Here is a 56,824-nt window from a genome sequence, read left to right as displayed (position 1 = left end):
GGTTGACCTGTCGTGTGGGTCCCGGGGCTCTTGATCGCTGGGCGGGGGCGTACTCGTGGGCGGGAGCGTCGGCGCGGTCGTCGCGGCCGGCGCGGCGGCACTTGGCGGTGGCGAGGGTACGGGTCGGCGCTTGACGGGGGCGGTGGCGGTAAGGGGGCCTGGTTTTGTGGAGGGCGTCGAAAGTTTCATTTTTGGGTGGGGTGGGGGTGTGGTGCTGGGGGGCCGTGCTTTGGGTGGGTGGGGTGGCGGTGGGCTGGTCTGTCGGGCGGGTCGTCCGAGGCGGGGGCGTGCTTGACAGAGCGTCGTCATGGGTGGTGCGGGCCGGCGGTTATCAAGTTCATTGACACGACACCTGACATTCACTTATCGTCTCAGTCGTGTCCCCGAAAGTTTTTTTGAAGGTTTGAAAGTTTCGGCGGCCGTCCTGCGGGATCCCTGCCAGGAAGAGGGCGGCGCGCGCCTAATCCCGGCAGCGGTTCAGGAGGAACGAACGTGGCGTCACAGCTCGTCCTGTTCGCGATTGACATTTGCGCGGTGGCCTTGCTCGTCTTCGGGCTCTATTTCCCGCGACACCGCCGCCGCGACCTGGTCGTCGCCTACCTGGGGGTCAACGTCGGCGTCCTCGCGGTCGCGAGCGCGCTGAGTGCCAGCAACGTCGGCGCCGGGCTCGGGCTGGGGCTGGCGTTGTTCGGCGTGCTGTCGATCATTCGCCTGCGCTCGACCGAGCTCGACCAGCACGAGGTCGCGTATTACTTCTCCGCCCTCGCCCTGGGCATCCTCGGCGCGCTGAGCACCACCTCGGCGTGGCTCAGCGGCGGCCTGATGGCGCTGATCCTCGCGGTGATGTACTTCGGCGACCATCGGCGGCTGTTCCGCAACTACCGGCACCAGATCCTGGTGCTCGACTCCGCCATCACCGACGATGTCGCGCTCGTCGCGCACCTGGAACAGCTGCTCGACGCCCGCGTGCACGCGGTCACCGTCCAGCGGCTGGACATGGTGAACGAGACCACCGTGGTCGACGTCCGGTACGCGCGGACCGAACGCGGCCTGACGGCCGAATCGAGCGCGCCCGCACATTCCGGGGCGCGCCGATGACCACGACGCCCCTCGGGCCGGCGCTGGCGCGGCTGGCCCCCGTCGGGCTCGCCGAGCTGATCGACCGCGCCGCGTTGCAGACCAGGGTGGACCGCAAGTACCTCGTCCCGATGGAGGTGCTGCCGCCTCTGCTGGAACAGCTCACGCCGTACGCCCAGGCGCTGGACATCGACGGCGAACGCACTTTCCGCTACAAGTCCGTGTACTTCGACACGCCGCTGCTGGCCAGCTTCCACTGCGCCGCCTATCGCAGACGCCGGCGATTCAAGGTGCGCACCCGCACCTATCTCGACTCCGCCGAATGCTGGCTCGAAGTCAAGATCAGCGGCGCGCGGGGGAACATCACCAAACACCGGCTGCCCTACCACCCGCAGGACTCCGGCACCGTGCACCCGGGGCGCGACTTCGTCGACGAAGCGCTCGCCCGCGAGTCGATCGGCCCCGTCGCCGGCAGTTCCCTCGACCCGATCCTGGTCACCGAGTACCACCGCGCCACCCTGCTGCTGCCGGACACCGCGAGCCGGGTCACCATCGACACCGGCCTCGTCTGGGAGCACGCCGGCGCCACGCTGCTACTGCCCGGGTTCGCCGTGGTGGAGACCAAGACCACCTCGGCCGCCACGCCGGTCGACCGCATGTTGTGGCAGAGAAGGATGAGGCCCGTCCGCATCTCCAAGTACGCCACCGGTCTGGCCGCTCTCCGTGTGGACCTGCCCGACGTGCCGTGGCGGCGGACGCTGCGCCGCCACTTCCAGGGCACCGCGTCGCCGGCGGACCCGGCGCCCGCCATCTTCGATCGACCCGAGCAGGAGGCATCGTGCGTCTGACCACCAGCAGCATCGGCGGCGCGGCGACCCGCCGCACCAAGGGAATCGCGATCGCCGCCGTGCTTCTCGCCGGGCTCCTCACCCCGTTCACGTCACCGGCCGGCGCCGAAGCGGGTCCCGGCGCCCGGTCGGACGGCCGCGCCGCGAGCGCCGCGGCCACCGGCGCCGGCTCCGCGACCGCCGCTTCCGCCGCGGCGGAAGCGGCGGACGACCTGGTCGGCGACATCACCTTCTCGACGCCGAGCGGCACCTTCCAGGGGCAGGTGGCGGTGTCGCTGAGCACCGCGATCAGCGGAGCCCAGATCCGCTACACCACCAACGGACAGCTGCCCACCGCGCAGTCGACGCTCTATCAGGGCTCACCGCTGCAGTTCACCCGCACCACGCAGTTGCGGGCGCAGGCCTTCGTCGGCCAGACGGCGTCCGGGGCGCCCGGAACGGCCATGTACGTCGCCCGGGACGCCACCACGACGGCCCATGACCTGCCGCTGGTCGTGCTCGACTCCTACGGCGCGGGCAAGCCGGGCCGGACGTACATCGACGCCGCCGCCATGATCTTCGAGCCGAGCACCGGCGGGACGACGTCGCTGGCGGCGGCTCCCGCGGTCGCCACCCGCGCCGGATTCCATCTGCGGGGGCAGTCGTCGGCCATGTTCGACAAGGCGCCGTACCGCATCGAGTTCTGGGACAACGACAACGACGACGCGGACTACCCGGTGCTGGGCATGCCCGCCGACTCCGACTGGGTGCTGCGCGGGCCGTTCCCGGACAAGTCGCTGATCAGGGAGGCCCTGACCTACGACCTCGGCAAGGAGATGGGGCTGAAGGTCCCGCGGTACAGGTTCGTGGAGTTCTACCTCAACACCGACGCCACCAGCGTGGGCACCGGCGACTACATGGGCGTCTACATGCTGGTCGAGACGATCAAGAACTCCAAGAACCGCCTCGACCTCAAGAAGCTGGACGAGGATGACACGACCCTGCCGAAGATCACGGGCGGGTACATCTTCAAGTTCGAGTGGCTGGCCGCGGAGGAGCCGACGTTGCCGTGCAGCGGGACGACGGCGACCTGCTGGAACTACCTCGAAGTGGTCGACCCGTCGCCGCTGCAGTCCGCACAGCGGGACTGGCTGCGCAACCACATCCAGGAGTTCCACAACGTGCTCCACGCGTCCAACTCCGCCGACCCGACGACCGGTTACCGCAAGTACATCGACGTCGGCTCGTTCGTGGACGATCTGATCATCAACGAGCTCAGCCGGAACATGGACGCGTACATCCGCAGTACCCACTTCTACAAGGACCGGGACACCAAGATCTTCGCCGGTCCGCTGTGGGACTTCGACCTCACCTACGGTGTGGGCGGATTCTTCCAGAACGACCAGGCCGCGGGCTGGCAGTACCAGCAGACCCGGCAGCCTGTGGCGAACGACTGGTTCCCCCAGCTTCTGCGGGACCCGGCCTTCGTCAACGACGTCAGGTTGCGCTGGCAGACGTTGCGCCGTGGCCTGCTCTCCGACGCCGCCCTGCAGAGCAGGATCGACGCTCTCGCCAGGCCGCTGACCAACGCCGCGCAGCGCAACTTCCAGCGCTGGCCGAACCTCACGACGCGGATGGTCGGCCCCTTCATCACCCCGACCGCCTCCACGTGGCAGGCCCAGGTGCAGTACATGCGCGACTGGACGCTGAGCCGCGCCGCCTGGCTGGACTCGACCTCAGGGTGGGGTGGCCCGGTCACCACGCCGACCCCGACCCCGACTCCCACTCCGACGCCGACTCCCACTCCGACGCCGACCCCCACCCCCACTCCGACCCCCACCCCCACTCCGACCCCCACCCCCACGCCCACGCCGACCCCGACTCCGACCCCCACGCCGACTCCGTCGCCCACGCCGTCACCCGGCACGGCTCGATGCACCGCGACGTACACGCTGGTCAACCAGTGGCCCGGCGGCTTCCAGGGCGAGGTCAAGGTCACGGCGGGCACCTCGGCGATCAGCAACTGGACCGTGTCCTGGACGTTCGCGGCCGGTGAGACGATCTCTCAGGTGTGGAACGCCACCCTCACGAGCCAGGGAGCGGCGATCACCGCCCGCAACGTCTCCCACAACGGCTCTGTCGCGGCCGGAGCCGGCACCACCTTCGGGTTCCTCGGCTCCGCCTCCACCGGCACTCCAGGCAGGCCGACGCTCACCTGCACGGGAAGCTGACAGCCAACGGCCGGTGAAGGCGCGTACCTGGCACCCATCTGGTGCCAGGTACGCGTCTCGCGTGCGTAAGACGGGGTGGCCAATTCGGGTATTCGGCATAATCGCCGTACCCGCCCGGGTGTATTTAGGTGAAAATTTCACGACATGTTTCGTCGCGTATAACGCGACCGCCGCGACGTTCCGGCAGGCGGAGACGGGCGCCGAAGGGCTTATGAGAACGCGGCGCGACCCGAGGGTTTCGAAAGTTTCATGCTGGCCTTGACACATTTCGGGGCGGTTTCCAAACTGAGTCCCCGAGGCGGCCTCTCGGTGCCAGCCGGTGGTGTGGTGGCAGGAGATCTCCTTCCGCGACGTCTTCGTGGTGGGCGTTCCCGTGATGGGAGGGGCGTCGGCCCCGCAGGGCGTCGCCACGTCTTTTCGCTGTTCCGTGACTCAGTTGTGGAGGCTCAGACATGAGCGCAAACGCCACTCGCCCGGATCGATTCCGGCGACCACGCAGCGGCCCTGGCCGGCTGCTGCTCGCCGGTGCCCTCGGACTTCTCGGCACGATCACGGCGCTGTCGGTGTCGGCGCCGGCCGGCGCGGCCGAGAGCACGCTTGGTGCGGCGGCGGCGCAGAGCGGCCGGTACTTCGGCACCGCGATCAGCACGAGCAGGCTCGGCGACTCGGCGTACACCACCATCGCGAACCGTGAGTTCAACATGGTGACGGCCGAGAACGAGATGAAGATCGACGCCACCGAGCCGAACCAGAACCAGTTCAACTTCAGCGCCGGTGACCGGGTCTACAACTGGGCGGTGCAGAACGGCAAGCGGGTGCGCGGGCACACCCTCGCCTGGCACGGCCAGCAGCCGGGCTGGATGCAGTCGATGTCGGGCAGCGCGCTGCGCCAGGCGATGATCAACCACATCAACGGCGTCATGGGCCACTACAAGGGCAAGATCTACGCCTGGGACGTGGTGAACGAGGCCTTCGACGACGGCAGCGGCGGCCGCCGCGACTCGAACCTGCAGCGCACCGGCAACGACTGGATCGAGGTCGCGTTCCGCACCGCCCGGGCGGCCGACCCCGACGCCAAGCTCTGCTACAACGACTACAACATCGACAACTGGTCCTGGGCCAAGACGCAGGGCGTCTACAACATGGTCCGCGACTTCAAGCAGCGCGGCGTCCCGATCGACTGCGTCGGCCTGCAGTCGCACTTCAACAGCGGCAGCGCCTACAACAGCAACTACCGCACCACGATCTCCAGCTTCGCCGCCCTCGGCGTGGACGTGCAGATCACCGAGCTGGACGTCCAGGGCGCCTCGGCCACCACCTACCGCAACATCGTCAACGACTGCCTGGCCGTCCCGCGCTGCGCCGGCATCACCGTGTGGGGCGTCCGCGACCAGGACTCCTGGCGCTCGGGCGACACCCCGCTGCTGTTCAGCGGCAACAACAAGAAGCCGGCCTACGACGCCGTCCTCGACGCCCTGAACAACGCCACCCCCAACCCCACGCCGACCCCGACGCCGACGCCCACCCCGACGCCCACCCCCACGCCCACCCCCACTCCGACTCCGACGCCCACGCCGACGCCGACGCCGGGTACAGGGGCGTGTTCGGCGACGATCAGCACGGTCAGCAGCTGGCCGGGCGGGTTCCAGTCGGCGGTGACGGTCAACGCGGGCAGTTCCCCGGTCAACGGGTGGACCGTGCGCTGGACCTGGCCCGGCGGGCAGAGCTTCAGCAGCGTGTGGAGCGGCCAGCCGAGCGTGTCCGGCTCCAGCGTCACCGTGCGCAACGCCGACTACAACGGCACCATCTCGGCGAACGGGTCCACGTCCTTCGGCTTCACCGCCAACGGCACCGCGGCCACCCCGAGCGTCACCTGCAGCAGCCCCTGACCTCTCAGGCGGAGGCGCTCACGGTGAACGAGCGCCCGTGACAGCGCACCACGCGTGCACCGCCGCCACGGACGCACCGTGACCGATCGTCGAAGAGGCCGGCCGAAACATCGGCCGGCCTCCTTGGCGTCGGACCCACGACGCCATGCCCGGCGACGGCCGGGCGGGCGTACTCGTCAGCGCCTGCGACGGCCGGTGAGCCTCGGCGGGCGCCGCTGGAGTTCAGCCGCGCTGCCAGGTGACGGCGGCGAACGCGATGGAGCAGACCAGGAAGCCGGCGGAGACCGCGGCCAGCCCGCCCCAGAACGAGCCGACCGACGGGCCGAGGTCGATGCCGAGGCCGGCGGCCGTGAGCGCGCCCGCCACCGCGCCGAGGACCAGGCCGGGCACCCAGTGCCGGGGCCGGTGCGCAAGGGCCCCCACCAGCGGCATGATCAGGGGGAGCAGGGCGATGCCCCAGCCGGCGCGCGGTTCGCCGAACAGCGCGATGCGCAGCGCGGAAACGGCGGCAGCCACGCCGATCGCGATCACGGTCCAGATCACCAGCTTGACGGGACCGTAACCGCGGTCGGACTCTCCGGCCGTGTAGGCGCCCAGGCCGAACGTCCAATAGGACAACAGGTCGGCGACCAGGTCGCCGACGCCGGATTTCCAGTCGTCCGGTTCCGCCTGACCGTCGTCTTGCACTGCATCCCGCTCCCTTGGTGACGCCTGCCGGCCGTGAGGTCCACGGAGCGGTCAGGGGACGGTGGCGCCGTCGAGGAAGGCGCGGGCCCGCTCCGGCCGCAGTGTACGGCCGCGGGCGAACAGCTCCGCGAAGACCTCGTCGCCGAGCGCGGTGCGGGCCGTCGCGGTGGTGCGGCGCACGTCGTCCTGCTCCGCCGCCATGACGGCCAGGCTCGCCGACTCCCGGACGGCCGCCGCCGCGCCGAGCAGTTGAGCGGCCTGGCCATGGTGGCCGGCGAGCGCGCGGGCGCCGGCCAGGCCGGACAGCGCCATCGCGATGTCCGGGGGGCCGCCGAGGTCCAGGGCGATCGTGAGCGCCTCCGAGTGCCTGGCCAGGGCGGCCGCCGCGTCGCCGCGCAGCTCGGCGACGTAACCGAGCTCCGCAAGGACGCTCGGCGCGTACAGCGGATGGCCCGGCCCGGTGTCCTGCTGCCGGACGGCCGCGTCGGCGAGGTTGCGCAGGTGCGTCTCGGCGACGTCGAGATCGCCCTGCCGGCGGGCGGCGAAGGCGAGTCCCATCTCCGCGAACACCGTGCCGAGGGGCGAAGCCTGTTCCGTGGCGAGCTCCAGCCCTTCCTCGCAGTAGGCGCGCGCCGCCGGATGGTCGCCGCACTGCATGGCGATCCAGCCCAGCCAGGACAGGCGTCCGGAGACGTCGGTCCAGAGCCCGAGGTCGGAGGCGATGCGCAGCCCTTCGAGGTGCAGGCGGTTGGCCGTCTCATGGTCGCCGGTCATTCCCGCGTGCGCCCCCAGCCACTCTGTGGCCTGCAGCAGCCCCCACCGGTCCCCGAGCTCGCGGAAGAGGCCGGCACTGCGGGCGCTGTCCTGTTCGAGCGCGTTCGCGTCGCCGCGCACGTGCGCGTGCTTGGCCCGCAGGCTCAGCGCCGCCGCCACCCCCCACTCGTCGCCGGCCGCCTCGAAGGCGGCCAGAGACCGCGCTATCGACTCGCCCGCGGCGGCCACGTCACCGAGGTCGATCTCGGCGAACGCGAGGAACCACTCGGCCCTGGCCCGCCCCGCGGGGTCGTCCAGGCCGTCGTAGGCGCGGAGCACCGCCTCGTGGCGGGCCGGCCAGTCGGTGATGTCGCCGAGCAGGAACGAGATGCCGGTGTGCCAGGCCGTCGCCCGCGCCCGCGCGGCGGACGAGACCTCGCCGGCCGCGCCCAGCGCCGCCTGGAGCGAGCGCCGGGCCTCCTCCAGCCGGCCGCGCAGGAACCAGTACCAGGTCAGCGCGTTGACCAGGCGCAACGCGAGGCCGGTCTCGCCGTCGCGCAGCGCGCTGTCGAGCGCGGCCCGCAGGTTTCCCGCCTCCGCGTCCAACAGCCGCAGCCGGCGTCCCTGCTCAGGGCCGTACAGGTGCGGTTCCGCGCTCTCGGCCAGCGCGGTGTAGTACAGGCGGTGACGCTTCGACACCTGCCGTAGCTCTCCCGTCTCGTCCATGCGGTCCGCGCAGTAGGCCGCCACCGATTCCAGCAGCCGGTAGCGAGGGGCGTCGTCGACGCGATCGGACATCACGACGAGAGAGCGGTCCACCAGCCGCGCCAGCAGGTCCGGCACGTCCTCGGGCGGCACGCCGCCCACCGCGCTGACCGCCCGGGCCGCCTCCAGGGTGCAGCCGTCCGTGTGCACGGCCAGGCGGCGCAGGACGACGCGCTCAGCCGGGGTCAGCAGCTGCCAGCTCCAGTCGATCATCGCCATGAGCGTCTGCTGGCGGGGCGGCGCGCCCCGGTACCCGGTGGCCAGCAGCCGGAACCGGTCGTCCAGCCCCGCGACCAGGCCGCGCATCCCGAGCGCCCGCACCCGGGTGGCCGCCAGCTCCAGGGCCAGCGGGATGCCGTCCAGCCGCCGGCACAGCAGCGCGACGGCGTCGGCGTTCTCGGCGGTGAGGGCGAACCCGCGCGCGGCGGCGCCGGCCCGGTCCACGAACAGGCGCACCGCGCTGAAGTGCTCCAGCGCCGCCGGATCGGCCCGCCCGGAGGAGGGGGCGGGCGCCTCCAGCGGCGGCACCGGCCACACCACCTCACCGGCCAGCCCGAGCGGCTCGCGGCTGGTGGCGAGCACGCGCAGCCCGGGTGAGGCGCGGAGCAGCGCGGCCGCCAGATCGGCGACCTCGTCGATCACGTGCTCGCAGTTGTCGAGCACCAGCAGCATGCGGCGGGCGCGCAGTGCCCGGGCGAGCCGCTCGACCGGCGCCGACGGCTCCTGCGCACCCGCGACGTCCCGGATGTCGAGCACCGCCATCACCATGTCGGTGAGGGATTCCAGCACGTCGGAGGCGCCTGGACGGTCGAACGTCCCGAGCTCCGCCAGCCATGCCCCGTCAGGGTAGGTGTCGGCCAGCGGGGCGGCGACCTCCATGGCCAGCCGGGTCTTGCCCACTCCGCCGGAGCCGGTGAGCGTGACGAGCCTGTCTCGCTCCAGCGAGGCGCGCACCTCGGCGATCGCGTCCTCGCGGCCGATGATCCCGGCGATCGCCGTGGGCAGGTTCGTCCGCGGACGCGCCGCCGCCGCACCGGTGAAGGCGGCACCCGGATGCCCGGTGCCGGAGTGCCCGACGCCCGTGGGACCGGCAGCGGCAGGATTGGTGGCGGTGGCACCGGTGGCGGCCGAGCCGGTGGCGCCGGGGCCGGTGGCGCCGGGAAGGGCGGTGGCCGGGCCGCCGGGAGAGACGGTGCCAGGACCGGTGGCTCCGGCAAGGACGGTGGCCGGACCGGTGAGGCCGGCGGAGACCGCGGGGCCGCTCAGCGCGGGATCCTGGGTCAGGATCGACCGGCGCAGGGCGACGACCTCCGGGCCCGGATCGAGGCCGAGTTCCTCGGCGAGGTGTACGCGCAGTTCCTCATAACTGTCCAGCGCCTCGGCCTGCCGCCCGTCCCGGTAAAGGGCGAGCATGTGCAGGGCGCGCGGCCTCTCGCGCAGCGGGTGCCTCGCCACATGGTCACCGAGGTCGCCGGCGACCATGGCGTGCATGCCCAGCATGAGCCGTGTCTCGGCGAGGTCCTCCAGCGCGGTGAGCCGCTGCTCCTCCAGTCGGGCGACGGTGGGGCGGGCGAACGGCTCGTCGGCGAAGTCGGCGAACGCCGGTCCGCGCCACAGCGCGAGGGCGCCGGACAGCAGCGTCGCCCTGGCCCGCGGGTCATCCGCCTCGCGCGCCTCGGCCGTCAGCGACGCGAACCGGCGCGCGTCCAGCTCGCCGGCGTCGGTGCGCAGCAGGTATCCGGGCGGCGGCGACACCACGAGATCGCGGCCGCCGGGCTCGGCGTCCTCCAACGCGCGGCGCAGCTGGGAGACCTTGGCCGACAGGGTTCCGGACGGGTTGCCGGGGGGCTGGTCACCCCAGAGATGCTCGATCAGCCGGTCGGCGGAGACCGGCCGTCCTTCGTACACCAGCAGCGCCGCCAGCAGGGCGCGCACCTTGAGGCCCGGCACCGTGACGGGGGCGCCGTCGCCGGTCCATGCCCCCACCGGTCCGAGAACCCCGAATCGCATGCCCGCAACGATAACGCTCCCTGAGCCCGGGACACCGCCCCCCCGAGGGGGACGGCACCGGGTAAGGGGTCGGCGGCCCGCACAGGTGTTGACAACGGGCGCAGGCGGCCGTCCGTGTCACGGACGACCGCCTGCGTGATCCGTTGCCTGGGGAGGCGGGGGAAGGGAGCGGCCTCCCGCCGGGTGTGCGGTGGAGGGGGACGGGAGGCCGCTGGTCGGAAGGGTCATAGTGCTCGTAGTGGCCAGAGTGGTCTCGGTGGCCGATGTGGGTGGTCGAGTGTGCGAGGGGGTGCCGCTTCTGCGGGAAGCGGGCAGGAGGGGTCAGGAGGTCAAGGCTTTGGTGACCAGGGCACTGATGTGGTGATACGTGGTGTAGTCGCCGTGCGAGACGGTGGTCTTGGCGAGGGCGACCGCGATGCCGCTCGCGGTGTCGGCGTAGGCCGCGGTGCCCCCGCTGCCGGCCATGCCGAACAGGGTGGGGCCGTCGAGCGGCCCGGGGAAGCCGAGGTCGTAGCCGAGGCCGCGGGTGGCCGGGAAGCCGATGATCTCGTCCACGCCGGAGACCGCCGTGGTGGTGATCTCCCGCAGCCGGTCGGGGGAGACCAGGCGCACGCCGTCCACCTCGTCCATCAGCGCGGCGTACATGCGCGCCACGGCGCGGGCGGTCATCACCCCGCCGGCCGGGATGTCGGCGGCGAGCACGTCGGGACGGTTGCAGTAGTCGGCCGTCGGCATCGCCGCCGGAGGGGCCGCGGTCCAGCCGTCCACCACCTTGAAGAACGGCACCTGCTCCGCCATCGCGGCCATCATCTCCGGCGTCATCTCCATGGCGCCCTCCACCTCCGCCAGGCGGGCGACCCGGGCGAGTTCCGGCGCGGGGACGCCGAAGTACAGCTCGTCGGAGACGCCTAGCGGCCTCGCCACCTCGTCCAGGAGCGCCTGCGAGATCGGCCGGCCCGTGGCGCGGCGGACGATCTCCCCGACGATGTAGCCGAACGACTGGGGGTGGTAGCCGGTCGCGGTGCCCGGCTCCCACCACGGCACGGCGCCGGCGATCGTGGCGCACATCTTGTCCCAGTCGGTCAGGTCCTCGGGCGTGGTGTCCACCGGCAGGGCGGGCACGCCGGTGGAGTGCGTCAAGGCGTGCCGCACGGTCGCGCCCTGCTTGCCGTGCGCGCCGAACGCCGGCCAGAGATCCACGATCGGGGTGTCGTAGGACAGCTCGCCGCGCTCGACGAGGACGTGCACGACGGTCGCGGTCACCCCCTTTCCCGTCGAGGTGACGTGGAACGGCGTGCTGGAGGTCACCGGGCGGCCGGTCGTCGCGTCGGCCGTTCCCGCGACGGCGTCGACGACGAGTTCCCCGCGCCGGTACACGGCGACCTGCAGCCCCCGTTCGGCGCCCGAGTCGACGAGCGCGTCGATGGCGTCCTGGACCTGCTGCTGAACGTCCTTCATGGGTATTCCTTCCGCATGACGGTGAGATGGCGAGACTGGGTAGATCGAGAAGGTGGAGGTGCTTCGTGGCTCGGCCGGTCAGCGGACCGGCGCGTAGGTGTGGATCACGACACCGGACTCGAAGGTCCTGGTGCCGATCAGCCGCAGCGGGGTCTGCGGCCAGCCGCTGAACACCGGTTCGCCGCGCCCGACGGTGACGGGGTGGACCCAGAGCCGGAACTCGTCGACCAGGCCGTGGGCGGCCAGCGTCCGGGCCACCTCGCCGCAGCCGTACATCAGGATGTCCCGGCCGGGCTGGGCCTTGAGTTCGCGCACCGCCTCGGCGAGGTCTCCCTTGACCAGGGAGGAGTTGGTCCATTCGACCGTGTCCAGCGTGGTGGAGACGACGTGTTTGGGCATGGTGTTGATCCGGTCGGCGAAGCCCTGCTGCGGGGTGCCCTCGTCGTTCATGTCCGGCCAGGAGGCGGCGAAGCCCTCGTAGGTGACGCGGCCCATCAGCAGGGCGTCCGCGGCGAACAGCTGGTCACGGGCCTGGCGGCCGTACTCGTCGGTCCAGTACTCCAGCGACCATTCGTGCGGGTTGTCCTGGATGGCGTTCAACGTGACGAATGTCGAGACGACTAGTTTCCGCATGTCGTGTTCTCCTTACATTTCAGTGATGAAGGCGGCGCCGGCTCCCGGTGGGCGTCAGTAGGTGATCAATAGGTGAAGGGCCGCTTGGCCCGCGCGTCGCGCAGCGCGTGCGCCCACCAGGTCAGCTCGTCCAGCACGGACTTGACCATGGAGTTGCAGCCCGCCGTCGGCTTCGGCCAGCTGCCGTCGGAGGCGTACAGCTCCCAGTAGCAGGGCAGGCTGACCGCGCCGCGGATCGCCACCGCGTGCAGCTCGGCGAACACCTCGCGCAGGTGGGCGATGGCGTGCAGGCCGCCGGACTCGCGGCCGTAGGCCACGAACGTGACCGGCTTGGCCTGCCACTCCTCGTAGAACCAGTCGATGGCGGTCTTCAGCGGAGCCGGGAAGCTCCTGTTGTACTCCGGCGTGACCACCGCGAACGCGTCGGCGGCGGTCAGCCGGGGCCCGAGGGCCAGGACCGGTTCGGGTACGGCCTCGTCGTGGTCGCCCAGGGTGTCGGGAAGCCGGGCCTCCGCCAGGTCGATGAGGTCGATCTCCAGGTCGGGGCGCTTGCGCGCCTGCGCCGAGAACCAGGCGGCCGCGGTGGGACCGAACCGGCCGTTCCGGGTGCTGCCGATGATGACCGCCAATCTCAGCGGTCCGCTGTCCGTCATCTCCGGCCTCCCTCAGGTCGTCCCAGCGCCGTGGTCTCACTGTGCGGGGAGGCGTTTACGGTTTCCTTTCGATCACCCGTAAACAGCCGGTAAGCCCTCTGGCGCAGTGTGGACGGCGCCGGCCCTGAGCGAAGCGGCCGGCCCGGACCGGAGGCGGCGACGCGGCCGCCGTCCACGGACCGGCGCACGCATCCGACGACGAGGAAAGGTCGAGCACATGTCCAGCGACGAGGTGAACGAGTTCGTGAGCGCCCGCCTGCTGCCCGAACACCAGAGCGTGTTCGCCATGGTGCGTGAGGTGATGCGGGAGGGCGCGCCCGGCGCCGCGGAGGTGATCAGCCGCGGATCGCCCGCGTGGCGAGGCGACGACGGGCTGCTGGCGATCGTCAGCCCCAGCAAGACCCACCTCACCCTCGCCTTCACCCGCGGCGCGCGGTTCACCGACCGCCATGGCCTCCTGGAGGGCGTCGGCAAGACGACCCGGCACATCAAGCTGAGGAAGGCGGACGAGGTGAACCGGGACGCGCTGCGCGACTACGTCCGGCAGGCGGTCGAACTCGACCGGAAATGAGCACGCGTCCTCCGACGGCACGTTGGCATCGCAAGGGCCTGAGGGAGGAGGTGGGGTGCGGGGTCAGGCGTGCAGGCCGAGGGTCAGGCGGGGGGACAGGGCGGTGTTGCGGCGTTGGCCGAGGCGGTGGACGGCCAGTTCGAGCGCGTCCCGGGAGCCGACGAGGACGACCCACGAGCGGGCCCGGGTGATCAGGGTGTACAGCAGCCGGCGGTGCAGCATGACGCCGCCGTACTCGGCCACGAGCGGGGCCACCACGATGGGGTACTCGCTGCCCTGGGAGCGGTGCACGCTGATGGCGTAGGCGTGGGTCAGCTCGTCGAGCTGGTCGAAGGCGTAGGTCACCGGGTCGCCGTCGTCGATGAGGACCTCGACCAGCCGCTCGGCGACGTCGATCGAGGTGATCACGCCGGTCTCGCCGTTGAAGACGCCCTTGTCGTAGTTGTTGCGGATCGGCATCACGCGGTCGCCGACGCGGAAGACGGTGTCGCCGGACCAGTGCTCGGCCTTGCCGTCGCCGGGCGGGTTCAGCCGTTCCTGGAGCACACGGCCGAGGGCGGCGGTGCCCGCGGCGCCCTTGCGCATCGGGCACAGCACCTGCACGTGGTCCGCCGGCACGTTCTGCTTGCGCGGGATCGCCTCGGTCGCCAGGTGGACGACCCGCTTGGCGACCTCCTCGGGGTCGTCCAGCTCTTCGAACCAGAAGCCGCCGCCGCCCGGCAGCGCGGGGACCTCGCCCGCCCGGACGCGGTGCGCGGCGCGGATGATGGCGCTGCCGCCGGCCTGGCGGAAGACGTGGGTGAGCCGGACCCGGGGGATGTCATCGACGCGCAGCAGGTCGGCCAGGACGCTGCCCGGCCCGATGCTCGGCAGCTGGTCGCTGTCGCCGACGAGCAGCAGATGGCTGCCGGGCGTGATCGCCGAGGTGAGCCGGGTGGCCAGGTGCAGGTCGAGCATGGAGGCCTCGTCGACCACGATGAGGTCGGCCTGGGCGGGCGTCTGCTGGAACAGCGTGCCGGGCTCGGGATCGGGCTGGTGGGCGAGCATCCGGTGGATGGTCGTGGCGGGCAGCCCGGTGAGCTCCGACAGGCGCTTGGCCGCCTTGCCGGTGGGAGCGGTGAGGGTGACCGTGCCGCCCATGGCCCGCACCGTCGCCGCGATCACCCTGACGGTGTGACTCTTGCCGCAGCCTGGGCCGCCGGTGAGGATGGAGACCGTGCTGGTCAGCGCGGTGGTCACCGCCGCGCGCTGGTCGTCGTTCAGGCCCGGATCCTCCTGGAAGGGGCGCAGCCTCAGCGTCGAGCGGGCCTGGCACAGGCGGGTGAGGTTGGCCGTCAGCCGCAGCTCGCGGCCGTGCTGCTCCTTGGAGTACACCACGGTCTGGCGGGGGTCGCCGAGGGACGCCTCGACCACCACCCGGCGCTCGGCCGCGAGGGCGTCGACCATCTGCCGGACGATCTCGTCGTCCTGGTCGAGCAGGTCGGCCGCCTGCGCGACCAGGGTGGTCAACGGCAGGAAGCAGTGCCCGGACCCGGCGGCCGCGGCCTCCAGCCGGTCGACGATCGCCGCCTTGACGCGCTGCGGGCTGCGTTCTGGCACCCCGGAGCGCAGGGCGATCTTGTCGGCGGTGGCGAACGCGATGCCCCGTACGCGGCCGATGAGCCGGTAGGGGTCGGAGGTCAGGATGTCGGCCGACTCGGCGCCGAACGTCTGGTACACCTTGGCGGCGAGCAGCGGGCTCACGCCGAAGCCCTGCAGCACCACCATCAGCGCGGCGATGGCCTTCTGGTCGGCCCACGCCTCGACGATCTGCGCCTGGCGCACGGGGCCGATGTTGACGACCTCTCTGAGCCGGTCGGGCTCGGCGTCGATGACCGCGAGGCTCGCCTCGCCGAAGTGGCTGACGATGGCGTGGGCCAGCCGGGGGCCGATGCCGCGGATCAGCCCGGAGCCGAGATACATGCGGATGGCGCGGACCGTGGAGGGCACGACGCGCTCGCACGCCGTGACCGCCATGCGCCTGCCGTGCCGCGGATGCTCCTCCCACTCGCCGTCGAGCCACAGCGTCTCGCCGGGCTGCACCCCGGCCAGGACGCGGCCCGCGGCGACGAAGCCGGGCACGCCCTCGGCGCTCATGCGGGCGACGGTGTACTCGTCCTCGCGGACGTACACCAGTTGCTCGACGGAGGCCTCCACGAGACAGATACAACCACTCGGCACCGACACCCGCGGTAATCCCCTCGCGGCGGCGGCGCGCGGCTGTCTAGGCTCGAAGCCGTGCGCGAGCCCATCTTCCGTCCCAGCGCCCGCATCCTGCTCGCCGACGGCGACGACCGGCTGCTGCTGTTCCAGTGGGCCGGCGCCACGTGGATCACGCCAGGCGGCGGCATCGACGACGGCGAGGCGGTCGAGGCGGCCGCCGCCCGCGAGCTGCTGGAGGAGACCGGCCTCCGGGTCGCGCCCGACGGGCTCGGGCCGGTGGTCGCGACCACGTCCGGTCACTGGCGCGCCGCCTGGAACGGCCGCATGTACTTCTCGGTCGAGACCTACTTCTTCCTGCGGGTCGAGGGGTTCACCCTGGACCTGTCCGGCCTCGCCGACTACGAGCGGCGCGACATGCTCGGACACCACTGGTGGACGCTGGCCGAGCTGTGCGCAACTGACCAGCGCGTCCAACCGCGGGGGCTGCCCGACCTGCTCGAACGCCTGTACGCCGGCGAGGTGCCCGCCGAGCCGGTCACGCTGCCCTGGCACCATCCCGAGTTCGCCCACCTGCCCGTCCCCGCCCGCCGGCCGCGCCGCCGCCGCTGAACGGCGGCTCAGGCCGTGGTCTCGGCGCGGCGGCGCACGTGCTCGGCGAACTCCAGCCACTCCTCGGCGACCGCGCACGCCAGGTCGGCGATCATGTACGCGCAGTGGGAGGGCATGGCGCCGCTGAGGTCCTCCCACTCGCCCACGCCCGAGGTGTGGTCGTTGAGCCAGCGCAGCAGCGTGCGCCCGGAGTCGGTGAACCGCACCGACGGGTCGCGCTGGAGCCGGTGCAGGATCGTCGCAGGGTCCTTGGGCCGGTCCGCCCTTCCTGCGGCGGCGACCCGGCGCAGCCGCCGCTCGGCCGCCACGGGCTCGCGGCGCTCGTCCCGCGCGCGCTGCTGCGGCGGGATCGGGTCCTCGCCGCGCATCATGCGGTTGCGCACGTCGCGGGCCGTGCCGAGCGAGATGCCGGCCTGCTCGGCCACCTTGCGCAGTGAGGCGTCCGGGCACAGGGCGAACAGCTCGCAGGCCCGGCGCCTGCCCTCCGCGCTGGTGAGCGGCCGGACGCGGCCGTCGCGTCCGATTCGGCTGAGCGGCTGGGGCACGCCCGGCGTCGCCGCCCGGCGGATGCCGTCGACGGTCTTCGCCGACAGGCCGGTGATCGAGGCGATCGCCCGGTCCGACCACTGCGGGTGCGAGACGACGATGCGGGTGGCGGCCGCCTCGCGGTCGGCGAGCGACAGGGGCAGGCCGTGGGCGGTGTTGGCCTCGACGGCCATGACGAACGCCGTCTCCTCGTCCCCGTCGAAGAGCCGCACCTTGATCTTCTCTTCGCCGCGCAGCACGGCGGCGCGCAGCCGGTGCATCCCGTCGATGACGCGCAGGGTGGCACGGTGCACCAGGATGGGCGGCAGGTCGCCGCCGGACTCGGCGAGCAGGCGGGTGTGCCCGGCGTCCTCGCCGGAAAGGCGCGGCGAGTCGCCCGGCGACAATGCGCTGATCGCCATTATCTCGTAGTCGTCGGCGTCATTCGGCACCGGCGACAGAAGCATCCTCCGGGGCGCGGCGTGGCAATCGGCGAACGCGTTCACCTCACCTGCCGTCGTGATGTCTGCTGCCGGCATCAAGACACCTCTCCCCGTGTTTCATCGGCTCCCACGTGTTCATGCGTGCGCCTGGCCACAGCAAGGCGGTCCGCGGCATACCGGATGCGTGACATCGGCGAACGGTAATCGAGCCCTATCGTCATGCGCCGGGACCAAGGCCGCATCTTCCCGGTTGCTGTCCTGTTTCGGGCGTGTTCCGGGCCAGGTCGCGGCCGATGCCGCATGGCCTGCGCGTCCGGGCGCGGCGGTGCTCCCGATACCGGGGGGAGAAATGGAATTCTGGGGTTGCGCGGCGGCCGGGCACCGGGTAATCGGGGTGCCCAGCGCCGCGGGTCACCCCAGAATTCGCGGCCATTGACGCCGGCCCGCTTGCCCTCAGCGCGCCGGATACCCAGAATTTCTCAGGTAACCGTCCCGACTTTTCCTTCGCGACGCACCGGGCCGCGTGCCGGGAATTCAAGGCGGCGATCTCACGACAGGCGCGCGCCGCGTGACGGCGACCCCGGTTCATGGCACGCCGAAGCCTGATCGGGCTCCGGCCCGAGTGAGGAATGCGATGGCTCAGCGAACGCTCGAGAAGACCGGCATGGCGATCCCGTACGCCGGATGGTTCCTCGTCCAGGCCAACGTGATCATGATCACCCCGTTGCTCGTCCCGGTGGCCGCCCACTTCCACGTCGGCCTGGCCACGGTGACGCTGGCGCTGACCGCCTACCTGCTGCTGTTCGGCGTCATGCAGCCCTTCTACGGGCTGCTCTCCGACTCGGCAGGGCGGGTGCGGGTGATGCGGCTCGGCCTGGCGGGAGTGTCCCTGGGCAACCTGCTCGCGGCGCTCGCGCCCAACGTGACCCTGCTGATCGTGGGCCGCGCCCTGGCCGGCGCGTTCGCCGCGGCGCTCGCGCCGGTGACCGTGGCCTACATCGGCGACCGGGTGCCGCCGGCACGGCGCCAGCGGGTGATGGCCGGCCTGATGTCGGTCGCGGCGATCGGCACGGCCACCGGCACCATCAGCGCCGGCGTGCTCAACGACCTGATCAACTGGCGGGCCGCCATCCTGCTCGTCGCGGTGGGCGCGGCGGTGCTCGCGGTGCTGTACGGCAGGCTGCCGGAGACGCTGGCGGGCAAGACCGGCCACCGGGAGGCGCTGAAGCGGCTCGGCCAGGTGTTCCGCGGCGGATGGTTCCGCTTCCTGACGATCTTCGCCTTCTTCGAGGGCGCGTCGATGGTGGGGTTCTACAACTTCTTCAGCTCCTCGCTGCAGGTGCACGGGAAGAACGCGGCGATCGCCGGCATCGTCACCGGCTCCTACGGCCTCGGCGCCGTGGTCGGCGGGATGGTCGTGCGGTCGATCGACTCACGGGTGACCGCCGCCGGGCTGTTCGGCGGCGGCTGCACGCTGCTGTTCGCGGGCTTCCTGGCCGCGGCGTTCAGCCAGACCATCCCGGCGATCCTGCTGGCCGGCCTGCTGGCCGGGATGGCGCTCGCCATCGCGCAGTCGACCATCCAGACCTGGATGATCGAGGCGTCGCCCCCCGACGTGCGCGGCACGGCCGCGGCCGTGGTCGCCTCCGCGGTGTTCACCGGGGCCGCTCTGAGCACGGCCGCCGTCGGCGGGCTCGCGGCCGGCGGCCAGTTCCGCCTGCTGTTCGGCATCGCCGCGCTGGTGACCCTGCCCGTCACGATCGTCGGCACGCTCGCCCGGGCGCGGTTCTCCCGCGCCGCCGTCCCCGCCTGACCCCCGGCGCCGTCGCGCGCCCACCGGCTCCACCAGACCAGATGAACCGAATGGAGATACCCCACATGACTCGGACGGTTGTTGTCACCGGCGGCGGAACCGGCATCGGCTACGCCGTGGCCTCGTCCTTCGCCGCCCAGGGCGCCCACGTCTTCATCACCGGGCGGCGCGAGTCCGTCCTCAGCGAGGCCCGCTCGCGGCTCGGCGACGGCGTGAGCACGGTCGTGTGCGACGCCACCGACCCCGACCAGATCGAGGCGCTGCGCGACCAGCTGCCCACGACCGTGGACGTGCTGGTCAACAACGCCGGCGGCAACCGCGACCTGGACGGCCCCGGCCCCGGCGCACCGCAGCTGGGCGCCGTCGGGCTGAGCGGGCAGGGGCCGCGCACGCCGGACAACCTGCACGCCCTCGCCTCGGCGTGGCGGGCGAACCTGGAGGGCAACCTGGTCAGCGCGGTGCTGATGACGGCCGCCCTGGACAAGCAGCTGGCCCCGGGCGGCGCGGTCGTGCACATCGGCTCCTTCGCCGCCGACCGGGGCGCGGGCTCCTACGGCGCGGCCAAGGCCGGGCTGAACTCCTGGAACCTGTTCCTGGCGCGGCAGCTCGGCGCCCGCGACATCACCTCCAACGTGGTGTCGCCCGGCTACATCGCCGACACCGAGTTCTTCCGCGACCGCAACGGCCGGCAGTTCCACGACGCGCGGGTCGCCGAGACGATGAACGGGCGCGCGGGCTACCCCGAGGACATCGCCGGGGCCGTCGTCTTCCTCGCCTCCCCGGCCGCCCGGCACATCACCGGCCAGGTGCTGAACGTCAACGGCGGCGCGCTCACGACCCGCTAGACGACCCGCCCGGTGTGCTGGAGCAGCTTGCCGACCTCGTGGGCGCATCCCCAGGACAGGCCGACCCCGGCGCCCGCGTGCCCGTAGTTGTGGATCACGCGGGCGTCGCCGGCGGCCTCCTCCTCCAGGCGGACGCGCGGCCGGGCCGCGCGCAGTCCGACCTCGACGCCGAGGACGCGCGCGCCGGCGATGCGCGGCTCGACGGCGGAGCAGCGGGCGATGATCTCTTCGGTCTGGACGGGGTCGGGCTCGCGGCTCCAGTCGTCGCGGGTCGCGGTGCCGCCGCAGACCAGCCGGTCTCCGTGCGGCATGAAGCCGGTGAGCTTCGGGCCCTTGCTGAACTCGAAGAAGTAGTCGGTGATCCCGGGGTTCTCGACGATCACGTGCTGGCCGCGCATCGCCCCGATCAGCGGGTCGGCGGTGAGGTGCCGGGCGTAGGCGCCGGTGCAGTTGACGACGACGGGCGCCTCGGCGGCGGCCTCCACCAGCGACGCCACCCGGCCGGTCTCGATGCTCCCGCCGGCCGCGACCAGCCGGCTCGTCAGGTGGTCGAAGTACACCGGCATGTCGACGATCGGCACCGACATCCAGAACGCCACCGCGAACCCGGGGTGCTCCTCGGGCGCGCAGGGCCGGTATCCGGGCAGCCGGTGGGTCCAGGAGGTGTCGGCGATCTCGGGCCGGCTGGCCCACCTGCCTGGGGTGACCCGCACGCCCGTGCCGGGCTGCCCGGCCAGCGCGCCGAAGGTCTCCAGGCCGATGCGGTGCCATTCGGCGGTGGTCTCGTACGGCTCCCAGCTCGCGGTGTCGGCCGGGTCGGAGAGCAGCGGGCCGCCGAGGACGGCCATGGCGACCGCGGAGGTCGTCTCGCGCGGCGGCTGGTCGCCGCGCAGCCGTACCGCGAGCCCCTGCTCGGCCAGGTGCACGGCCGTGGTCAGCCCGATGACGCCGGCGCCGACGACCAGGACATCTGTGCGCTCTGTCACGCGTTCACTCCTTGGTCACAGGAAAGCGGCCGCTGCTCCCCGGTCGTGGGAGCGGGCCGCCGCGGAAGGGACGGGGGGCGTGACGGACTGCCGGACGGCATGAATCCCCCCATGCTGCTGGAAATCACTGAGCCTGCATTGTCGGGTGGCTCCGCGTGCCGGAGCAAGGGCGCCGCCGCCGGTAAGGGGCACCCGAAAACACCCATAAAAGGGATGAATATTCCTATTTCACAATCCCGGGACACGCGGTGGCACAGACCGCCGATGTGGGATATTCGCAAAAGCCCCGCACGATCCGACGAGCATCCGCGCGCGGATGCCTTTCCCGTGAATCGAGGTCGATGACGTGCCCGAGCAGACCGCCGACGCCGGCGTCCAGCAGCCGGTCCAGGTCAGCCCGATCGGTTACGTGGTGACCGGCTACGCCCGGCCGCAGGACGCCCCGGCGCAGGCCACGGAGAACTACGGCGAGCCCGGCAAGGTGGTCGTCCACGACCGGTTCGCCGACGGGCTGGCCGGCCTGGAGCGATGGTCGCACATCTGGCTGCTGACCTGGCTGCACTCCCAGGACGATGACGAGGCGGGGGCGCTGAAGTGCGTCCCGCGCGGCGGCGCCAGGGGCGGGACGCACCGGGGGGTGTTCTCCACCCGCTCCCCGAACCGGCCGAGCCGCCTCGGCATGAGCCTGGTGCGCGTGCTGAGCGTCGAGGGCAACGTCGTCCACTTCCACGGCGTCGACCTGGTGGACGGCACCCCCGTCCTCGACATCAAACCCTGGGTGCGCGGCACCGACATCCCCCCGGACCTCCCACGCTGACCCCCTCCCTTCGCGGGGCGTCGTACCCCCGGCGATCCGCCCCGCGAAACGGTGCCTACGGCGCAGTTTTGTCTGAGGTGACCCTCGCCCACGACCACCCCGCCGCAGCGCGGGTTGTCCGTGGGCGGTGGCGGATGAGCTGTCGCGGTGGGGCGTGGTAGGTACTGTCGGCATGGAGTTCTTCTGTTATCACCGTGATCGGCCTGGTTCCGCGGCGCTGCGTGACGAGCTGCTGGAAGAGCACTGGTCCTACATGGACCGTTACGCGGCAGAGATGATCGCCCGTGGCCCGACCTTCGACCGCGTCAGTGACGCGGCCACCGGCAGCGTGCACATCGTCGATCTGCCAGATCCGTCCACCGCGCGGGCGTTCGTCTTCGACGAGCCCAACTACCAGGCAGGTGTGTACCGGGACGTGATGCTGCGCCGGTGGCGCAACGTGCTGGGGCGCACCATGTGGGACTTTCCCGGCGGCCGGGACGGCGGCGACCGCTATCTGGTGCTGGGCCTCGGCTCCGGGCAGGCCGCGGACCTCGTCCCGCCGCGCGACCGGGACGGGCTGATCGCGTACGGGCCGCTGCTGGCGGACGACGGCACCACCTGGCTGGGTACGGCGGCACTGCTCCGGGCGCCGGACCCCGACGCGGCACGCGCCGTCCTGACCTTGGACCGGTATGCCGGCGTCGAGGTCCACGACTGGGAGTTCGGCGGGCGGCGGTGATGAGAGGAGCGGCGGTGATGAGGGGAGCGGCGGTGATGAGGGGAGCATGGCGAGACGCCCGGCCGGGGCGGCCCGGCCGGGCGTCCTTGGTCCGGCGTTCGATTCGACGCGACGGCGTCGAGCCGGTCGCGGCCTTTCAGGGGCGGGCCGCGATGCCGTAGGCGCGGACTTCCATCAGGTCGCCGCTGAGGTAGCCGTCGTGCGGGCTGGTCGGGCCGGCCGCGTGGGTCGGCAGGCCGCCGACGACGACCTTGCGGATCGACGGCTCGCGCAGCAGGGTCCGTGCCAGGTCCTCGTCGTCGCTCACGACCGACAACGCCAGCGTGTCCTTCAGCGGCGTGACCGGGTCGCGCCGGCTCCACGGCAGCACCCACACGCACGCGAACGGCAGCTCGATGCCGCCGCCCGGGTGGTCCGGCCGGTCGCACACCAGCACGGCGGGCCGCAGCGCCGCCGAGCCGTCGCCGAGGTCGGCGACCCCGCCGTCCTGGTAGAGCGGCGCGGTGGCCTCCACCGCGCCGGCCAGCCGGGACGAAAGGTGCGCGCGCATCGCCCGCGCCTGCTCGATCGGCATGACCGGCAGCTGCGCCTCGCTCGTCTGCGGCGGGGCGGCCACCAGCGCGGCGAGCCGCCGGGCGATGGCCTGACCGAGCTCCATCGGGTCGCCGTCGGTGAACACCGCGCTGGCGTTGGTGCACCGCAGCCCCGCGTCGTAGGCCACCGAGTCGCAGATCACGTCCAGCGCCCGGTCGGTGATCGGGCCGGTGTGCAGGACCTTGGACCTGCCCGGCCCGCGCGGCACCAGGCCGGGGTTGCCGGCGTAGCGCCGGATCGCCGCGTCGCCGCCGAAGACGAGGCTGAGGTCGGCGGCGTTGACCAGCGCGTCCGCCGTGGCGTGCCCACCGGGCAGCAGCGACAGGCGCGACGGCTCCATTCCCGCCTCCAGCGCCGCGGCGATCAGCCGGGACGGGGTGAACGGGTCCCTGGTGCCCGGCCGCACGAGCAACTGGTAGCCGTAGGCCAGGGCGTGCACCCACTGGGTGTGGGTGCCGGGGTTGTTGCTCGGCGCGATCACCGACAGGGTGTCGCCGCGCCGCAGCCACACCGCCCTGATCTCCCCGGGCCCGACGTTCACCGCGGCGCCGGCCGGACGCTCCGCGGCCACGCGCAGCGGAGCGTTCGCGCAGGTCTCGGCCATGTCCGTCACCGAGCGCCGCGCCACGGAGATCGGCACGCCCGCGCTGCGGGACTGCATCTCGCAGTAGTCGGCGGGCGAGAGCCCGTTGAGCGTGGCCGTCCCGAACAGCTCGCCCATGAGCGTGAAGGTCTCGGGGGAGGGCGCCTCGCCGAGCGGGCGGCGCCGCAGCTCCGCGACCGTCAGCGTGGCGGCCAGCGGCGGCGCCATGTCGACGTCGGCCAGGGGCGTGCCGTCGACGCCGCGCAGCAGCGCCGTCTCGGCCGACTTGGCCGTGACGCCCGCCCGGATGAGCGGGACTCTGTACGCCGTGGCCACGGCCATCAGTAGACCCCCTCGATGATGGTCTCCTTGGCGGTCTCGTTCGGCCGCACGTCGGAGACCTCGACGCCGGGGTGGTCGTCCAGCGGCGCGCGCAGCGTGACCATGTCCCGCTCGACGGTGGGCGGCATGAACAGGTCGCGGGTCAGCGACGTGATCTTGACGACGCCGCGGGTGTCGACCGGCACCGTGGTGGTGAGGTCGACCGGGTCGACGACGTCGACCACCGTGTAGGGGTAGAACGGGCGGAAGACGCACGGCGACGGGTCGCCCTCGACGCGGGTGCGCTGCGGGGCCATGCCCATCATCGTGTTGCCGTACGCCCCGGCGAACTTCGCCCCGGGGAACGCCTCGTTCTCCAGCAGGCTCAGCGTCTCGGCGTCGATGCTGGTGCCGCCCCAGATGAAGCCGCGCGCCTTCTCGCGCAGCGGCTCGTACACGTCGGGCCTGGCGACGATGCGCTCCAGGATGCGGGGGGTGCTGGAGACGGCCTGGATGTCCTGCGACAGCAGCACGTCCCTGACCTGGTCGAGGATGTGGTCGATGTAGCGGTCGGACTCGTCCTGGCGGCCGGTGGCGATGCACCGCTTGACCCAGCGCGGGTCCAGGTCGACGAAGTAGGCCAGGAAGCCGCGCAGCTCGGTCAGGTTGCCGATGTTCTTGGCCATGACGTGCGGGCCGGTCGGCCCGATGTGCAGCCAACCCGCCTGCTGCCCGCCGGTCGGGAACCCCTGCTCGTCGAGGAACATGCTCTGGTACTCGATGTTGCGCCTGCGGGAGGTGGCGTCGACGATGCGCTTCGGCGCGCCCGTCGTGCCGCCCGACTCGTACACGCCGAAGCGCCCCGGCCGGCCGAGACAGCCGCGCGGGACGAGGGTGTGCGCGGGGATCGTGCTCCAGTCGATCTTCACGTCGGCGAAGAGCCGCTGGAGGTCGTCGTAGGTCTTGACGTCCGACAGGGGGTCGAAGCCGAACGAGGCCGCCTGCTCGATCCAGAACCGGCTGCCGGTCGAGGGCGAGAAGTGCCACGTCATCGTCGCCACGACCAGCTCGTCGATGTCCGGTGTCCTGTCTACGGGCGCCTCGAACACGGCGGCGAAGTCATCGGACATGAGATTCCCTTTCTCGAAACGCCAGCGGGGCCCGCGGCCCGGCGTGCCGCCGGCCGCGGGCCGGGTCGGACCGCCGGCGAAGGTCAGTTGTGCTGGAGATGGCCATGGCCGTGCTTGTGCTCGGCCGGATGGCCGTGACCGTGGCCATGGCCGTGGCCGTGACCCGCGTGGTCGGGGGGCAGCACCCCGCCGTGCGCGGCCAGGTGGCAGGGCGGGCACAGCATCCGGCCCCTGTGGTCGTGCAGCAGGGCGGTGCTGGTCGGCTCGTCGCAGCCGTCGCACGGAGCGTGCGGCTGAGACTTCTTGGCCGACGGCGCGTCCTCGGCGACCGGCTCGATGAGCAGGATCTCGTCGGCCGGGGCGGCGAGGATCCGCTGGATGCGCTCGGCCTGGCCCTGGGCGAACCGGGCGCGCTCCTCGTCGGTCGCCGTGCCGCCCTCCACCTTGCGGGCCAGCGCCCACGCCTCCTCGCCGCGGAAGGCCTCGCTGCCGGGCCTCGCGGTGATCCGCAGCCCCGCGCCGTCGGAGACGCGCCAGAAGGTGAAGGCGACCTTGCCGTTGTCCTCGAGGATCATGTGGCGGTTGCCGACGGTGCAGCCGGTGAGCACCTGGACCGCGTCGATGGCGCACGCGTCGGTCTCGCCGACGGTGACGACCTCGTTGTCGGCGCCGTGCCGGCCGAGCCGCGCGATGGCCGCGTGCGCGATGCGCAGGCCGACCGCCGACCCCGGGCACTTGTGGCCGTGGAAGGCGGTGACCCGCGCGTAGTCCTCTATATATGTCATCGATGGCTCTTCCTGTCGATGGCGATGGCGTGCGGCGCGGCCGGCAGCAGCCGGACGTCCGCCTCGCGGTCGTTGCGTCCCTCGTAGAAGGCGCGCACCGTGATCTGGTGCAGGTCGGTGGCCGAGACGATGAACACCCACTGGCCGGACTCCTCGGCGAGCAGCCGGTCCAGGCGGGTGCAGGTGTCGCGCCTGGGGTCCTGCGGCCATGGGACGCGGTGGGTGTGGTAGTTGCCGACCACCGCGAGGCCGTGCTCGTCGCAGAAGTCCTCGGCGTCCATCAGCTCGCGGGGGTGGGCGATCCACCCCCGCTGGTCGTTCGGCGTCTCCGAGGGGATGGCGTACTGGTCGACCAGCTCGTCCATGTCGTCGGCGATGTCAGGGTCCCGGCGCATGTTGGCCAGCAGCGGCAGCACGGCCGCCACGTGCAGGGTCGTCCCCGACTGGCGGCCGAGCAGGAGGCCGAACGCCTTGCGCTCGGCCACCTCCCCGTCGATGTAGTGCCCGGTGAGCTTGCGGACGACGTGCCCCGCGATGCCGGCGAACAGCGGGCGAGGCAGCGCGATCTCGCGGACGTCGGCGAGCGTCGCCCGGACCTCAGTGGTGGGCAAGGGCGGTCTCCTTCACCGGCTTGCCGAGCAGGCGCCTGGTCTCCGCCGCCCACGCGCGGGCCTGGGCGACCGTGTACATGGTGAGCTCGGCGGAGTGGCCGAGGTAGGACGACACGTCGAAGATGCCGGCCAGCTCGTCCTCGCTGAGGTGCTGAGCGACGCCGTTCTGGCGGATCAGGTCCTCCAGCGGCGTGCCGCTGCTGCGCGACTCCTGGCTCAGCTCGTACACGTGCTCGTGGGCGGTCTGCTTGCCGATGTGCTTGCCCAGCGCGAGCATGAGCCGCTCGGTGACGATCTGCCCGGCGACGACCTTGGTGTTCTCCAGCAGCCGGTCGGGGTGGATCTTCAGGCCGTCGACGATGAGACGGGTGATGTCGCAGGCCGCGAGCGTGTAGTGCGACACCTCGGGCACGCACGCCCACTCCAGGCGCAGCGACCGGGAGTCGCGCTCGTGGTCGCCGCTCATCGCGGCCAGCGCCACGCCGACCGTGCCGGCCGACAGGCGCGACAGCATGACGGTCTGCTCGCACGCCTCGGGGTTGCGCTTGTGCGGCATCGTGCTGCTGCCGACCCGGCCGAGCCGCCACTCCTCCTCGACCTCGCCGAACTCCGGCCGCGCCAGCAGCCGGACCTCGTCGGCGATGCGGCCCATCGTCCCGGCGACGATCGCCAGGGTGGAGACGAACTCGGCGATGCGGTCGCGGGCGACGTGCCAGGCGAGCGGCGCGGCGCTGAGCCCGAGGCGGGAGGAGAAGCCGCGCAGCAGGTCGATCGCCTGGTCGCCGAAGCCGGCCATCGTGCCGACCCCGCCGAACAGCTCGGCGGTCAGCACGCGCGGGCGCAGGGCGCGCAGCCGCTCGCCGCTGCGCAGGATCTCGTCCATCCAGCCCGCGATCTTCAGGCCGAAGCCGATGGGCAGGGCCGGCTGGGCGTGCGTGCGGCCGAGCGCCACCGTCTCGGCGTGCGTCTCGGCCAGGTCGGCCAGCCGGGTCACGATCGCGAGCAGCTCGTGCTCCATCGCGTCCACGACGTCGCGCATCTCCAGCGACTGGGCGGTGTCCTGGATGTCCTGGGTGGTGGCGCCGTAGTGGACGTACTCGCCGGCCCCGTCCGGGACGGAGGCCTGGAACACCCGCAGCAGGCCGACCAGCGAGTGGCTGGTGCGCCGGATCTCGGCCCGGACGGCGCCGAGGTCGAGCCGCTCGACCTTCGCCGCGTCCGCGATCTTCTGCGCGGCGTCGGCCGGGATGATGCCGAGGGCCGCCTGCTCCAGCGCGAGCGCGGCCTCGACGTCCAGCCAGCGCTGGAACCGGCAGCGGTCGCAGAAGATGCGGCGGCTGGCGGCGGTGCTGTAGCGGTGGCCGTAGAAGGCGGAGTCGACGATGTGGCTGCGCTCGTGGCGGCACGTTTGCTCGGTGCTCATAGGTTCTCTCCTGTGGCGATCAGGCCACTGCGGCGGGACGCGGAGGTCGCGACCCGGTTCCCCTTGGGACGCCGGCTCGCGCGGGCGTAGGGGCTGTGGCCGTACGGGGGCTGGTCGGGGTGGACGGGGGCGTTCGCCGCGATGTCGAGCGCGACCTGCCGCGGCGACTTCCCCCGCGTCCGCGAGCCGGCGATGACGTCGATCACCAGTTCGCGCGTGAGGAAGGCGACGTTCTCCAGCACCTCGTGCGGCTCCGGGAGCGACGCGGGGCCGAACAGCGTCTCCATCGAGGCCGACCCGCCGATGCCGCCGATGAAGTCGGGGACGACGAGCACCCCGCGCTCGTCCAGCACCCGCTCGGCCGCCTCGCTGAGCCCGCAGTTGGCGCCGACGACCACGACCGGCGCCTGCAGCGCCTTCGCCTGCTCGACGGTGATGGCGTCCTCGACGGCGGCCAGGACGAGCACGTCCACCGGCAGGTCGAACAGCGTCTCGCCGGGCAGCCACGCGAGCCGGGAGGTCTGCTCCGACACCGGCCGCGACTGGTCGTGGTCCAGCATCGAGGTGATGTCCAGGCCGCGCGGGTGCACCGCGCAGCCGTAGGCGTCGGCGACCGCGACGATCGAGGCGCCCTCGGCGACGAGGGACTCGGCGGCGGCCCGGCCGAGGTTGCCGAAGCCCTGGATGGCGACGTGCAGCCCGGTCGCGAGGTAGCCGGCGCTGTCTGCGGCGGCCAGCGCCGAGTGGGCCACCACGTGGCCGGCGCGCCGCTGCCCCACGGTGCGCCGGCCGACGGGGGCGTCCAGCAGGCGCATGCGCGCGAAGTACTCCTCGTCGGAGAAACCCTGGGCGTTCTTCACCGCGTACTTCACCGACCGCAGCCCGACACCGGCCGCGAGGCGCTCCAGGTCCTCGAAGCGGGTGCCCATGTCGCAGCCCATGCTGTAGCGGGTGTTCAGCTCGCCGGAGAGGAACGACAGGAAGCGGGAGATCACCTCTTCGCCGCCCGCGGCCATGGGGTCGTAGGCGAGGCCCGACTTGGCGCCGTCGACGTTGATGCCGAGCACGCGCTGCTTGAGCGTCATGCGCTCGGCCAGGTCGATAAGCGTCTGGACCTTCAGACCGGGCTGGACGCGGAACCCGCCGGCGGCCAGCCGGCAGTCTTCCCGGTCATATACCAAATAGCCGGAGCACCCTTCTACCGGGTCGGTGTATTCGATGACACGTGGCATGCGCAACCCCCCAGGGATCTCCAGACCGGGGCGAATCTGTGAGTGTTCGTGATGGTGCACATCGGCCGGTTCGATCGTCAACGAAGGCGGTATTCAGTTGCACGGACGGCCGCCGCCCGCGCCTCGCGCGCGGTGACCGCCGGGGGAGTGCGCCGCCCGCCCGGCGGCCGTCGAAGGCGCGGGCGTCCCCGCGGGCCGCCGCGCCGTCCGTCGCCTCTCACCTGGACGGACTCATGACGGTACGGCCCCGGGCGGCCACGGGCGCGGGGGAGGGCGCGGACATCCGGCCGGCTCGGCGCGGTGTATACGGCGGCGCCGGATATCGCTGATCGCCCGGGAGGTGTACAACTGCTTAAAAGCCGCACTTGCCCGCACAGCTGTCAGCGAAGAACCTGGGCATTTGCCGTTTATGTGCGGCGTCATCCGTATCGGCGGGCGTTGTCGTGGCCGCCGACCGACATATTACCGCCAAATGGGAAAACTTTGCAGCTGCGAATAGGTGGCATTTGTGCGCTCTCCCCGCGGACGGCCGGAAAGCGCGCGCCGGTGGTCTACCCGCGCCTGCCGGTCGTGGCGATGCCCTGGACGAAGTAGCGCTGGCCGACGAAGAAGACCACCATCAGCGGCAGCGTGGTGAGCACGCTCGCCGCCAGGACGATCTCCCACTTGGGGTCGCCGCCCTGGTAGAACTGGTCGACGATGGCCTTCAGCCCGCGCGGCAGCGTGAACAGCGCCGGATCCCGCAGGTAGATGAGCGGCTTCATCAGGTCGAACCAGCTCGCCTTCAGCTCGAAGACGAACGCGATGATCAGCGCGGGCCGCGACAGCGGCAGCGCGATGCGCCAGAACAGGTCGAAGTACGACGCGCCGTCCACCCGCGCGGCCTCGAAGACGTACCTCGGCACGCCGAGCAGGAACTGGCGCAGCAGGAAGATGTAGAAGGCCGAGCCGAACAGGTTGCCCGCCCACAGCGGCACCTGCGTGCCGGTCAGCCCGACGGAGTTCCAGATCAGGTACGTCGGCACCAGGGTGACCGCCGCGGGCAGCATCATGGTCGCGAGCACGCTGCCGAACAGCAGGTTGCGGCCGGGGAAGCGGAAGTACGCGAAGCCGAAGGCGACGAACGCGCTCGACAGCGTGACCGTGGCGGCGGCGGCGACCCCGACGACCAGCGAGTTCACCAGCCAGCTCAGCACGGGGGCCGCGTCCCACACCGCCAGGTAGTTCCCCGGCGCGAACGGGCGCGGCCACGGCAGGAACGGGTCGGCGAAGGTGCGGTCGCGCGGCTTGAGCGAGGCCACCACCAGCCAGACGAACGGGTACAGGAAGACCGCCGAGGTCGCGGCGAGGATCGTGAGGAAGAACACCTTGCGCGTGCCCCGGCCGGCGGTGTCGGCCTGCGGCCCCGAGGCGGCGGGCGCCGCGGCCGCCGAGCTCATGTGGTCGATGGCGGTCATCCGGCGTGCTCCTCGGCCTCGTAGTAGACCAGCCGGTCGCCCACCTTCACCTGGATGAACGTGATCACCGCGATGACCAGGAACAGCAGCCAGGCCAGCGCCGAGGCGTAGCCCATGTGCAGGAACTGGAACGCCTGCTGGAACAGGTAGACGACGTAGAACAGGGCGGCGTCCCCGTAGGACTGCTGGGCGATCTGGTTGCCGAAGAACATCGTGTAGACCTGGTCGAACATCTGCAGCGACGTGATGGTGTTGATCACCACCACGAAGAACAGCGCCGAGCCGATCATCGGCAGCGTGACCGAGCGCAGCCGCTGCCAGGGCCCCGCGCCGTCGATCATCGCGGCCTCGGTCAGCTTCCTGGGCACGTTGCGCAGCGCCGTGAACAGGATGATCGTGGTGGTCCCGAGGTTCCACAGCGACATCAGCACGATGCCGGGCAGCACCCAGTCAGGGTCGGTGGTCCACTGCGGCCCCTCCACCCCGAACAGCCCGAGGAACTGGTTGACCATGCCGGCCTGGCCGTTGAGCAGGAACAGGAACAGCACGCCCACCGCCACGTACGGCGTCATGGACGGCAGGTAGAAGATGGTGCGGAAGACCCCGGCGGCGCGCCCGGTGACCCGGTTCAGGATCAGGGCGAGGGCGAGCGCCGCCACGATCGCCAGCGGCACGTGCAGCGACGTGTACAGCACGGTGTTGCCGATCGCGCGGGCGACCTTGGGGTCCTCCAGCATCCTGGCGTAGTTCGACAGGCCGGCGAAGCGCGGGCTGTCGATCAGGTCGTAGTCGGCGAACGACAGCGCCAGGCTGGCCACCATGGGCCCGGCCTGGAAGACCACCAGCCCGATCAGCCACGGCAGGAGGAAGACGTACGCCCACCGGGTCTCAAAGCGCGTTCTCCTCACCCTCGACGCTCGCCTCGCCGGGTTCCCGCCGGCCCGCCGATCACTCCCAGCCGATCCGGGACCACAGGGAGGTCATGCCGTCGTGGTGCGCGTCGTGGTGCGCGCTGGGGTGCGCACTGTGGTGCGCGCCGTGGTCGCCGTCCTGGGCTACGGGGTCGCGGTGTGTCATCGCCCTCACCTTCCTTTCGCCGGTCGTCTGCTCGGGACCGTGACGGGGTCATGGGTGGTTCGCCTCGTCGAGCGCCCGCTGGGCCTCCTGCTGAGCCTGCTTCAGCGCGGGGCCGGGCCGCTGCCGTCCGAGCAGCACGCGGGCCGCCGCGTCCTGCCACGCCTTGGTGAACTCGGCGGCGGCCCCGGACTGCGGGACCACGAACCCGGCCTGCTGCACCGAGCGGATGGTCGTGACGGCCTGGTCGTAGGCCCGGTGGCCGCTCGGCTTCACGACCTGCGAGAAGATCACCTCGTCGGCCTTCATGTTCCCGGTGTAGGTGCCGATGTTGACCTTGCCCTCCTGCGCCCGCTTGGCCGCGCGCGCCTTCGCCGCCGCGATCCAGGTGTCGGCCGAGGTCATGGTCTTCATCCACGCGCACGCGGCGTCGGGGTTCCTGGCGCCCTTGGGCACCACCCAGGCGTTGCCGCCCACGTTGTTGACCGGTTCGCCGCGCCGGTCCTTGAACGGCAGGACGGTGATGCCGGCGTCCGGGCTGGTGCCGGCCATCGAGCTGACCAGGAACTGCTCGGTGAGCATCGCGCCGACCTGGTCCTTGGTGAACGGGTTGTCGGCGCCGAAGTAGTCGAAGGTGTCGGTGAACGCCTTGAGCCGGGTCCACCCGCCCTGCGCCTTGACCAGCCGGTCGACGTACTCCAGCGCCTCGACCACCTTGGGGTCGTCCAGATGCGCGGTGCGGCCGTCGGGGGAGAGCAGGTCGGCGCCGTTGGCCTTGGCCCACAGCGGCAGGAACTCCGGCAGCTTGGGGTAGAAGCCGAACCGCCGGATCTTCCCGCCGTCGGCCTTGTTCATCTTCGCGGCCAGGCGGGCCAGCCCGTCCCAGTCGGAGGTGTCGATGGACGCGGGGTCCACGCCGGCGTCCTTGGCGGCCTTGTCGTTCACCAGCAGGATGATCGAGTTGTAGAACTCGGGGATCGCGTACCACTTGCCGTCGTACCGCACCTGCTCCCGGGCGGCGGGGTAGTAGTCGTCCGTGGCGATCTTCTGGGTGGCGATGCAGGCGTCCAGCGCCTGGATGGCGCTGCGGGCGGCGTAGCCGCCCAGGCGCTCGCGCGGCATGTACACCACGTCCGGCGGGTCGCCCGCGGCGACGGCCGACAGGAACGCCTGCTCGTCGAACTGCCCCTGGTTGATCCGCACGGTGACGTCCGGGTGGGCCTTCTTGAAGGCGTCGACGCGCACGGTGGCGATCTCGTCCGGCAGGCCGAACCCCATCGTGGTCAGGGTGCCCGCCCCGCCGCCACGTCCGCCGCCGGCGGCTCCGCCCGGCTTCGCCCCCACGCCGCCGCACGCGGCGAGAGCGCCGGCGGCGACGACCGCCGCGGCCGCGCGGCCCACGCGCGAAGCGTCCAAGGACGCACCCCCTTCCCGGGCCGCACCCGGGTGTCTCACGATGGCCTACAGGTGAAGTGCGATGTGCCCGTCCATCGGCGGCTAAACGTGAGCACCGGTTTTCCAGGCACTCGTCGGCGAAGGGGGAGTCACGCGCGGGCCGGAGCGGGCGGTCGCGCGGGAGGCGGTCGCCCGCCGGACGTGGCGCGGTCAGCGCAGCCGGGGAAGGACCTCCTTGGCGTAGAAGTCGAAGAACGCCTCCTGGTCGGGGCCGATCTGGCTGATGTAGATCTCGTCGAAGCCCGCGTCGATGTACTGCTTGATCGCCTCCACGTGCGCCTCCGGATCGGGGCCGCACGGGGTGGAGGCGGTCGCGTCCTGCTCGGACACCATCTCGGCGAGCTGCTCGAAGTGGCGCGGCAGCGGCAGCAGCTGGGACGCCTCGCCCTGGATGCCCTGCGTCGGCCACAGGCGGTGGACGGTCTTGCGGGCCTGCGCGGCGTCCTCGGCGTAGCAGACCTTCAGGCCGCCCTGGACGGGCTTGCCCTCGCCGCCCGCGGCGTGGAACTTCTCGACCAGCTCGGCGTTCGGCCCGGTGCAGATGTAGCCGTCGCCGATGCGCCCGGCCAGCTCGACCGACTTGTCGCCGAAGCCGGAGATGTAGACCGGCGGCGGCCGGTCCGGCAGCGTGTACAGGCGGGCGGTGTCGACCTTGTAGTGGGTGCCCCGGTGGGTGACCAGCTCGCCGGTCCACAGCCTGCGCATCACCTCGACGGCCTCTTCCAGCATCTCCAGCCGTTCGGCGGCCGGCGGCCAGCGGGTGTCCAGGATGTGCTCGTTGAGCGCCTCCCCGGTGCCGACGCCGAGCCGGAACCGGCCCTGGCTGATCACCGCGCTGGTGGCGGCGGCCTGGGCGATGACCGCCGGATGGACGCGGACCAGCGGGCAGGTGACGGCGGTGGTGACGGGCAGAGAGGTGGCCTGGGCGATGGCGCCGATCACCGACCAGACGAACGGGCTCTGCCCCTGTTCGTCCAGCCACGGATGGTAGTGGTCGGAGATCCACAGGTTCTCGAACCCGGCGCGTTCGGCCAGCTCGGCCTGGCGGATGAGATCCCTGGGCCCGTGTTCCTCACAGGACAGGAAATATCCGAAGGTGGTCATCGTCGCCTCCTCGCGTATGTCCGGTCCAGCTCAGCCATACCCGGGGGGCGCGGGCCAAACGGTCGCCACGCCGCCGATCGGCGCCGTCGAGTACGAGCCCGGCTCACATGACAGGGAAATGTCAGGAATATTTCCGGTGCTCGTCGCCATGGGGCTGATCGCCCGCTAATGTGACAAAAGTTGTCCATGGGGTTTCTGTGGTCTTGTCAGGGGCAAGGTGCGGCAGCGGTCGCGCGGCTGTCGGCGGCCGGACGGTGATAGGAGCATTGATGGGCCAACACGGGCCGTACGGGGGTCCGGGGGACGAGCATCTCCCCGGATCGAGAGGCGAGCACCTGCTGCAGGGGCTTTTTGCCACCCGCGAGCGTGCGCTTCGCTTCTACAACCGGCAGGTGGTGGATCATCTGACGCCCGACATGCAGGAGTTCGTCGCCCGCCAGGAGATGGCCTTCATCGGCACCTCCGACGCGCGGGGCAACTGCGACACCTCCTTCCGCGCGGGCCCGCCCGGGTTCGTCCGGGTGCTCCAGCCGACCCGGCTGATCTACCCGGAGTTCCGCGGCAACGGCGTGCTCGCGAGCATGGGCAACATCATGGAGAACCCCCACATCAGCCTGCTCTTCATCGACTTCTTCGAAGACCGCGTGGGGTTGCACGTCAACGGCTCGGCCACCATCACCACCGCCTACGACGCGGCCCGCCGCCACGGGCTGGTGGACGAGGACCAGACGGCGCCCGGCCGCCGCGCCGACCGGTGGGTCGTGGTCGACGTGGAAGAGGCCTACATCCACTGCTCCAAGCACATCCCTCTGCTGACCCGCCAGGACCGCAGGGCGCGCGACGGGGAGTCCCGCCGGCCCGCCGGCGACGACTACTTCGGAGTCGCCCGCATGCGGTCCACGCAGAGGGAGCGAGAAGGAGCGGGCCGGTCGGCTGAGTGACACCATGAGCATCGACATCGGACTGATCCGCCAGAGCTGGGCCCTGGTCGAGCCGGTGGCCGACCGGGTCACCATGCACTTCTACGCCAAGCTGTTCGCCGACTATCCCCACATCCGCGAGATGTTCCCGCCCGCGATGGACGTCCAGCGCGACCGGCTGTTCCAGGCGCTCACCCGCGTCGTGCTGAGCCTGGACGACGCCGACGGGGTCATGGACTATCTCGGCCAGCTCGCCCGCGACCACCGCAAGTACGGGGTGCTGCCCGAGCACTACCCCGCCGTCGGCCGCTGCCTGGTCATCGCGATGCGGGCCAACGCGGGCAGCGCGTGGCGGTCGGTGTACGACACGGCGTGGATCGACGCCTACCAGTTCATCGCCGACGTGATGATCAAGGCCGCCGAGCAGGACGCCGCCTACGTCCCGCCGCTGTGGAACGGCGTCGTGGTGGGGCACGAGATGCGCACGCGCGAGATCGCCGTGATCACGGTCGAGCCCACGCAGCCGTACGCGTACAAGGCCGGCCAGTACGCGACGGTGCAGACGCCGCACTGGCCCAAGGTGTGGCGGCCGTACTCCATCGCCAACGCGCCGCGCAGGGACAACCTGCTCACCTTCCACGTGCGGGTGGTGTCGGGCGGCTGGGTCAGCACCGCGCTCGCCCACCACACCCGGGTCGGCGACACGCTGCTGCTCGGCCCGCCGCGCGGTTCGCTGCTGCTCGAACGGGCCGGCACCCCGCACCTGATCTTCATCGCGGGGGGCACGGGCCTCGCCCCGCTCAAGGCGCTCATCGAGGAGTCGATGTGGCTGCCCGAGCGGCCGAGCATCGACCTGTTCCACGGCGTGCGCCACCCCGGTGACGCCTACGACGTGCGCGACCTGCGCGAGCTGCGCGGTCATCACCGCCGCCTGCGGGTGGTGCAGGCGGTGTCGGACGAGCTCGACGGGTGGCGGCGGGAGAACGCCGTGGACGCGCTGCTCAACCACCGCGTCGCGCTGGACGGCGACGTCTTCGTCTGCGGCTCGCCGGACATGGTGCAGGCGACCGCCGCGCGGCTGATGCACATCGGGGTGCCGGCGCACCACATCCACACCGAGTACGCCCCGGGCGCGCCGACCCTGGTGTACTCCTGAGCGTCCGCCGGAGCCCGGTCATGGTATATGTTTGAGCGTTCAACTAAAATAGACTGGTGTCGTGACCGAGACGCGGTGGCTGGACGATGACGAGCAGAAGGCGTGGCGCGCCTACATCTGGGCCTCCCGGCTGCTGAACGAGTCGCTCGACCGGCAGCTGCAGCGTGAGGCCGGCATGCCGCACGCCTATTACGTGATCCTCGCCATGCTCTCCGAGGCGCCCGGCCGCACGCTGACGATGACCGAGCTGGCCCGCATGGTGCGGTCGTCGGCGAGCCGGCTCTCGCACGCGGTCGCCAAGCTGGAGGCACAGCGCTGGGTGTACCGCTCCAAGCGTCCCGGCGACAACCGCACGACCCTCGCCACGCTCACCGACGAGGGGTTCGCCGCGCTGGCCGCGGCCGCCCCAGGCCACGTCGAGCAGGTGCGGCGCGTGCTGTTCGACCAGCTCACCCCCGAGCAGGTACACCAGCTTCACGACATCTTCGGCGCCGTGCTGACCAAGCTGAACGCCCTGGACGGCCGCTGACCGGCCGCCGGGGAGGCGCGGGTGGTTTCGAGGGGCCCGGGCGGCTTCAGGGGAGCACCCGGCCGACCACGCGGGCGTACATGCGTCCGGGGCTCGGGACCGACGGCGGGGTCAGGAAGCCCGGCAGCATGGGCAGGTCGACCGCGAAGGGCTGCAGGCGGTCGTACAGCGCGTTGGCGTCGGCCGGGCGGTCCTCCGGCCTCTTCTCCAGCAGGCCGGCGATCAGCCGGTCCAGCTCGCCCGGCACGCCGGGGACGCCGGGCGGCCGCTCGTTCACCTGCTTCTCGAACACGGCGTACTCGGTCGGGCCGACGAACAGCTGACGGCCGGTGAGCATCTCGTGCAGAACGCAGCCGAGGGAGTACAGGTCGCTGCGCGGGCTCGCCACCCCGCTCTGGATCTGCTCGGGCGACATGTACGCCGGGGTGCCGAGGATCTGGCCGATGCGGGTGAACTGCGCGACGTCGGCCTCGCGGAGCATCGCCAGCCCGAAGTCCAGCACCTTGACGCTGCCGTCGGGACACAGCATCAGGTTGGTCGGCTTGAGGTCGCGATGGCAGATGGACAGGGCGTGGGCGGCCGACAGCACGGCGCACGCCTGGGCGGCGATGGCGGCGGCCCACGGCACCGGCAGCGGCCCGTGCTCGCTCACCAGGTCGGCGACGGTGACGCCGTCGATGAACTGCATGACCTGGAACAGGCGGCGCTCGTAGGCGCCGAAGTCGTACAGGATCGGCGCGCCCGCGTGCTCCAGCCGGGCCAGGATGCGCGCCTCGCGCATGAAGCGCTGTTCGAGCTCCTCGTCGTGGCCGCCTGGGAAGCGCAGGAACTTGACGGCGACCTTGCGGTCGAGGCGCCTGTCGTGGCCGCCGTAGACGGCGCCCATGCCGCCCTGGCCGAGAGGCAGGTCGTCGAGCACGTACCGGTCGCCGATGACCATTCGCCCCTCCTGATGATCTTTCGGGGAAAAATACACCCTCAACGGCCGGGCCGCAGATGACCGCCGATCAGCCCGTCAAAGCCTAGCCGGACGAGCCGGTCGCCCAGGGCGGCCGTCTCGCGCAGGCCGTCGGAGAGGGCCAGCAGCTCGCGGAACGCCCTGCCGTACTCGCGCTGCTCGGCGAGGGACAGCAGCGGGACGCGCATCCGGCGGGCGTCGACCCGGCTCCCGCCGGAGTAGGAACGCGCGGCTCCTGAGGCGCCGGCGTAGCGGAGGTATCCGGCCAGGAACTCGGGGTCGAGCCGGTCGGGATCACAGCGGTACAGGTGGAGCTGGGGCCCGAGCACCGCGCCCGCCTCGGTGACCACGCGGGCGGCGCCGTCGCCGGTCACCACCGCCGCGACGACGTCCCCGGCCGCGAGGGTGAGCCGCCCGGCGCCGGCAGGGGCGCGCCCGGACGGCGGCCCGCCGGCGACCAGGTCGGCGACGGTGAGCACCGGCAGGTCGCCGGCGTCGGTCGCCATCTTCTGCGGGCCCTGGTGGATCGTGACGATGCCCGCCCTGACCAGCTCGCCGACGGTCGTCGTGGGCAGCTCGCGCGCCTCGGCGAGCGGTGCGACGTCCGGAAGCGCGCCGGCCAGCGAGACGGCGGCGGCCGCGAAGCGCTCGCGCGCCCGGCCGAACTCCGCCGCGGCGTCCTGCTCGCCCGGGAGCGGGCGATGGCGCGCGGGGCTGAGGTCGACCTCGTCGTCCAGCAGGTCGATGATGCGCACGGCGCGGCCGGGCGCGGGCGGCACGCCCTCGGGGTCGGCGGCGAAGGCCCGCCAGGCGGCCTCGACGCCCGCCAGGCCGTCGGCGGCCTCCAGCATGAGCACCTGCGAGGGGGGCCGCTCGCCCGGCTCGGGGCGGCGCAGCAGCCACAGGTCGGGTCCGCCGGCGGCGAGCGTGAGCACCGCGCGCAGCGCCCCGCCGCGCAGCAGGTTGCCCCGGATGCGCTTGCCGGGACGCCGGCTCGCCGCGGCGGCCGGCATCAGGATGGCGACCAGGCCGCCGGGGCGCACGCGGGCCAGGCAGTGCTGCACCCAGGCGAGCTCCGGCTCGCCGCGCGGCGGCAGGCCGTACTCCCAGCGGGGGTCGCCGGTGAGCTCCTCGTAGCCCCACGCGCGCTCGTTGAACGGCGGGTCGCAGACCACGACGTCGGCCCGCAGGTCGGGGAAGCCGTCCTGCCGGAGCGAGTCGCCGGCGACCAGGCGCGCGGGGGAGCCGCGCAGCGCGAGCCGCACGGCCGCGAGCAGCGCCGTCGTCTCGCTGCTCTCCTGCCCGAGCACGCGCGCTCCGCCGAACGGGAGCAGCAGCGCGCCGACGCCGCACGCGGGGTCGAACACGCTCGCCGGACCGCCGGCGGGCGGTGACGCGGACTCCGGCCGGCCGGGAGCGGCGCCGGCGATGCGCGCCATCAGCTCGGCGTGGTCGGCGCGGGTGACCGGCAGGCGGCGGGAGTGGGCTTCGATGTAGCGTTCGCAGAGCAGCTCGAAGGCCTCCCGTGCCCCCTGCTCCTGCGCGAGGTCGGCGAGCAGCCGGTACAGCCGGATGTCGATCAGGCTCCAGTCGACCGGCACGGGCAGGTCGGCCGTCGCGGCGGCGGCGGCCTGGTGCAGCCGCTTGGCGGGCTCGTGGCTGCGGGTGATGGCCGTCCACCCGTCAGGGTCGCGCCGCAGGTACAGCAGGAAGGCCCCCGCGCAGCCCACCAGGTCGCCCAGGCGCAGGTCGTCACCGGAGGCCCGTAACCCTTGCCACGCGCGGTCTCCCAGCGACATCTCATACGATTTGCCGTTACGGCGCAGCCAGTCTTCGACTTCGGGAAGGGAGAAAAGCGGGCTCGCGGCCGTCCCGCCCACAGGCTGGGGAAAGTCGTCGTAGCGGCGCCGCCAGTTGCTCACCGCCGCCCGCCCGACGTCGGCGAGCCGGGCGATGTCGCCCGCGTTCAACGTGGCGTCGTGTGCCATAAGCGTCGCCTCTCCCTGCTCGCCTACCGATACCTTGGCGGCCAAGGGCCAGATTAGTCCACCTTGCCGCTCCAATCCACAGAATATGTGCTTGTGAAGTGTTTCAACCAATGATTTACTGAGGGCATGTCAAACAACGCGTCGTTCACGTTGCGTTATGCGGCTCGCACCGACGTCGGCCTGCGCCGGCAGCAGAACGAGGACTCGGTGTACGCCGGCCCGCGTCTGCTCGCCGTGGCCGACGGCATGGGCGGGCACAGCCATGGCGAGGTCGCCAGCGCGACCGTCATCGCCGCGCTGTCCGTCCTGGACGGCGAGCCGCCGAGCAGTGACCTGCTCGGGGCGATGGAGGCCGCCATCACCGAGGCGGTCCGGCGGCTGAGGGACATGGCCGATCGCGACCCCAAGCTCACCGGCATGGGGACCACGCTGACCGCCATGCTGTGGGACGGCGGGCGTTTCGCCCTGGCCCACATCGGCGACTCCCGCGCGTACATGCTGCGCGAGGGGTGCCTGTACCAGATCACGCGTGACCACACCCTCGTGCAGTCGCTCGTGGACGACGGGCAGATGACCGCCGAGCAGGCCGCCGCGCATCCGCGCAGGTCGCTGCTCATGCGGGCGCTCGGCGGCAGCGGCTCGGTGGAGCCCGACCTGTCGATGCGCGAGGCGCGTCCGGGCGACCGTTACCTGCTCTGCTCCGACGGGCTGAGCGGCGTGGTGGGCCCGCAGGCGCTGCACGAGACGCTGACGTCGTTCGCAGATCTCGGCGAGGCGGCCGACCGGCTGATCGCCCTGGCCAGGGACGGCGGCGGCCCCGACAACATCAGCTGCGTCGTCTGCGAGGTCGGTTCCGGCGCCTGAGCCCGATGCGCGCCGGTCGGCCGGACGTTCGCGCCGGTCAACCGGACGTCATCCGACAAAGCCCGCAAACAGTGCTGAACTGCCGTACCGGCCCGTAAGGGGGCGGATGTCGCTGGACATCCGTTCAAAGCGCCGCGATCGGGGTAGCACGCATCGCCGTGCCACGAGCCGCAGTGATCATGAATCCCCTCCGGGTCGCCGACCCGGACCGCCATCGTGCCGACGTGACCGCCGAACTCGCGCGGCACGGCTGGGACGAGCCGTTGTGGTACGAGACCACCGCCGGGGACCCCGGCGCGGGCGCGACCGCCAAGGCCCTGGCCGAGGGCGTCGACCTCGTCTTCGCCTCCGGAGGCGACGGCACCGTCCGCGGATGCGCCGAGGGCCTCATGGGCAAAGGCGTGCCGCTGGCCGTCCTGCCCGCCGGCACCGGCAACCTGCTGGTCCGCAACTTCGGCCTGCCGGCCACGCTCCCCGAGGCCGTCCGCGTGGGAGTCGAGGGCGACACCCGGGCCGTCGACCTCGGCGTCCTCGACGGGCGCCCGTTCGTCGTCATGGCGGGCATCGGCCTGGACGCCACCATGGCCGACAGCACGAGCGAGGACGCCAAGAACCGCATCGGCTGGCTCGCCTACGTCGGCGGCGTGGTCAAGCACATCACCGACCGGCCCTTTCACGTCACGCTCACCCTCGACGACCGCCCGCCGCTGCGCAGACGCGCGATCATGGTCCTCGTCGGCAACGTCGGCCGGCTCCAGGGCGGGCTGGAACTGCTGCCCGAGGCCCGGCCGGACGACGGGCTGCTCGACATCCTCGTCTTCGCCCCGCGCACCCCGATGGACTGGGCGCGCGTGGCCTGGCGCGTCCTGACCCGGTCCCGGCGCCACGACCGGCGCGCGGAGCGGCACACGGCGGCCCGCGCCGTCATCACGGTGGACCCGCCCGTCCTGCACGAATGCGACGGCGACCCCCTCGGGTACGGCGCCACCATGTCCGTCGAGACGCGCGCCGGAGCCCTGCTGCTGCGCACGCCGCGCGGAACGGAGGGCTGACGATGGGAACGGCGACCGCCGTACCGCAGACCAGATCGATGAGCGGCGACGAGCTGAGCGCGGACGACGCCTGGGCGACGTTGCGCCACTACGGCGGATGGCACCTGGTGCGCGACTCCTTCGTCCGGTTCCGGTACGGGGACGGCTTCAGCAACTCGCGGGCCCTGGCCTTCCAGATCTGCCTGTCGGTGATCCCCGGCGCCATCGCCGTCGTCGGGCTCAGCAGCGTGCTGCACCAGGAGCGGCTCGGGCGGGTCGTGCAGCTGACCATCCACGAGTTCATCCCGGGCTCGGGGGCGGAGGTCGTCAAGGACGCGCTCGCGGTCAGCAGCCGGCACGCCGGCCACGGCGGCGCCATCGCGCTCTGGTTCGGCCTGGTGACGGCGCTGATCGGCCTGACCACCGCCATGGCGCAGGTCGAGCGAGGCGCCAACCGCATCTACGGCGTCGAACGCGACAGCCCCTTCCGCCGCAAGTACGCCAAAGCGGTGCTGATGGCGGTCACCGCCGGCTCCGCCATGACCCTCGGCTTCGCGGTCATGGTGGGCGGCAAGGCCATCGGCAGCTCGCTCGCCGAGGTGTACCACTGGAGCGACATGGCCCTCACGACCTGGACGCTGCTGCGCTGGCCGGTCGGCTTCCTGCTCGCCCTGCTGTCGGCGTCGGTGCTGTTCGAAGCCGCGCCGCGCCGCAAGCAGCCCGGCCACTCCTGGCTCGCCGCCGGAGGCGTCGTCGCGCTCGCCCTGTGGCTGCTGTTCACTTGGGCGCTGACCTTCTACATCGAGAACAACGGCTCGTTCGGCGAGACCTACGGCCCGCTGACCGCGGTGATGGCGCTGCTGCTGTGGTCGCTGCTCAGCTCCATCGCGCTGTTCCTCGGCCTGTCGTTCGCGGCCCAGCTGGAAGCGTGCCGCGGCGGGATCGGCGATCCGGTCGTCCCCGACCCCGGCCCGGCCGGGACCGTACGGCGCACGACGGGCGACCAGGGGGGAGACCCGAACTCATGAGCATCTTCGCGAACGGGCGCCGGCTCCGGCGCGGGAGGGGAATCCGCGACCGGTTCGCCGCGGGCAAGGGCGGCCCGGCCGGCAGACGGAGGGACGCCCGGCTCGGGCTGCGCCTGGCGCTCGCCTCCGGCGCGCTGTTCCTCATCCTGGTCCCGTTCACGCTCCTGCTGGTGCTGGTGGAGACCTCGTTCGGGCCGCTCAACCGGCTGGACGAGGGCGTGGCGGACTCGCTGCACTCCTACGCCGTCGCCCATCCCGGGTGGGTGGGCTTCCTGCGGCTGTGGACCGACGTCTTCGGGCCGGGCCCCTGGCGCGTCGTGGTCGGCGCCGCCGCCGTCTGGCTGGTCTACAAGCGCGCCCCGCGCCTGGCGGCCTGGGCGGTCACCACGATCACCGTCGGCGGGCTGCTCGGGCTGGCGCTCAAGGTGGTCGTCGCCCGCGCCCGCCCACACCTGCCCAACCCGGTGGACCTGGCCCCCGGCGCCTCGTTCCCCTCCGGGCACGCCGTCAACGCGACGCTCGGCGTCGGCATCGTCCTGCTCCTGGTGATGCCGCTGCTCACCCGCCGGCAGCGGGTGATCGCCTGGATCGCCGGCGCGGTCATCGTGCTCGGCGTGGCGTACACGCGGGTCGCCCTCGGCGTCCACTGGGTCAGCGACGTGGTGGCGGGCATCGTGCTCGGCGCCGCCGTCGTCGCGGGGACCGCCGCCGCTTTCGAGACCTGGCGCCGGGACATCGGGCGCCGTCCGGCGGAACCGCACCGCGAGGGCGTGGAGCCGGAGGCGATGCAGGACATCTCAACGAAGGGAAGTGCGCATGGTCACCGACACTAGAGTGGCGGCCGGACGCGGCACCGGGTGGTCCGAGACCGCCAGGTGGACGCTACAACTCCTGCTGGCCCCGCTCGCGGCGCTGGCGGTCGTGACACTCGGCGTCGGCTGGCTGATCACCAGGCCGCTCCACAGCGAGATCGCCGGCGAGCTGGCCGTCAACCAGGGGCTCGCGGCGGACCGCACCCCGGTGCTCAACACGCTCACCCACTACGGATCGATGCTGTCGGACACCCCGGTGATCGTCGTGCTCACCGCGGTCGCCGCCCTGGTGTTCCGGTTCGCCTTCGGCCGGTGGCGCGAGTCGGTGTTCATCATCCTGGCCGTCTGGTCGCAGTCGATCGTCTTCCTGCTGACCACGGTGTTCATCCAGCGCCCGAGGCCCGGCGTCCACCATCTGGACCCCGCGCCGCCCACCTCCAGCTTCCCCTCCGGGCACACCAGCGCCGCCGTCGGCTTCTACTGCGGGATGGCCCTCGTTCTCGCCCTGCACACCCACCGCCACACGGCGCTGAAGGCCCTGTGGTGGATCCTCGGCCTGGCCGCCCCGCTGATCGTCGCGGTCTCCCGGCTGTACCGCGGCATGCACCACCTGACCGACGTGAGCTGGGGCCTGGTCCTCGGCTTCGTCTGCCTCGCCGTCGTCGCCCACGCCATCCTCGGCACCCCGCTCATCCCCGGCAGTAAACCCGCCACCCGTCCCATCCCCGCACCCCGCTCCTCCTGACGCCATCCTCGCCAAGGCCGCCCGAGCCCCCTCGGGCGGCCTTTTCGTGAACGGGCCGCTCCTTCGAAGTCAGCCTGTGGCGAGCCGCGCGCGGATGGCGGCGGCGCCCGATTCGGTGAGCCAGTCGGTCAGGGTGCGCAGTCCGGGGTGGATGACGCGCAATGCCTCGATGTCGGCGTGCCAGCGGTGGCCGGCGTTCCAGCGCTTCTTGGTCTCGGCGATGTGCGGGCCGAGCGCGGCGGCCTCGTCGTCGGTGATCTGCCGGTACCGGACCGGGATGCCGGTGGCCTCGGTGATCGCGGCGGCGGCCTCGACCGGGGTCGGTTCGTCGCCGGCCAGTTCCAGGGTCCGCCCGGCGAACCGGGCCGGGTCCGCGAACGCGAGCGCGGCGAACTCGGCGATGTCCTCCAGCGCGATGACCTGCATGGGCTTGTGGGGAGAGAAGAGGTGCCGGTGTACGCCGCCGGAGATGCCGTCGATGCCGATCGTCCCGACGGCGAGGTAGTTGGTCATGAACCGGACCGGGCGCAGCACGGTGGGCAGCGCGATGTGGTCGCGCAGGTACTCCTCGATCAGTGCCTTGCCCTCCGACACCGGCGACGCGGAGGACGCCGAGGCGACGGTGCTGAGCACGATCTGCTCGATCCCCGCCGCGGCCGCGGCGTCGATCAGCGCCCGGCCGCGGGCCGCTTCGAGCGCGGTCTCCGGCCCGGCGGGTCCGTAGGCCACCGGCGGTATGGCGAACACGGCGGCGGCGCCGTCCAGCGCGGGCGGCAGACTCGCGGGATCGTCGAAGTCTCCGCGCACGAGCCGGGCGCCCGCGGCCTCCAGCGCCGCGGCGGCGGGTGCGGACGGGTCGCGCACCAGGGCTCGCACCGGCCGGCCCTCGGCGAGCAACCGCCGGGCCGTGGCGCCGCCCTGCTTGCCGGTGGCGCCGGTGACGAGGATCGGGGAGTCGGCTTCGGCCGATGTCGCGGTGGTCATGGTGTCCTTTCCGCAGCGGGTGGATACTGGCACGAATCGGAATGCTCCCCCGTTTCTCATCGTGGACAAGGATTACGTGACATGGCAGCAGCATCGGGTGCGGCGCCCGCCGGCCGCGCCGACGCCCGCCGCAACCGAGAGATCGTCCTGCGCACGGCGATGCGCGTGTTCGCCGAAGAAGGGCTTGAGGTGTCACTCGGCCGGATCGCGCAACGCGCCGGGGTCGGCGCCGGCACCGTCTACCGGCACTTCCCCACCAAGGAGATCCTGGTCGAGGCGGTGCTCGCGCGGCACATCGAGCGTCTGGTGGCCGCCGCCGGCCGGTGGGCCGCCCAGGCTCCGCCCGGTGACGCGCTGTTCGGGTTCCTGCTCGAAGCGATCGAGAAGTCGGCGGGCCGCCGGCACTTCTGCGATGTGCTCACCGTCGACCGGGGCTGGCCGCGCGCCGTGCTGAACGCGGCGGCCCAGCGGTTCCACGAGGCGCTGGAACGCCTGCTGCACGACGCGAAACAGGCCGGCGCGATCCGCGCCGACGTACGGGCCGACGATCTGTCCGCGCTGGTCGCCGGCGGTGTGGCGCTGCGTTCGGCGCACCGGGACCTGGCACGCGGCACCCGGTTGGTGCGGCTGCTGCTGGACGGACTGCGCGCCTCGCCCGTCACGAAAGCCGGGCCGTTCCGTGACGCGCCCTCCCCGCCAGGTCACGAAACCCCCGCGCTGAGGCACTGCGCGGAGTGCGGCGCGCGGCTGCCCGTCCGCGTCACCGGGCGGCCACCCCGCTACTGCGGCCCGACCTGCCGTCAGCGCGCCCACCGCCGCCGTCTCGCCGTCTAGCGCCGTGATCGCCCGCCTTCGCCGGGTGCGCTCCCTGCCGTCCGATGGGCCTCTCCGTCGGCGCCGGGCCGGCGGGACGGGTCAGTCCGCCCGAACGGCATCCCCGGTAGCTCCCATCAGGAGGCCGGGGTGAGGAGGTTCTCGCGTTCCACGGCCTCCAGGGAGAGGGTCTTGTAGCCGACCTCCTCGAACAGGACCGTGACGCGGTCCGGCTCGCGGCTCATGACGACCCCCGGGCCCCACTCGCTGTGCCGGACCTTGGCGTGCATGGCGAAGGGCGCCGCGTCGGCCGGCTCGGCGGGGATGCTCTCGGCGGCGGTGCCCGCGCGGCAGGTGTCGCAGTTCCCGCAGGCCCGTTCGTACGGCTCGCCGAAGTACGTGAGCAGCGCCCGCCGCCGGCATCCGGTGGTCTCGGCGTACCCGCGCATCATGTCGATGCGCGACTCGTCCACCCGGCGCCGGGCCTCGTCCAGCTCGGCCGCCCGCGCCGCCGCGCGCTCGGGCGAGGGGCCGTCCGCGACGGCGCGCAGGTCGCCCCGCTCGGTCACCGTGACCGCGTCCACCCTCTCCAGCAGGTTCACCACGCCGGTCAGCTTGGAGGAGCCGACGCCGAGCAGGTCGCGGAGCTCCCTGACCGGCACCACCCCGCCGTGCTCGCCGACCAGCGTCGCCACCCTGAGCACCAGCTCCTCGTCGACGCGGCCGCCGGCGAAGAACCGGCGCAGGCCGAGATCCTCGGGCCGGTAGAACAGGACGGCGCTCGCCGGCTTCTGGTCGCGTCCTGCCCGGCCGATCTCCTGGTAGTAGGAGTCGATCGACTCGGGCGGGTCGGCGTGCAGGACATACCTGACGTCCGGCTTGTCGATGCCCATGCCGAAGGCCGAGGTGGCGACCACCACGTCGAGGTCGCCGTCGCGGAACAGCTCGTGGACGCGGTGGCGGTCGGTGGCCTTCATGCCCGCGTGGTAGGCCTCGGCCCGGCGTCCGGCCTCGCGCAGGGCGGCGGCGTACTCCTCGGCGGAGCGCCGGGTCGCGACGTAGATCAGACCGAGGCCTGAGCGGGCGGCGGCGTCCTCGACCAGGGCGCGGCGCTTGTCCTCCTTGCCGACGAACCTGCGCACCTCCAGGTCGATGTTCGGCCGGTCGAAGCCGCGCACGACCAGCTCGGCGTCCGGCAGGCCGAGGGAGGTGAGGATGTCGTCGCGGACGAGCGGGGCGGCGGTGGCGGTGAGCGCGACCACCGGCGGGTGGCCGAGCCGCTCGATCGCCTGGCCGAGCCGCAGGTAGTCGGGCCGGAAGTCGTGGCCCCACGCCGACACGCAGTGGGCCTCGTCGATCGCGACGAGGGACGGCCGCGCCCGGCGCAGCCGGTCGACCACCTCGGGCTTGGCCAGCTGCTCGGGGGAGAGGAAGACGAACTCGGCGGTGCCCGCGTGCACCTGGTCGAGCGAGGCGTCGCTCTTGCCGTCGGACTGCGCGGAGTTCACCGCGACCGCGCCTCCCGCGTCCGCCTCGGCGAGCCCGGCCACCTGGTCGCGCTGCAACGCGATCAGGGGCGAGACCACGATCGTCGGCCCGTCGAGGAGCAGAGCGGGAATCTGGTAGACGGCCGACTTCCCGCTGCCGGTCGGCATGACGACCAGGACGTCGCGGCCGGCCAGCAGGTGCTCCATCGCCTCCTGCTGGCCGGGGCGCAGATCCGCCCACCCGTACGCCTCGCGGGCCACCGCCCGAAGACGCCTGCCGTCGCGCCCGTACGCCCTGCGGATCGCCGTCCGCACCCGCTCTCCCATCCGTAACCGCGTCCGCGGCTCCTGACCGCCGCGCTGCTGACCGCCGCGCTGCTCAGCGCCCCGCTCCTGCGGGCTGTGCTCCTGCGGGCTGGGAGCCGCCGTCGCGCGCCGGCGCCCGCCTTCGCGCCCGGATCCGCCCCCGCCTCGCGGCTGCTTGCTCATGAGGCTCGCTCCCCCCTCATCGCTCGCCGGTCCCAGGCCGCCACCGTGCGGTGGCAGGCCGCGACCGGCCGGCGCGGCGTCGTCCGCGACCGCACCCTCCAGTGCCCCGGAAGCCGCGCCCTATGCCCCTGACCTTTGCAAAAACGGGGTCAGGAGACCGGGGATCCCATCGTCGGCCAGGCGCAGGGCCTCGCCGAGCGCCACGTCGGACACTCCGTACCCCTGGCGGCCGGCCGCCGTGGTCGCGGTGAGGGTGGCCAGGCCCGCGCGCCGCTGGAAGAACGACCTGCGGATGTTCCAGCCGATGATCCCGTCCCGATCCAGCGCCACCCGCCGGCGCACCAGCGTGCCCCACTGCGTGACCAGGTGACGCGCCGTCATCGCGTGGCCCAGGCCCCGGTAGCGGTCGGCCGCGAGGGGAAGCGCCGCGACCGTGCAGACGAGGGCCGCCTGCCAGCCCAGGGCGGGCCAGCCGGCCCACTCCCACAGGGCCAGCAGCGCCGCCGTCGCCGGCACGCACACGGCGAGCGCGCGCGTGAACCGGCGCCGGAGGGCGGCCGGGCCGTGCGGGGTGAGCGCGGCCGTGAGCGGATCGGACGCGCCGATCACCGCGGCCGCCACCGCCACGGCCCGCGCGCGCGGCGCGGGCGGCAACAGCATCGACCCTCCGCGCTGCGCCCCGCGGCCGACGCGCAGGCCGGTGGCCACCGCGATGCAGCGGGCGCCGCCCGCCAGGCGCAGCGGCAGCGGCTCGCTCAGCTCGATGCCCCGTAGCCGGCGCTCCTCCAGAGTGGTCGCCCGCGTCGTGATCAGCCCGCGCGTCACGTGCAGCGTGCCCCCCGCCGTGCGGGTGAGCCGGAACCGCCAGAACGCCAGGATGTACCCGAGCGTGGAGGCGAGGGCCACGAACACCGTGAACGCGGCCACCGCGGCCGTGACCTGCAGCCACAGCGCCTCGTGGGCGAACCGGTCGACCACCTGCCGTACCGGGCCGATGCCCAGCAGGTCCACGTTGCCCTCACCGGCGACCCGGGAGAGGAAGCCGGCCAGCACGCCGGCCGTCACCAGCCCGGACATGGTGAAGGGCCCGTACCTGATCCACGCGGGCCGCAGCGCCGCCAGCTCGGTCTCCCCGGCGGCCCCGTCCCTGAACGGCCCGGGCCGCGACGGGTCGCCGTCGGCGGCGTCCGGCCGTGCTCGCGCGCCGGCCGGCGCGGACCCCGCCGGGCCGCTCGCCGTTCCGGCCTGGACGGGCGTGACCTCGGACGCCCGGCGATGCAGCAGCTCGTCGCGCAGCCGGGCCACCTCGTCGGCGCGCAGCGCGTCGAGTTTGAGGGCGCCGCCGTCCTTCATCGCCGAACGGCCGGTGCCGATCTCCACCCTGGCCAGTCCCAGGAGGCGGTGCATCACGTTGGAGGTCACGTCCACGGTCCTGATGCGGTCGCGCGGCGCGGTCAGCACCCGCCTGCGGATCAGTCCCCTGCGCACCTGGACGTACCGCGGGGTGACCCGGTAGGTGGTGGTGAACCATCGCAGCGTGCCCAGCACCAGCGTGAGCCCGAGGGCGGCGAGGCTCCAGAGGTGCCCGCGGCCGCCCTGGCTCACCCCGGCGAACAGCAGGCCTATCAGGGCGGGCGCGCTGCGGACGACCTCCTGCACCGGGTGGATGACCAGCATCCGCCTGCTCAGCCGCCGCCATTCCTCGTCCCGAGCCGCCGGAGACCCGGCGGCGTCCCCGGCCCCGCCGGGCAGGTCATCCGGCGCGCCCGCGTCGCCGGCGCCCGTCGTGCTCACGTCGTCGGCCCCGGTGGTGCTCACGTCGCGTCACCCGTGGCCGCCTGGGTGCTCGCGGTCAGCTCGTCGACCAGGCGGCGCGCCGTGTCGCGGTCGAGGCCGTGGACGCGCAGCGGCCCGGCGGCCGAGGCGGTGGTCACGGTGACGTTGGCCAGCCCGAAGAGCTGCTCCAGCGGCCCGCGCTCGCTGTCGACGGTCTGGATCCGGGAGATCGGCGCGATGCGCCATTCCTGGCGGAGCCATCCGGACTGGGTGTAGACGGCGTCGGCCGTCGTCTCCCAGCGATGGACCCTGTAGCGCCACCAAGGCATCACGGCCACGTGGGCCACGGCGAGCACCGCCGTGACGACGAGGGCCGTGACATGAGGGCCGCGTTCGTCGTCGGCGAGGAGCCACGCCACCTGCGCGGCGAGCAGTACGAGCCATCCCACGGTGGCCCGTACCGCCCAGAACCAGATCGCGGTGCGGCTGACACGGTGCCGCGGCGGCCGGAGGGAGAGATCAGCTGATTCCACACTCCCACTCTGGCAGCACTACGGCGATCGCTCGCAGTGGCGGTCATCCTCCACTCAATACGACAAATGTCACATCCAGGCCGTCAGGCGGAGCAGTGGGACGTGAAGGAAGCGGGCGGGGCGCCCGGCCGAGCGCCTCCGCAGGGTCACGCCTTCACCGGAGCGGAGCCCGCCCGTGACTTCGCACCTGGAGTGGATCTAGCGGATCGTCGATTCGCAGATCCACCTCTGCGAGATAGAGTTCCAGGGCGACCGCCAGATGACCGCACGGTAACCGGATGGACCCGCGTACCTCGTCCCAGGCATTCCACCCTGCGCAATTCATTCGATGGACATCCAACGGCACATGGCCGTCTTGAGCAGTGGATCTTGATTGTTGACGAAGATGTGCTTAAGGATGAGGTCCACCCTGAAGAACTCCAAGGGCAGGAGCGCCCAAGGCATTGAGTGGGCCGATAACAGCCCCACCGTCGGTGAACACCCGCACCAGGCGGCGCGTCTGCCTGTCCTTACCGCGGAAGCTGAACATCTTGTATGAAGAGAAAGGCCATCGGTTCCGGTCCAGGACGGTGTAACCGCGCTGTGCGAGCAGATAACCGAGGACCGCTAGTTTGAGCAGACTCAGCTGTCGTCTGATGTTCATTGTCGATCCTTATGGGAGGAAGGGGCAATCGACCGCGCATATTCTCGGACCCACGCCGCGACCTCGCGTCGGCTGTGCAGTTGGACCACCCGCAGGTGTCGCTGAGGTGGACGCGTCAGGAGCGCTGGGATCAGCTGACGGTTTTTACGTGGTTCTTCCCAACTGGTGTGGAACAGCCCATCGCGCCAGGCAGCCCAGACAGATTGACGACAGCCAGGGAAGAGCTCTTCGCGCAGGAATGCTTGCTCTAGCGTGCGCCGCACGGTCCGGTAGAAGGTCACCCTTCTGGGCAGGTCGAGCCAGACAACGGTGTCCGCCCGGGACCATACGATGTCACTGACCTGTGAAAAGTAATTACCCGCGATCACCCAGGCGTCGTTGAGGGTGACAGCGGAGACCTGCGTGCGGAAGTCGTGCGGTGCCCTCTTCCCCCATCCGGGCGTCCAGAAGAGGCCGTCCAGGTCGGTGACCGGGGCCTCCAGCAGTGCACCAAGGTGTTCGGCCAGTGTTGTCTTCCCGGACCCGGGTGCTCCGACGATCACTACTCGAGACATTATGTGCTGAATCGTCACTCGGTTCGTGGCAGGGACGTTGGATGAACCTGTGAGTGTGCCATGTCACGTCCCTCGGATGAGTTCGACGACAGACTCGGCTAGCTGTACTCGGTCACCAGGTTGGTGACGCGCCGAGGCTGGTGCTTGATCAATAGGAAGACCTCCGGATGTGGTGGAGATGCCGTCTTCACCCAAGCGGAGGTCTCATGGCTCACGCTAACGCCCGGCTGACCGTTCATGGGCGCATCCTGCTGGTACGGCGTGTGCGTTTCGATCACCGCCCGGTGGCGCATGTGGCCAAGGAACTGGGCATCTCCCGCCAGTGCGCCCACCGGTGGGTACGCCGCTACGACCAGCAGGGCTGGACCGGGTTGCACGATCGCTCCTCACGTCCGCACCGCGTCGCCAACCGCACCCCGCCCCAGGTCGAAAAGGTCGTTGTGGACTGCTGGCAACGGATGCGCCGCGGACCCGCGCACACCGGAGTACCCGAGCGGACCGTCTCTCGGATCCTGCGCCGCCACCGCCAGCCGCACCTGGCCGACCGCGACCCCCTCACCGGGCAGCTCACACCGCACTGAACGGACTTCCACCGATCAGCCGACTGTCACCAACGCCATGACCCGGTACAGCTAGACGCCGGGAGTCGTCGGCCCCGTAGCCATAGCTGATCGCGAGGGGTCGCGACCGGTCGGTTGGCGCCGCGGCGCGCGATGGGCGAGTGTGGTGTGGCGTCGAGGTCCCAGAGGTGTGCTCACGATCGGGGGAGGACGGTATGGAGGCGCCGGAAGTCCGTCGCGCGGTCGAGGCCGGTAAGGCCACCGCGTCCGCGCTGGGCCTTCAGGCCGACGATGCGGTCGTCGTCCACAACTCGAACCGCGTCGCGTTGCGCCTGACCCCGTGCGATGTCCTCGTCCGGGTCGCACCTCTGGCGCATCGAGCCGACTCCCGGTTCGAGGTGGAGGTCGCCCGCCGTCTCGCCGAAGTCGGCGGCCCGGTGGCCGAGCTCGATCCTCGGGTCGAGCCCCGGGTCTACTCGCGTGACGACTTCGCCATCTCGTTCTGGACCTACTACGAACCGGTGGGGGCGGAGATCGCGCCCGCCCACTACGCGGACGCGCTCACGCGGCACCATGCCGCCCTGCGCCAGATCGACCTGGAGGCGCCGCGCCTCACCGATCGAGTCGCCGGCGCGCTGAGCGAGGTCCGCGACCGAGAGCGGACTCCGGCGCTGTCCGGGCCCGACCGGGAGTTCCTCGGCGACACACTCGGCGGCCTGAGCGCCGCGATCGGTTCCGGTGCGGCCGGCGAGCAGTTGCTGCACGGCGAGCCGCATCCCGGCAACCTGCTCAATACGCGCAGAGGACGGCTCTTCGTGGACCTCGGGACGTGCTGCCGTGGGCCGATCGAGTTCGACCTCGCCCATGCCCCGGAAGAAGCGGACGAGCACTATCCGGGGGCCGACCGCGACCTGATTTGGTGGTGCCGCGTCCTCATGTGGGCGTTGTTCTCGGTCTGGCGCTGGCGCCGGGACGACCAGCTGCCCGACGGGCACTACTGGAGAACGGAGGGGCTCAACCGGGTCCGGGCCGCGCTCGATCGCCACGGGCTGGACAGGGCCTGACCGGGGCCGGGGCCGCCCGTCCGGCGCCGGGCCTCGGCCGTGCGGTCAGCCGTCGTAGCGGTAGTAGCCGGCGAGGTCGGGAAGCAGGTCGACCGGGTCGGTGCGGATCGTGGTGCCGGTGCGCAGGGCGTTGATCATCCTGCCGTCGCCGATGTAGATGCCGACGTGGTGGGTCTTCACCGACCGCTTGCGGACCTTGCCGTAGAAGACCAGGTCGCCCGGACGGGCGGTCGCGGCCGGGACCCTGCGGAGGCGGCGGACGTGGTCGTCGGTGGTGCCGCCGCCCAGCACGTCCTCCTTGTAGGCGAGCTGGTACACCCAGCGGACCAGCCCCGAGCAGTCGAGACCCCTGGTCGTGGCGGCCGGGCACGGCCGGATGGAGCCGTGGTACCCCTGGCAGGTGCCGAGCGAGGGGCCGGGCCGGTGGCCGTGGCCGCCGCCCCAGACGTACGGCACCGGCCCGCCCGCCCAGCGCGTCTGCTTCTGGCCCTCCTGGATGGCCATGGCGATGGTCACCACCCGGTTGGGCTCGCCGCCGATGACCAGGGGAGCCGACCCCGCCGCGAGGGCGAGAACTCCGGCGACGACCGCCACCCGGACAGCCCGTGCCACGTTGGATCCCCCGTTCCGTTCGCTACACGCCCTCACCATTCTCGGCAAGCCGTTGGTAGGTGTCGGCCGATTTCCTGAAATCTCACCCCAGGGTTAGGCCGGACGATCAAGGCGGGTGAACGGCATGCGTCCTCTGGCTCGCATCGTGGAACGACCCCGCAGGGAAGGGGGCACGCTCCCCCCGGGGTCCGGTACCGGGGGGAGCGTGGCGGGCGGTCAGGGCCGGTCACCGGGCTGACCGTCTGTGGCCACCGGGGGGCCGGCGGGCGCCGGGACGTCCTTGCGGCCCGCCCGCACGGCTCACCAGCGGATGACGCCGGCCGGGACGCCGCTGTGCGTGCGGCGGCGGTGGTCGTGGGCGGGAGCGACCCGGCCGGGCCCGCTGGACGGGCCCGGCCGGGCTGTGGTCTCGCGCTCCCAGGGCAATATCGAGACCACGTCTTGGGGGGTCAGGCGGGTGTGCAGGTCACCGAGTTCGGGACGGTGCCCGCGCCGTTCGCTATGAAGCCGAACGCCGTCGAGGCGCCGGCGGACAGCGCGCCGTTCCAGGACATGTTCTTGACTGAGACGTTCGCGCCGGACTGCGTGTGGGTGCCGCTCCACAGCTGCGTGATGGTCTGCCCGCTCGGGAACGTCCAGGCGACCGTCCAGCCGCTGATGGCCGAGCTCCCGCTGTTGCGCACCGCCACGTCGGCCTGGAAGCCGCCGCCCCAGCTGCTGGTGACCTGGTACGTCGCCGCGCACGCCTTGCCCGCCGTCGGGGTGGGGGTGGGCGTGGGGGTCGGGGTCGGCGTGGGGGTCGGAGTAGGCGTCGGGGTGGGAGTCGGCGTCGGCGTCGGCGTCGGCGTCGGCGTCGGGGTGGGGGTGGGAGTCGGGGTGGGCGTGGGCGTGGGCGTGGGGGTCGGGGTCGGCTCGTTGCCCGGCGTCGCACCGTAGATCTTCGTGCTGCCCGAGTACACCGGGATGTTGCCCACCGTCACCGGGGTGGCCCCGGGCGTGGTGGCGACGCCGGTGTAGGACCAGTCGTTCGTGGGATCCCACGACCCCGACGAGCTGGCGATGCGGAACTGGGCCTCCCGCCGCGACTCCGACTGGCCGGCGGGCGCGATGGTGGTGCCGGAGCAGTCGATCGTGACGTAGTAGACCTTGCCGGAGTACTGGGTCGGCCCGGTCGGCGCCTTGCACTGGGTGTAGGCCGACGCCAGCGTGATCTGACTCGGCGTGGTGTCGCCGTCCAGCGTGAAGTAGTAGCGGAAGGAGCCGTCGGTCAGCGCGCGCGCCGGCCACGCCGAGTGGTTCACCAGCAGCGCCTTGATCTCGGTGTAGGTGCTGCCCGTGGAGTTCACCGACGCCTGCAGGTAGATCTCCGGCCCGTCCGGGGTCTCGGCCACCGGGAAGTTCGCGAGCGGCGTGCCGCCGTACTCCTTGTACAGCCGGGCGAGGGCGCCGGTGAAGGCGGCGTTGTAGTCGGTCGCCACCTCGTTCATCACGTAGTCGCTGCGGCTGTCGGCGTAGGCGTCGTCGTTGGACTTCGGCCCGCCGACCAGCGCGCCGTACAGGATGTGCCTGCTGTCGGCCGGCTCGTTGAGGCTGTTGGACCACGAGCCGTGCGCGGTGCGGTGGTGGGGGTTCTTCGGCGGGTTGGCGCCGAAGCCGACCATGTACGAGGACCTGCGCGGGTTGTCGCCCAGCGCGTAGTTGATCTGCCGGACCCCGAAGTCGTGGTAGCGCGCCTTGCGCGTGGTGTCGCTCAGCCAGTCGCTGTAGACCAGGGCGGTGAACGCGGTGTTGGCGGCGTAGCGCAGCGAGCCCCAGGTGTCCAGCACGGCCTCGCCGCCGGGGGAGTAGTTCACCCTGTTGCCGTTCACGCCGACCGTCCAGTAGTCGAGCCAGCGGTTGGCGTCGTCGACGTACTTCTGCTTGCCGGTCAGCTTGGCCAGCAGCACGTACGCGCCGTAGGACTTGTCGTCCCAGGCGATCGTCCACTTGTAGGAGCGCGTCGTGCTCTGCGGCTCGGTGCCGAGGTTGTCGTAGTAGCTCTCCGCCTTGCTCAGGTAGGAGGCGTCGTTGGTGGCGCGGTAGAGCCAGATCGCGCCCCAGACCAGCTCGTCGTTGTAGCCGCTCCACGACTTGTAGTAGCTCGCGGCGTCGGTGATGCAGTCGCTGTACACCTTCCTGACCGTGTCGGCGAAGGTGTAGAGCTGCTTGGCGTGCGTGAGCAGCGTGTCGGCGTACGAGGGGTTCGTCGGGCGGAAGACCATGGAGGAGGCCGCCATCGCCGCCGCGGTCTCGCCCGCGAGGTCGGAGCCGCCGCAGGACGCGTCGATCTTGTAGGCCGGTCGTTCCATCGGCATGACCTCGGCCGGGCCCCACCACGCGTGGTCGGGTCCGCCGCTGCCCACCTGGCCGTACAGGACGTTCGCCGACGGGTGCGCCTTGATGAAGTAGTCGTTGACCCACTTGAGGTTGTCCAGCAGATACGGCAGCTGTCCCGAGCTCTGGTAGGCGTCGCGGTATTCGACGCCGCCCCAGGCCAGCATGGTGGTGCTCGCCGCCATCGGCAGCCCGAACTTCACGTGGTCGCCGGCGTCGTACCAGCCCCCGGTGAGGTCGAGGCCCGCGGACCGGCCGTCGTTCATGCCGGAGTCGCCGCGCCAGGTGACGCGGTTGCCGGACGGCAGGTCGCCCGAGCGCTGGGCCTCGTAGAAGAACAGCGACTTCTGCAGCGCCTCGCCGTAGTTGAAGGTGGCGGCGGCGGCCGGGGACGAGAGCACGGGGAACAGCGTGGCCGTCGCGGCGAGGACCGCCAGGCCGGTGAGCGCGCGTCTGAAGGACATCGATGGCCTCTCGAGCCGGAGGAACTGGTGGAGCGATGTACGAGCACCGCGGGGAGGCGGGCTCGGGGGGGGGGGGGGGGGGGGGGGGGGGGGGGGGGGGGGGGGGGGGGGGGGGGGGGGGGGGGGGGGGGGGGGGGGGGGGGGGGGGGGGGGGGGG

Annotated in this window: 48 protein-coding genes and 1 pseudogene; 21 read left to right on the top strand and 28 right to left on the bottom strand. The window is 72.0% G+C overall.

Features of this window, described 5'->3' with window-relative positions; all coding sequences use genetic code 11:
* Positions 1-492 precede the first annotated feature (492 nt).
* The 4 genes from ACZ6QO_RS11255 to ACZ6QO_RS11240 all read left to right on the top strand — a co-directional run bounded on the left by ACZ6QO_RS11255 (position 493) and on the right by ACZ6QO_RS11240 (position 6,024).
* Complete coding sequence (locus tag ACZ6QO_RS11255; RefSeq protein WP_465849793.1) at positions 493-1,098, top strand: DUF4956 domain-containing protein; 606 nt, start codon at positions 493-495, stop codon at positions 1,096-1,098.
* Positions 1,095-1,925 (top strand): polyphosphate polymerase domain-containing protein, encoded by an 831-nt coding sequence (locus ACZ6QO_RS11250; protein WP_465849791.1) that lies wholly within the window; start codon positions 1,095-1,097, stop codon positions 1,923-1,925. The genes ACZ6QO_RS11255 and ACZ6QO_RS11250 overlap by 4 nt, the downstream gene beginning before the upstream one ends.
* Entirely contained in the window at positions 1,916-4,135 is a 2,220-nt protein-coding gene (locus ACZ6QO_RS11245) for a CotH kinase family protein (RefSeq protein ID WP_465849789.1), read from the top strand. Before ACZ6QO_RS11250 ends, ACZ6QO_RS11245 begins: the two co-directional genes overlap by 10 nt.
* Before the next feature lie 452 nt (positions 4,136-4,587).
* Entirely contained in the window at positions 4,588-6,024 is a 1,437-nt protein-coding gene (locus tag ACZ6QO_RS11240; protein ID WP_465849787.1) for a glycoside hydrolase family 10 protein, read from the top strand.
* A gap of 222 nt (positions 6,025-6,246) precedes the next feature.
* Here ACZ6QO_RS11240 and ACZ6QO_RS11235 read toward each other — a convergent pair whose 3' ends face one another.
* The 5 genes from ACZ6QO_RS11235 to ACZ6QO_RS11215 form a co-directional block, all read right to left on the bottom strand.
* Positions 6,247-6,711, bottom strand: coding sequence for a hypothetical protein (locus tag ACZ6QO_RS11235; RefSeq protein ID WP_465849785.1), 465 nt, complete (start codon positions 6,709-6,711; stop codon positions 6,247-6,249).
* A gap of 51 nt (positions 6,712-6,762) precedes the next feature.
* A complete protein-coding gene (locus ACZ6QO_RS11230) occupies positions 6,763-10,239 on the bottom strand; it encodes an AfsR/SARP family transcriptional regulator (RefSeq protein ID WP_465849784.1) in 3,477 nt (1,158 codons plus the stop codon).
* Between the two features lie 321 nt (positions 10,240-10,560).
* Entirely contained in the window at positions 10,561-11,697 is a 1,137-nt protein-coding gene (locus tag ACZ6QO_RS11225) for a serine hydrolase domain-containing protein (RefSeq protein ID WP_465849782.1), read from the bottom strand.
* A gap of 78 nt (positions 11,698-11,775) precedes the next feature.
* Positions 11,776-12,330, bottom strand: coding sequence for a dihydrofolate reductase family protein (locus ACZ6QO_RS11220; protein WP_465849780.1), 555 nt, complete (start codon positions 12,328-12,330; stop codon positions 11,776-11,778).
* A 65-nt stretch (positions 12,331-12,395) separates the two neighbouring features.
* Positions 12,396-12,983, bottom strand: coding sequence for an NADPH-dependent FMN reductase (locus ACZ6QO_RS11215; protein WP_465849778.1), 588 nt, complete (start codon positions 12,981-12,983; stop codon positions 12,396-12,398).
* A 217-nt stretch (positions 12,984-13,200) separates the two neighbouring features.
* Here ACZ6QO_RS11215 and ACZ6QO_RS11210 point away from each other — a divergent pair, with 217 nt between their 5' ends.
* Complete coding sequence (locus ACZ6QO_RS11210; RefSeq protein WP_465849776.1) at positions 13,201-13,554, top strand: DUF1801 domain-containing protein; 354 nt, start codon at positions 13,201-13,203, stop codon at positions 13,552-13,554.
* A 63-nt stretch (positions 13,555-13,617) separates the two neighbouring features.
* On the opposite strand, the gene recD2 is transcribed toward ACZ6QO_RS11210, so the two are convergent.
* The gene (gene recD2 / locus ACZ6QO_RS11205) at positions 13,618-15,750 is read right to left on the bottom strand and encodes an SF1B family DNA helicase RecD2 (protein ID WP_465849774.1); all 2,133 of its coding nucleotides are present in this window, start codon (positions 15,748-15,750) and stop codon (positions 13,618-13,620) included.
* 81 nt (positions 15,751-15,831) lie between these two features.
* Between recD2 and ACZ6QO_RS11200 the strand changes: the two genes are divergently transcribed.
* A complete protein-coding gene (locus tag ACZ6QO_RS11200; RefSeq protein WP_465849772.1) occupies positions 15,832-16,365 on the top strand; it encodes an NUDIX hydrolase in 534 nt (177 codons plus the stop codon).
* Positions 16,366-16,373: 8 nt separating this feature from the next.
* On the opposite strand, the gene ACZ6QO_RS11195 is transcribed toward ACZ6QO_RS11200, so the two are convergent.
* The gene (locus ACZ6QO_RS11195) at positions 16,374-17,429 is read right to left on the bottom strand and encodes a ParB/RepB/Spo0J family partition protein (RefSeq protein ID WP_465849771.1); all 1,056 of its coding nucleotides are present in this window, start codon (positions 17,427-17,429) and stop codon (positions 16,374-16,376) included.
* 538 nt (positions 17,430-17,967) lie between these two features.
* Between ACZ6QO_RS11195 and ACZ6QO_RS11190 the strand changes: the two genes are divergently transcribed.
* Both ACZ6QO_RS11190 and ACZ6QO_RS11185 read left to right on the top strand, forming a co-directional pair.
* Positions 17,968-19,146, top strand: coding sequence for an MFS transporter (locus ACZ6QO_RS11190; protein WP_465849769.1), 1,179 nt, complete (start codon positions 17,968-17,970; stop codon positions 19,144-19,146).
* A 65-nt stretch (positions 19,147-19,211) separates the two neighbouring features.
* Entirely contained in the window at positions 19,212-19,991 is a 780-nt protein-coding gene (locus ACZ6QO_RS11185) for an SDR family NAD(P)-dependent oxidoreductase (protein ID WP_465849767.1), read from the top strand.
* Here the strand turns inward: ACZ6QO_RS11185 and ACZ6QO_RS11180 are convergent.
* Positions 19,988-20,977: an FAD-dependent oxidoreductase gene (locus tag ACZ6QO_RS11180; protein WP_465849765.1), complete on the bottom strand. Its 990-nt coding sequence runs from the start codon at positions 20,975-20,977 to the stop codon at positions 19,988-19,990. The genes ACZ6QO_RS11185 and ACZ6QO_RS11180 overlap by 4 nt on opposite strands.
* Positions 20,978-21,323: 346 nt before the next feature.
* On the opposite strand from ACZ6QO_RS11180, the gene tsaA reads away from it, so the two are divergent.
* Positions 21,324-21,794: a tRNA (N6-threonylcarbamoyladenosine(37)-N6)-methyltransferase TrmO gene (gene tsaA / locus ACZ6QO_RS11175; RefSeq protein WP_465849763.1), complete on the top strand. Its 471-nt coding sequence runs from the start codon at positions 21,324-21,326 to the stop codon at positions 21,792-21,794.
* Positions 21,795-21,966: 172 nt separating this feature from the next.
* Positions 21,967-22,515 (top strand): YciI family protein, encoded by a 549-nt coding sequence (locus ACZ6QO_RS11170; RefSeq protein ID WP_465849761.1) that lies wholly within the window; start codon positions 21,967-21,969, stop codon positions 22,513-22,515.
* A 136-nt stretch (positions 22,516-22,651) separates the two neighbouring features.
* Here the strand turns inward: ACZ6QO_RS11170 and ACZ6QO_RS11165 are convergent, their stop codons facing one another.
* From ACZ6QO_RS11165 to ACZ6QO_RS11115, 11 genes are all read right to left on the bottom strand, one after another.
* Positions 22,652-24,034: an aldehyde dehydrogenase family protein gene (locus tag ACZ6QO_RS11165; RefSeq protein ID WP_465849760.1), complete on the bottom strand. Its 1,383-nt coding sequence runs from the start codon at positions 24,032-24,034 to the stop codon at positions 22,652-22,654.
* Positions 24,034-25,143 carry a phenazine biosynthesis protein gene (locus ACZ6QO_RS11160; protein ID WP_465849758.1) on the bottom strand — a complete coding sequence of 370 codons (1,110 nt, stop codon included), beginning with the start codon at positions 25,141-25,143 and terminating at the stop codon, positions 24,034-24,036. Before ACZ6QO_RS11160 ends, ACZ6QO_RS11165 begins: the two co-directional genes overlap by 1 nt.
* 83 nt (positions 25,144-25,226) lie before the next feature.
* A complete protein-coding gene (locus tag ACZ6QO_RS11155) occupies positions 25,227-25,928 on the bottom strand; it encodes an FmdE family protein (protein WP_465849757.1) in 702 nt (233 codons plus the stop codon).
* Positions 25,925-26,539 (bottom strand): MPN domain-containing protein, encoded by a 615-nt coding sequence (locus tag ACZ6QO_RS11150; RefSeq protein ID WP_465849755.1) that lies wholly within the window; start codon positions 26,537-26,539, stop codon positions 25,925-25,927. The genes ACZ6QO_RS11155 and ACZ6QO_RS11150 overlap by 4 nt, the downstream gene beginning before the upstream one ends.
* Positions 26,526-27,962, bottom strand: coding sequence for a class-II fumarase/aspartase family protein (locus ACZ6QO_RS11145; RefSeq protein WP_465849753.1), 1,437 nt, complete (start codon positions 27,960-27,962; stop codon positions 26,526-26,528). The genes ACZ6QO_RS11150 and ACZ6QO_RS11145 overlap by 14 nt, the downstream gene beginning before the upstream one ends.
* Positions 27,959-29,194: a Glu/Leu/Phe/Val dehydrogenase dimerization domain-containing protein gene (locus tag ACZ6QO_RS11140; RefSeq protein WP_465849751.1), complete on the bottom strand. Its 1,236-nt coding sequence runs from the start codon at positions 29,192-29,194 to the stop codon at positions 27,959-27,961. Before ACZ6QO_RS11140 ends, ACZ6QO_RS11145 begins: the two co-directional genes overlap by 4 nt.
* 551 nt (positions 29,195-29,745) lie before the next feature.
* A complete protein-coding gene (locus ACZ6QO_RS11135; protein ID WP_465849749.1) occupies positions 29,746-30,651 on the bottom strand; it encodes a carbohydrate ABC transporter permease in 906 nt (301 codons plus the stop codon).
* Positions 30,648-31,559: a carbohydrate ABC transporter permease gene (locus tag ACZ6QO_RS11130; protein ID WP_465849747.1), complete on the bottom strand. Its 912-nt coding sequence runs from the start codon at positions 31,557-31,559 to the stop codon at positions 30,648-30,650. Before ACZ6QO_RS11130 ends, ACZ6QO_RS11135 begins: the two co-directional genes overlap by 4 nt.
* A gap of 40 nt (positions 31,560-31,599) precedes the next feature.
* The gene (locus ACZ6QO_RS11125) at positions 31,600-31,728 is read right to left on the bottom strand and encodes a hypothetical protein (protein ID WP_465849745.1); all 129 of its coding nucleotides are present in this window, start codon (positions 31,726-31,728) and stop codon (positions 31,600-31,602) included.
* Between the two features lie 48 nt (positions 31,729-31,776).
* Entirely contained in the window at positions 31,777-33,141 is a 1,365-nt protein-coding gene (locus ACZ6QO_RS11120) for an extracellular solute-binding protein (RefSeq protein WP_465849743.1), read from the bottom strand.
* 189 nt (positions 33,142-33,330) lie between these two features.
* Positions 33,331-34,284 carry an LLM class F420-dependent oxidoreductase gene (locus tag ACZ6QO_RS11115; RefSeq protein ID WP_465849741.1) on the bottom strand — a complete coding sequence of 318 codons (954 nt, stop codon included), beginning with the start codon at positions 34,282-34,284 and terminating at the stop codon, positions 33,331-33,333.
* A 269-nt stretch (positions 34,285-34,553) separates the two neighbouring features.
* On the opposite strand from ACZ6QO_RS11115, the gene ACZ6QO_RS11110 reads away from it, so the two are divergent.
* From ACZ6QO_RS11110 to ACZ6QO_RS11100, 3 genes are all read left to right on the top strand, one after another.
* Positions 34,554-35,225: a pyridoxamine 5'-phosphate oxidase family protein gene (locus ACZ6QO_RS11110; protein ID WP_465849739.1), complete on the top strand. Its 672-nt coding sequence runs from the start codon at positions 34,554-34,556 to the stop codon at positions 35,223-35,225.
* A gap of 4 nt (positions 35,226-35,229) precedes the next feature.
* The gene (locus tag ACZ6QO_RS11105; RefSeq protein ID WP_465849738.1) at positions 35,230-36,360 is read left to right on the top strand and encodes a globin domain-containing protein; all 1,131 of its coding nucleotides are present in this window, start codon (positions 35,230-35,232) and stop codon (positions 36,358-36,360) included.
* Positions 36,361-36,421: 61 nt separating this feature from the next.
* Positions 36,422-36,889, top strand: coding sequence for a MarR family winged helix-turn-helix transcriptional regulator (locus tag ACZ6QO_RS11100; protein WP_465849736.1), 468 nt, complete (start codon positions 36,422-36,424; stop codon positions 36,887-36,889).
* 46 nt (positions 36,890-36,935) lie between these two features.
* On the opposite strand, the gene ACZ6QO_RS11095 is transcribed toward ACZ6QO_RS11100, so the two are convergent.
* The gene (locus ACZ6QO_RS11095) at positions 36,936-37,829 is read right to left on the bottom strand and encodes a serine/threonine-protein kinase (protein WP_465849735.1); all 894 of its coding nucleotides are present in this window, start codon (positions 37,827-37,829) and stop codon (positions 36,936-36,938) included.
* Between the two features lie 38 nt (positions 37,830-37,867).
* Positions 37,868-39,835, bottom strand: a complete 1,968-nt coding sequence (locus ACZ6QO_RS11090) for an N-6 DNA methylase (protein WP_465849733.1) — start codon at positions 39,833-39,835, stop codon at positions 37,868-37,870.
* 126 nt (positions 39,836-39,961) lie between these two features.
* Here ACZ6QO_RS11090 and ACZ6QO_RS11085 point away from each other — a divergent pair, with 126 nt between their 5' ends.
* The 5 genes from ACZ6QO_RS11085 to ACZ6QO_RS11065 all read left to right on the top strand — a co-directional run bounded on the left by ACZ6QO_RS11085 (position 39,962) and on the right by ACZ6QO_RS11065 (position 44,315).
* Positions 39,962-40,699, top strand: a complete 738-nt coding sequence (locus ACZ6QO_RS11085; RefSeq protein WP_465849731.1) for a PP2C family protein-serine/threonine phosphatase — start codon at positions 39,962-39,964, stop codon at positions 40,697-40,699.
* Positions 40,700-40,878: 179 nt separating this feature from the next.
* On the top strand, positions 40,879-41,751 hold the full coding sequence (locus tag ACZ6QO_RS11080; RefSeq protein ID WP_465849729.1) for a diacylglycerol/lipid kinase family protein: 873 nt from the start codon (positions 40,879-40,881) through the stop codon (positions 41,749-41,751).
* A gap of 2 nt (positions 41,752-41,753) precedes the next feature.
* Positions 41,754-42,758 carry a YihY/virulence factor BrkB family protein gene (locus tag ACZ6QO_RS11075; RefSeq protein ID WP_465849727.1) on the top strand — a complete coding sequence of 335 codons (1,005 nt, stop codon included), beginning with the start codon at positions 41,754-41,756 and terminating at the stop codon, positions 42,756-42,758.
* Positions 42,755-43,591, top strand: a complete 837-nt coding sequence (locus tag ACZ6QO_RS11070) for a phosphatase PAP2 family protein (RefSeq protein WP_465849725.1) — start codon at positions 42,755-42,757, stop codon at positions 43,589-43,591. Before ACZ6QO_RS11075 ends, ACZ6QO_RS11070 begins: the two co-directional genes overlap by 4 nt.
* Positions 43,575-44,315: a phosphatase PAP2 family protein gene (locus tag ACZ6QO_RS11065; protein ID WP_465849723.1), complete on the top strand. Its 741-nt coding sequence runs from the start codon at positions 43,575-43,577 to the stop codon at positions 44,313-44,315. Before ACZ6QO_RS11070 ends, ACZ6QO_RS11065 begins: the two co-directional genes overlap by 17 nt.
* Before the next feature lie 69 nt (positions 44,316-44,384).
* On the opposite strand, the gene ACZ6QO_RS11060 is transcribed toward ACZ6QO_RS11065, so the two are convergent.
* Positions 44,385-45,299, bottom strand: a complete 915-nt coding sequence (locus ACZ6QO_RS11060) for an NmrA family NAD(P)-binding protein (protein WP_465849721.1) — start codon at positions 45,297-45,299, stop codon at positions 44,385-44,387.
* A gap of 81 nt (positions 45,300-45,380) precedes the next feature.
* Between ACZ6QO_RS11060 and ACZ6QO_RS11055 the strand changes: the two genes are divergently transcribed.
* On the top strand, positions 45,381-46,133 hold the full coding sequence (locus ACZ6QO_RS11055) for a TetR/AcrR family transcriptional regulator (RefSeq protein ID WP_465849719.1): 753 nt from the start codon (positions 45,381-45,383) through the stop codon (positions 46,131-46,133).
* A 116-nt stretch (positions 46,134-46,249) separates the two neighbouring features.
* Here ACZ6QO_RS11055 and ACZ6QO_RS11050 read toward each other — a convergent pair whose 3' ends face one another.
* The 4 genes from ACZ6QO_RS11050 to ACZ6QO_RS11035 form a co-directional block, all read right to left on the bottom strand.
* Positions 46,250-48,088: a RecQ family ATP-dependent DNA helicase gene (locus ACZ6QO_RS11050; protein WP_465849717.1), complete on the bottom strand. Its 1,839-nt coding sequence runs from the start codon at positions 48,086-48,088 to the stop codon at positions 46,250-46,252.
* Positions 48,089-48,208: 120 nt separating this feature from the next.
* On the bottom strand, positions 48,209-49,906 hold the full coding sequence (locus ACZ6QO_RS11045; RefSeq protein ID WP_465849715.1) for a PH domain-containing protein: 1,698 nt from the start codon (positions 49,904-49,906) through the stop codon (positions 48,209-48,211).
* Positions 49,903-50,397 carry a PH domain-containing protein gene (locus ACZ6QO_RS11040; RefSeq protein WP_465849714.1) on the bottom strand — a complete coding sequence of 165 codons (495 nt, stop codon included), beginning with the start codon at positions 50,395-50,397 and terminating at the stop codon, positions 49,903-49,905. Before ACZ6QO_RS11040 ends, ACZ6QO_RS11045 begins: the two co-directional genes overlap by 4 nt.
* A gap of 639 nt (positions 50,398-51,036) precedes the next feature.
* Complete coding sequence (locus tag ACZ6QO_RS11035) at positions 51,037-51,582, bottom strand: P-loop NTPase family protein (protein WP_465849712.1); 546 nt, start codon at positions 51,580-51,582, stop codon at positions 51,037-51,039.
* 218 nt (positions 51,583-51,800) lie between these two features.
* Between ACZ6QO_RS11035 and ACZ6QO_RS11030 the strand changes: the two are divergent.
* Both ACZ6QO_RS11030 and ACZ6QO_RS11025 read left to right on the top strand, forming a co-directional pair.
* A pseudogene (locus ACZ6QO_RS11030) lies at positions 51,801-52,157 on the top strand (helix-turn-helix domain-containing protein); the annotation flags it as partial.
* Between the two features lie 212 nt (positions 52,158-52,369).
* The gene (locus ACZ6QO_RS11025) at positions 52,370-53,218 is read left to right on the top strand and encodes a phosphotransferase (RefSeq protein ID WP_465849710.1); all 849 of its coding nucleotides are present in this window, start codon (positions 52,370-52,372) and stop codon (positions 53,216-53,218) included.
* A gap of 45 nt (positions 53,219-53,263) precedes the next feature.
* Here ACZ6QO_RS11025 and ACZ6QO_RS11020 read toward each other — a convergent pair whose 3' ends face one another.
* A complete protein-coding gene (locus ACZ6QO_RS11020) occupies positions 53,264-53,830 on the bottom strand; it encodes a C40 family peptidase (RefSeq protein WP_465849709.1) in 567 nt (188 codons plus the stop codon).
* 449 nt (positions 53,831-54,279) lie between these two features.
* On the bottom strand, positions 54,280-56,667 hold the full coding sequence (locus tag ACZ6QO_RS11015; RefSeq protein WP_465849708.1) for a glycoside hydrolase family 9 protein: 2,388 nt from the start codon (positions 56,665-56,667) through the stop codon (positions 54,280-54,282).
* Positions 56,668-56,824 lie beyond the last annotated feature (157 nt).

Source organism: Sphaerisporangium sp. NPDC049457 (assembly GCF_055586705.1).
The sequence above is the reverse complement of the archived record's forward strand: the minus strand, read 5'-3'. Positions and strand labels throughout refer to the sequence as shown.

Coding starts and splice junctions, on each gene's coding strand:
- ACZ6QO_RS11250 (WP_465849791.1), top strand. CDS start 1,095: ATGACCACGACGCCCCTCGGGCCGGCGCTGGCGCGGCTGGCCCCCGTC.
- ACZ6QO_RS11240 (WP_465849787.1), top strand. CDS start 4,588: ATGAGCGCAAACGCCACTCGCCCGGATCGATTCCGGCGACCACGCAGC.
- ACZ6QO_RS11230 (WP_465849784.1), bottom strand. CDS start 10,239: ATGCGATTCGGGGTTCTCGGACCGGTGGGGGCATGGACCGGCGACGGC.
- ACZ6QO_RS11225 (WP_465849782.1), bottom strand. CDS start 11,697: ATGAAGGACGTTCAGCAGCAGGTCCAGGACGCCATCGACGCGCTCGTC.
- ACZ6QO_RS11220 (WP_465849780.1), bottom strand. CDS start 12,330: ATGCGGAAACTAGTCGTCTCGACATTCGTCACGTTGAACGCCATCCAG.
- ACZ6QO_RS11215 (WP_465849778.1), bottom strand. CDS start 12,983: ATGACGGACAGCGGACCGCTGAGATTGGCGGTCATCATCGGCAGCACC.
- ACZ6QO_RS11210 (WP_465849776.1), top strand. CDS start 13,201: ATGTCCAGCGACGAGGTGAACGAGTTCGTGAGCGCCCGCCTGCTGCCC.
- ACZ6QO_RS11195 (WP_465849771.1), bottom strand. CDS start 17,429: ATGCCGGCAGCAGACATCACGACGGCAGGTGAGGTGAACGCGTTCGCC.
- ACZ6QO_RS11190 (WP_465849769.1), top strand. CDS start 17,968: ATGGCTCAGCGAACGCTCGAGAAGACCGGCATGGCGATCCCGTACGCC.
- ACZ6QO_RS11185 (WP_465849767.1), top strand. CDS start 19,212: ATGACTCGGACGGTTGTTGTCACCGGCGGCGGAACCGGCATCGGCTAC.
- ACZ6QO_RS11170 (WP_465849761.1), top strand. CDS start 21,967: ATGGAGTTCTTCTGTTATCACCGTGATCGGCCTGGTTCCGCGGCGCTG.
- ACZ6QO_RS11165 (WP_465849760.1), bottom strand. CDS start 24,034: ATGGCCGTGGCCACGGCGTACAGAGTCCCGCTCATCCGGGCGGGCGTC.
- ACZ6QO_RS11160 (WP_465849758.1), bottom strand. CDS start 25,143: ATGTCCGATGACTTCGCCGCCGTGTTCGAGGCGCCCGTAGACAGGACA.
- ACZ6QO_RS11155 (WP_465849757.1), bottom strand. CDS start 25,928: ATGACATATATAGAGGACTACGCGCGGGTCACCGCCTTCCACGGCCAC.
- ACZ6QO_RS11145 (WP_465849753.1), bottom strand. CDS start 27,962: ATGAGCACCGAGCAAACGTGCCGCCACGAGCGCAGCCACATCGTCGAC.
- ACZ6QO_RS11140 (WP_465849751.1), bottom strand. CDS start 29,194: ATGCCACGTGTCATCGAATACACCGACCCGGTAGAAGGGTGCTCCGGC.
- ACZ6QO_RS11135 (WP_465849749.1), bottom strand. CDS start 30,651: ATGACCGCCATCGACCACATGAGCTCGGCGGCCGCGGCGCCCGCCGCC.
- ACZ6QO_RS11125 (WP_465849745.1), bottom strand. CDS start 31,728: ATGACACACCGCGACCCCGTAGCCCAGGACGGCGACCACGGCGCGCAC.
- ACZ6QO_RS11115 (WP_465849741.1), bottom strand. CDS start 34,284: ATGACCACCTTCGGATATTTCCTGTCCTGTGAGGAACACGGGCCCAGG.
- ACZ6QO_RS11110 (WP_465849739.1), top strand. CDS start 34,554: ATGGGCCAACACGGGCCGTACGGGGGTCCGGGGGACGAGCATCTCCCC.
- ACZ6QO_RS11105 (WP_465849738.1), top strand. CDS start 35,230: ATGAGCATCGACATCGGACTGATCCGCCAGAGCTGGGCCCTGGTCGAG.
- ACZ6QO_RS11095 (WP_465849735.1), bottom strand. CDS start 37,829: ATGGTCATCGGCGACCGGTACGTGCTCGACGACCTGCCTCTCGGCCAG.
- ACZ6QO_RS11090 (WP_465849733.1), bottom strand. CDS start 39,835: ATGGCACACGACGCCACGTTGAACGCGGGCGACATCGCCCGGCTCGCC.
- ACZ6QO_RS11085 (WP_465849731.1), top strand. CDS start 39,962: ATGTCAAACAACGCGTCGTTCACGTTGCGTTATGCGGCTCGCACCGAC.
- ACZ6QO_RS11080 (WP_465849729.1), top strand. CDS start 40,879: ATGAATCCCCTCCGGGTCGCCGACCCGGACCGCCATCGTGCCGACGTG.
- ACZ6QO_RS11075 (WP_465849727.1), top strand. CDS start 41,754: ATGGGAACGGCGACCGCCGTACCGCAGACCAGATCGATGAGCGGCGAC.
- ACZ6QO_RS11070 (WP_465849725.1), top strand. CDS start 42,755: ATGAGCATCTTCGCGAACGGGCGCCGGCTCCGGCGCGGGAGGGGAATC.
- ACZ6QO_RS11065 (WP_465849723.1), top strand. CDS start 43,575: ATGGTCACCGACACTAGAGTGGCGGCCGGACGCGGCACCGGGTGGTCC.
- ACZ6QO_RS11060 (WP_465849721.1), bottom strand. CDS start 45,299: ATGACCACCGCGACATCGGCCGAAGCCGACTCCCCGATCCTCGTCACC.
- ACZ6QO_RS11055 (WP_465849719.1), top strand. CDS start 45,381: ATGGCAGCAGCATCGGGTGCGGCGCCCGCCGGCCGCGCCGACGCCCGC.
- ACZ6QO_RS11050 (WP_465849717.1), bottom strand. CDS start 48,088: ATGAGCAAGCAGCCGCGAGGCGGGGGCGGATCCGGGCGCGAAGGCGGG.
- ACZ6QO_RS11025 (WP_465849710.1), top strand. CDS start 52,370: ATGGAGGCGCCGGAAGTCCGTCGCGCGGTCGAGGCCGGTAAGGCCACC.
- ACZ6QO_RS11015 (WP_465849708.1), bottom strand. CDS start 56,667: ATGTCCTTCAGACGCGCGCTCACCGGCCTGGCGGTCCTCGCCGCGACG.